The organism is Pseudoalteromonas sp. SIMBA_162, from assembly GCF_046535955.1.
GTDB classification, from domain to species: domain Bacteria; phylum Pseudomonadota; class Gammaproteobacteria; order Enterobacterales; family Alteromonadaceae; genus Pseudoalteromonas; species Pseudoalteromonas marina.
This window is the reverse complement of the sequence record NZ_JAWJBQ010000016.1, coordinates 57,672-115,342: the sequence shown is the minus strand read 5'-3', so window position 1 is coordinate 115,342 and position 57,671 is coordinate 57,672. Positions and strand designations below refer to the sequence as shown.

57 protein-coding genes and 1 tRNA gene (2 of these 58 cut by a window edge) are annotated in these 57,671 nt (G+C 40.3%); 25 read left to right on the top strand and 33 right to left on the bottom strand.

Going from position 1 to position 57,671, the window contains the following annotated elements; genetic code table 11:
• On the top strand, positions 1–799 hold the 3' portion of the coding sequence (gene corC, locus R0J88_RS12960; RefSeq protein ID WP_006793412.1) for a CNNM family magnesium/cobalt transport protein CorC. It extends 86 nt beyond the left edge of the window; only the last 799 of its 885 coding nucleotides appear in the window; the start codon falls outside the window, past its left edge; the stop codon is at positions 797–799.
• Positions 780–2,330 carry an apolipoprotein N-acyltransferase gene (lnt, locus tag R0J88_RS12955; protein WP_410900118.1) on the top strand — a complete coding sequence of 517 codons (1,551 nt, stop codon included), beginning with the start codon at positions 780–782 and terminating at the stop codon, positions 2,328–2,330. The genes corC and lnt overlap by 20 nt, the downstream gene beginning before the upstream one ends.
• A gap of 42 nt (positions 2,331–2,372) precedes the next feature.
• On the opposite strand, the gene R0J88_RS12950 is transcribed toward lnt, so the two are convergent.
• A complete protein-coding gene (locus R0J88_RS12950; RefSeq protein ID WP_410900122.1) occupies positions 2,373–3,215 on the bottom strand; it encodes an alpha/beta hydrolase in 843 nt (280 codons plus the stop codon).
• Between the two features lie 40 nt (positions 3,216–3,255).
• On the bottom strand, positions 3,256–4,269 hold the full coding sequence (locus tag R0J88_RS12945; protein ID WP_410900117.1) for an RDD family protein: 1,014 nt from the start codon (positions 4,267–4,269) through the stop codon (positions 3,256–3,258).
• Between the two features lie 223 nt (positions 4,270–4,492).
• Between R0J88_RS12945 and R0J88_RS12940 the strand changes: the two genes are divergently transcribed.
• The 4 genes from R0J88_RS12940 (at position 4,493) to R0J88_RS12925 (ending at position 6,800) form a co-directional block, all read left to right on the top strand.
• Positions 4,493–5,068, top strand: a complete 576-nt coding sequence (locus R0J88_RS12940) for a hypothetical protein (RefSeq protein ID WP_276755046.1) — start codon at positions 4,493–4,495, stop codon at positions 5,066–5,068.
• Positions 5,069–5,085: 17 nt separating this feature from the next.
• Positions 5,086–5,634 carry a hypothetical protein gene (locus R0J88_RS12935; RefSeq protein ID WP_410900116.1) on the top strand — a complete coding sequence of 183 codons (549 nt, stop codon included), beginning with the start codon at positions 5,086–5,088 and terminating at the stop codon, positions 5,632–5,634.
• Between the two features lie 270 nt (positions 5,635–5,904).
• Complete coding sequence (locus R0J88_RS12930) at positions 5,905–6,174, top strand: hypothetical protein (protein ID WP_276755044.1); 270 nt, start codon at positions 5,905–5,907, stop codon at positions 6,172–6,174.
• Between the two features lie 101 nt (positions 6,175–6,275).
• Positions 6,276–6,800, top strand: a complete 525-nt coding sequence (locus R0J88_RS12925) for a CIA30 family protein (RefSeq protein ID WP_410900115.1) — start codon at positions 6,276–6,278, stop codon at positions 6,798–6,800.
• A gap of 49 nt (positions 6,801–6,849) precedes the next feature.
• On the opposite strand, the gene R0J88_RS12920 is transcribed toward R0J88_RS12925, so the two are convergent.
• The 3 genes from R0J88_RS12920 to R0J88_RS12910 all read right to left on the bottom strand — a co-directional run bounded on the left by R0J88_RS12920 (position 6,850) and on the right by R0J88_RS12910 (position 10,303).
• Complete coding sequence (locus tag R0J88_RS12920; RefSeq protein ID WP_410900114.1) at positions 6,850–7,326, bottom strand: FKBP-type peptidyl-prolyl cis-trans isomerase; 477 nt, start codon at positions 7,324–7,326, stop codon at positions 6,850–6,852.
• A gap of 2 nt (positions 7,327–7,328) precedes the next feature.
• Positions 7,329–9,767, bottom strand: a complete 2,439-nt coding sequence (locus R0J88_RS12915; RefSeq protein WP_410900113.1) for a Lon protease family protein — start codon at positions 9,765–9,767, stop codon at positions 7,329–7,331.
• A gap of 77 nt (positions 9,768–9,844) precedes the next feature.
• Positions 9,845–10,303 (bottom strand): zinc ribbon-containing protein, encoded by a 459-nt coding sequence (locus tag R0J88_RS12910; protein WP_010555995.1) that lies wholly within the window; start codon positions 10,301–10,303, stop codon positions 9,845–9,847.
• Positions 10,304–10,593: 290 nt separating this feature from the next.
• On the opposite strand from R0J88_RS12910, the gene leuS reads away from it, so the two are divergent.
• From leuS to lipA, 13 genes are all read left to right on the top strand, one after another.
• Positions 10,594–13,182: a leucine--tRNA ligase gene (gene leuS / locus R0J88_RS12905; RefSeq protein ID WP_410900112.1), complete on the top strand. Its 2,589-nt coding sequence runs from the start codon at positions 10,594–10,596 to the stop codon at positions 13,180–13,182.
• 1 nt (position 13,183) lies between these two features.
• Positions 13,184–13,675, top strand: a complete 492-nt coding sequence (lptE, locus tag R0J88_RS12900; RefSeq protein ID WP_006793400.1) for an LPS assembly lipoprotein LptE — start codon at positions 13,184–13,186, stop codon at positions 13,673–13,675.
• Positions 13,675–14,712: a DNA polymerase III subunit delta gene (holA, locus tag R0J88_RS12895; RefSeq protein WP_410900111.1), complete on the top strand. Its 1,038-nt coding sequence runs from the start codon at positions 13,675–13,677 to the stop codon at positions 14,710–14,712. Before lptE ends, holA begins: the two co-directional genes overlap by 1 nt.
• Positions 14,713–14,736: 24 nt before the next feature.
• Positions 14,737–15,372 (top strand): nicotinate-nucleotide adenylyltransferase, encoded by a 636-nt coding sequence (gene nadD / locus R0J88_RS12890; RefSeq protein WP_410900110.1) that lies wholly within the window; start codon positions 14,737–14,739, stop codon positions 15,370–15,372.
• A gap of 55 nt (positions 15,373–15,427) precedes the next feature.
• Complete coding sequence (gene rsfS, locus R0J88_RS12885; protein ID WP_006793397.1) at positions 15,428–15,745, top strand: ribosome silencing factor; 318 nt, start codon at positions 15,428–15,430, stop codon at positions 15,743–15,745.
• A 37-nt stretch (positions 15,746–15,782) separates the two neighbouring features.
• Positions 15,783–16,253: a 23S rRNA (pseudouridine(1915)-N(3))-methyltransferase RlmH gene (gene rlmH, locus R0J88_RS12880; RefSeq protein WP_002958522.1), complete on the top strand. Its 471-nt coding sequence runs from the start codon at positions 15,783–15,785 to the stop codon at positions 16,251–16,253.
• A gap of 9 nt (positions 16,254–16,262) precedes the next feature.
• Entirely contained in the window at positions 16,263–18,143 is a 1,881-nt protein-coding gene (mrdA, locus tag R0J88_RS12875) for a penicillin-binding protein 2 (RefSeq protein WP_410900109.1), read from the top strand.
• A complete protein-coding gene (gene rodA, locus R0J88_RS12870; RefSeq protein ID WP_006793395.1) occupies positions 18,140–19,246 on the top strand; it encodes a rod shape-determining protein RodA in 1,107 nt (368 codons plus the stop codon). The genes mrdA and rodA overlap by 4 nt, the downstream gene beginning before the upstream one ends.
• Positions 19,246–20,010 (top strand): septal ring lytic transglycosylase RlpA family protein, encoded by a 765-nt coding sequence (locus R0J88_RS12865; RefSeq protein WP_410900108.1) that lies wholly within the window; start codon positions 19,246–19,248, stop codon positions 20,008–20,010. The genes rodA and R0J88_RS12865 overlap by 1 nt, the downstream gene beginning before the upstream one ends.
• Positions 20,011–20,110: 100 nt before the next feature.
• The gene (locus R0J88_RS12860) at positions 20,111–21,274 is read left to right on the top strand and encodes a serine hydrolase (RefSeq protein WP_008128128.1); all 1,164 of its coding nucleotides are present in this window, start codon (positions 20,111–20,113) and stop codon (positions 21,272–21,274) included.
• A gap of 169 nt (positions 21,275–21,443) precedes the next feature.
• On the top strand, positions 21,444–21,722 hold the full coding sequence (gene ybeD / locus R0J88_RS12855; protein WP_006793392.1) for a DUF493 family protein YbeD: 279 nt from the start codon (positions 21,444–21,446) through the stop codon (positions 21,720–21,722).
• 19 nt (positions 21,723–21,741) lie between these two features.
• Positions 21,742–22,395: a lipoyl(octanoyl) transferase LipB gene (gene lipB, locus R0J88_RS12850; RefSeq protein ID WP_410900107.1), complete on the top strand. Its 654-nt coding sequence runs from the start codon at positions 21,742–21,744 to the stop codon at positions 22,393–22,395.
• The gene (gene lipA / locus R0J88_RS12845) at positions 22,392–23,357 is read left to right on the top strand and encodes a lipoyl synthase (protein ID WP_004585911.1); all 966 of its coding nucleotides are present in this window, start codon (positions 22,392–22,394) and stop codon (positions 23,355–23,357) included. Before lipB ends, lipA begins: the two co-directional genes overlap by 4 nt.
• Before the next feature lie 85 nt (positions 23,358–23,442).
• On the opposite strand, the gene R0J88_RS12840 is transcribed toward lipA, so the two are convergent.
• On the bottom strand, positions 23,443–24,720 hold the full coding sequence (locus R0J88_RS12840) for a VCBS domain-containing protein (RefSeq protein ID WP_410900106.1): 1,278 nt from the start codon (positions 24,718–24,720) through the stop codon (positions 23,443–23,445).
• A gap of 220 nt (positions 24,721–24,940) precedes the next feature.
• Between R0J88_RS12840 and R0J88_RS12835 the strand changes: the two genes are divergently transcribed.
• On the top strand, positions 24,941–25,183 hold the full coding sequence (locus tag R0J88_RS12835) for an RNA recognition motif domain-containing protein (RefSeq protein WP_006793389.1): 243 nt from the start codon (positions 24,941–24,943) through the stop codon (positions 25,181–25,183).
• Between the two features lie 156 nt (positions 25,184–25,339).
• On the opposite strand, the gene R0J88_RS12830 is transcribed toward R0J88_RS12835, so the two are convergent.
• The 17 genes from R0J88_RS12830 to R0J88_RS12750 form a co-directional block, all read right to left on the bottom strand.
• Positions 25,340–25,555, bottom strand: a complete 216-nt coding sequence (locus tag R0J88_RS12830) for a TIGR02450 family Trp-rich protein (protein ID WP_410900105.1) — start codon at positions 25,553–25,555, stop codon at positions 25,340–25,342.
• A 188-nt stretch (positions 25,556–25,743) separates the two neighbouring features.
• Positions 25,744–26,076, bottom strand: coding sequence for a Na+/H+ antiporter subunit G (locus R0J88_RS12825; protein WP_006793387.1), 333 nt, complete (start codon positions 26,074–26,076; stop codon positions 25,744–25,746).
• Positions 26,077–26,085: 9 nt separating this feature from the next.
• A complete protein-coding gene (locus R0J88_RS12820; protein WP_006793386.1) occupies positions 26,086–26,355 on the bottom strand; it encodes a K+/H+ antiporter subunit F in 270 nt (89 codons plus the stop codon).
• Positions 26,349–26,885 carry a Na+/H+ antiporter subunit E gene (locus R0J88_RS12815; protein WP_006793385.1) on the bottom strand — a complete coding sequence of 179 codons (537 nt, stop codon included), beginning with the start codon at positions 26,883–26,885 and terminating at the stop codon, positions 26,349–26,351. The genes R0J88_RS12820 and R0J88_RS12815 overlap by 7 nt, the downstream gene beginning before the upstream one ends.
• Positions 26,885–28,402 carry a monovalent cation/H+ antiporter subunit D gene (locus R0J88_RS12810; protein ID WP_305397867.1) on the bottom strand — a complete coding sequence of 506 codons (1,518 nt, stop codon included), beginning with the start codon at positions 28,400–28,402 and terminating at the stop codon, positions 26,885–26,887. The genes R0J88_RS12815 and R0J88_RS12810 overlap by 1 nt, the downstream gene beginning before the upstream one ends.
• Positions 28,399–28,752 (bottom strand): Na+/H+ antiporter subunit C, encoded by a 354-nt coding sequence (locus tag R0J88_RS12805; RefSeq protein ID WP_006793383.1) that lies wholly within the window; start codon positions 28,750–28,752, stop codon positions 28,399–28,401. The genes R0J88_RS12810 and R0J88_RS12805 overlap by 4 nt, the downstream gene beginning before the upstream one ends.
• Positions 28,752–31,544 carry a monovalent cation/H+ antiporter subunit A gene (locus R0J88_RS12800; RefSeq protein WP_248518442.1) on the bottom strand — a complete coding sequence of 931 codons (2,793 nt, stop codon included), beginning with the start codon at positions 31,542–31,544 and terminating at the stop codon, positions 28,752–28,754. The genes R0J88_RS12805 and R0J88_RS12800 overlap by 1 nt, the downstream gene beginning before the upstream one ends.
• Positions 31,545–31,744: 200 nt before the next feature.
• The gene (locus R0J88_RS12795; RefSeq protein WP_410900104.1) at positions 31,745–32,854 is read right to left on the bottom strand and encodes a hypothetical protein; all 1,110 of its coding nucleotides are present in this window, start codon (positions 32,852–32,854) and stop codon (positions 31,745–31,747) included.
• Between the two features lies 1 nt (position 32,855).
• Positions 32,856–33,734, bottom strand: a complete 879-nt coding sequence (nlpI, locus tag R0J88_RS12790) for a lipoprotein NlpI (RefSeq protein WP_006793380.1) — start codon at positions 33,732–33,734, stop codon at positions 32,856–32,858.
• 209 nt (positions 33,735–33,943) lie between these two features.
• Positions 33,944–36,070 carry a polyribonucleotide nucleotidyltransferase gene (gene pnp / locus R0J88_RS12785; RefSeq protein WP_010555982.1) on the bottom strand — a complete coding sequence of 709 codons (2,127 nt, stop codon included), beginning with the start codon at positions 36,068–36,070 and terminating at the stop codon, positions 33,944–33,946.
• A 330-nt stretch (positions 36,071–36,400) separates the two neighbouring features.
• Positions 36,401–36,670 (bottom strand): 30S ribosomal protein S15, encoded by a 270-nt coding sequence (rpsO, locus tag R0J88_RS12780; protein ID WP_006793376.1) that lies wholly within the window; start codon positions 36,668–36,670, stop codon positions 36,401–36,403.
• A 109-nt stretch (positions 36,671–36,779) separates the two neighbouring features.
• The gene (truB, locus tag R0J88_RS12775) at positions 36,780–37,724 is read right to left on the bottom strand and encodes a tRNA pseudouridine(55) synthase TruB (RefSeq protein ID WP_410900103.1); all 945 of its coding nucleotides are present in this window, start codon (positions 37,722–37,724) and stop codon (positions 36,780–36,782) included.
• Positions 37,725–37,738: 14 nt separating this feature from the next.
• Positions 37,739–38,185 (bottom strand): 30S ribosome-binding factor RbfA, encoded by a 447-nt coding sequence (gene rbfA / locus R0J88_RS12770; protein ID WP_006793374.1) that lies wholly within the window; start codon positions 38,183–38,185, stop codon positions 37,739–37,741.
• A 109-nt stretch (positions 38,186–38,294) separates the two neighbouring features.
• Complete coding sequence (gene infB, locus R0J88_RS12765) at positions 38,295–40,952, bottom strand: translation initiation factor IF-2 (RefSeq protein WP_006793373.1); 2,658 nt, start codon at positions 40,950–40,952, stop codon at positions 38,295–38,297.
• A 25-nt stretch (positions 40,953–40,977) separates the two neighbouring features.
• Positions 40,978–42,477, bottom strand: coding sequence for a transcription termination factor NusA (gene nusA, locus R0J88_RS12760; RefSeq protein WP_006793372.1), 1,500 nt, complete (start codon positions 42,475–42,477; stop codon positions 40,978–40,980).
• 39 nt (positions 42,478–42,516) lie between these two features.
• Entirely contained in the window at positions 42,517–42,972 is a 456-nt protein-coding gene (rimP, locus tag R0J88_RS12755; protein ID WP_006793371.1) for a ribosome maturation factor RimP, read from the bottom strand.
• Positions 42,973–43,254: 282 nt separating this feature from the next.
• A tRNA-Met gene (locus R0J88_RS12750) sits at positions 43,255–43,331 on the bottom strand.
• A gap of 390 nt (positions 43,332–43,721) precedes the next feature.
• Here R0J88_RS12750 and R0J88_RS12745 point away from each other — a divergent pair.
• The gene (locus R0J88_RS12745) at positions 43,722–44,183 is read left to right on the top strand and encodes a globin (RefSeq protein WP_410900102.1); all 462 of its coding nucleotides are present in this window, start codon (positions 43,722–43,724) and stop codon (positions 44,181–44,183) included.
• 164 nt (positions 44,184–44,347) lie between these two features.
• A complete protein-coding gene (locus R0J88_RS12740; protein WP_410900101.1) occupies positions 44,348–45,904 on the top strand; it encodes a cryptochrome/photolyase family protein in 1,557 nt (518 codons plus the stop codon).
• Positions 45,905–45,968: 64 nt separating this feature from the next.
• Here R0J88_RS12740 and R0J88_RS12735 read toward each other — a convergent pair whose 3' ends face one another.
• Positions 45,969–46,415, bottom strand: coding sequence for an Hsp20 family protein (locus R0J88_RS12735; RefSeq protein WP_410900100.1), 447 nt, complete (start codon positions 46,413–46,415; stop codon positions 45,969–45,971).
• A gap of 309 nt (positions 46,416–46,724) precedes the next feature.
• Positions 46,725–47,252 carry a redoxin family protein gene (locus R0J88_RS12730; protein WP_039036640.1) on the bottom strand — a complete coding sequence of 176 codons (528 nt, stop codon included), beginning with the start codon at positions 47,250–47,252 and terminating at the stop codon, positions 46,725–46,727.
• A 300-nt stretch (positions 47,253–47,552) separates the two neighbouring features.
• Here R0J88_RS12730 and R0J88_RS12725 point away from each other — a divergent pair, with 300 nt between their 5' ends.
• From R0J88_RS12725 to R0J88_RS12715, 3 genes are all read left to right on the top strand, one after another.
• The gene (locus R0J88_RS12725) at positions 47,553–48,047 is read left to right on the top strand and encodes a TlpA family protein disulfide reductase (RefSeq protein ID WP_410900099.1); all 495 of its coding nucleotides are present in this window, start codon (positions 47,553–47,555) and stop codon (positions 48,045–48,047) included.
• Between the two features lie 127 nt (positions 48,048–48,174).
• Positions 48,175–48,438, top strand: a complete 264-nt coding sequence (locus R0J88_RS12720; protein WP_010555975.1) for a GrxA family glutaredoxin — start codon at positions 48,175–48,177, stop codon at positions 48,436–48,438.
• A 159-nt stretch (positions 48,439–48,597) separates the two neighbouring features.
• The gene (locus R0J88_RS12715; protein ID WP_410900098.1) at positions 48,598–50,400 is read left to right on the top strand and encodes a DEAD/DEAH box helicase; all 1,803 of its coding nucleotides are present in this window, start codon (positions 48,598–48,600) and stop codon (positions 50,398–50,400) included.
• 229 nt (positions 50,401–50,629) lie between these two features.
• Here the strand turns inward: R0J88_RS12715 and R0J88_RS12710 are convergent, their stop codons facing one another.
• The 8 genes from R0J88_RS12710 to prmB all read right to left on the bottom strand — a co-directional run.
• Positions 50,630–52,186: an AbgT family transporter gene (locus R0J88_RS12710; protein ID WP_006793363.1), complete on the bottom strand. Its 1,557-nt coding sequence runs from the start codon at positions 52,184–52,186 to the stop codon at positions 50,630–50,632.
• A gap of 145 nt (positions 52,187–52,331) precedes the next feature.
• Positions 52,332–52,607: a YfcL family protein gene (locus R0J88_RS12705; RefSeq protein ID WP_006793362.1), complete on the bottom strand. Its 276-nt coding sequence runs from the start codon at positions 52,605–52,607 to the stop codon at positions 52,332–52,334.
• Positions 52,604–53,767 (bottom strand): ATP-NAD kinase family protein, encoded by a 1,164-nt coding sequence (locus R0J88_RS12700; protein WP_410900097.1) that lies wholly within the window; start codon positions 53,765–53,767, stop codon positions 52,604–52,606. The genes R0J88_RS12705 and R0J88_RS12700 overlap by 4 nt, the downstream gene beginning before the upstream one ends.
• Positions 53,757–54,311: an elongation factor P hydroxylase gene (locus R0J88_RS12695; RefSeq protein ID WP_243533052.1), complete on the bottom strand. Its 555-nt coding sequence runs from the start codon at positions 54,309–54,311 to the stop codon at positions 53,757–53,759. Before R0J88_RS12695 ends, R0J88_RS12700 begins: the two co-directional genes overlap by 11 nt.
• A gap of 107 nt (positions 54,312–54,418) precedes the next feature.
• Entirely contained in the window at positions 54,419–55,066 is a 648-nt protein-coding gene (locus tag R0J88_RS12690; protein WP_305397855.1) for a glutathione S-transferase family protein, read from the bottom strand.
• Positions 55,067–55,134: 68 nt separating this feature from the next.
• Positions 55,135–55,527, bottom strand: a complete 393-nt coding sequence (locus R0J88_RS12685) for a DUF4112 domain-containing protein (RefSeq protein ID WP_410900096.1) — start codon at positions 55,525–55,527, stop codon at positions 55,135–55,137.
• Between the two features lie 121 nt (positions 55,528–55,648).
• A complete protein-coding gene (aroC, locus tag R0J88_RS12680; protein WP_410900095.1) occupies positions 55,649–56,746 on the bottom strand; it encodes a chorismate synthase in 1,098 nt (365 codons plus the stop codon).
• A 103-nt stretch (positions 56,747–56,849) separates the two neighbouring features.
• Positions 56,850–57,671: the 3' portion of a 50S ribosomal protein L3 N(5)-glutamine methyltransferase gene (prmB, locus tag R0J88_RS12675; RefSeq protein WP_039036634.1), read on the bottom strand. 114 nt of this gene lie beyond the right edge of the window; only the last 822 of its 936 coding nucleotides appear in the window; its start codon lies beyond the right edge, outside the window; the stop codon is at positions 56,850–56,852.

Genomic DNA, 57,671 nt, shown 5'->3' with positions numbered 1-57,671 from the left:
CCAGAATAGAGAAGAGCTGGTCGAAGTGATTGCCGATGCGCAAGAACGAGACGTAATCGATCCAGAAACAAAAGAAATGATTGAAGGTGTGCTTAGTGTATCTGAGCTTAAAGTGCGAGACATAATGATCCCGCGCTCACAAATGGTCACTCTTGAGATCGACAGCCCGCTTGAAGAGCTAATACCCATGATGGTTGACTCAACTCACTCACGCTTCCCTGTGGTGATTGAAGACAAAGATCACGTAGAAGGTTTTTTACTTGCTAAAGATTTGCTCCCGCTTATCTTAAATAAAGACGAGCATTTACCTTCAATACGCGATTATTTACGCCCTGCCATGGTCGTACCTGAGAGCAAACGTGTTGACACCCTGCTTAATGAATTTCGTCAGCAACGCTATCATATGGCTGTCGTTATTGATGAATACGGCGGCGTATCGGGACTCGTTACAATTGAAGATATTCTTGAAACCATTGTTGGGGAAATAGAAGACGAGCACGACGAAGAAGAAGAACAACAAGACATTCGTCAACTTGCAAAACACGTTCATGTTGTTCAGGCCTTAACGCCAGTAGATGACTTTAACGAGCACTTCAGCACAGGATATAGCACAGAAGAAGCCGACACTATTGGTGGCACCGTTTTACATGCATTTGGCCATATGCCTAGCCGTGGTGAAACAATAGACATAGATGGTTACCAATTTAAAGTAACCAATGCCGACAATCGTCGTATCTTGCAACTGCAAGTCACCGTTCCTAAGGCTGATGACACCGACAGTGAAGAAACTGCTAACTAGACTGACCCTATTAGCAAAAGATATAAAATCATGGCTCGCATTTATTGCGGGCCTTATTTTAACTTTTAGCTACTCCCCTTTTGAAATTTGGCCAATTGCATTTATTAGTATTGCAGCTGTCATTTTTTGTATTAATCCAAACAATACCGGAAAAGCCCATGCGAAGAGTGCCGCTAAATATGGTTTTATATTTGGTTTAGGCTGGTTTGGTGCAGGTATTAGTTGGGTACACGTGTCTATAGCTACCTTTGGCGGTATGCCGCTTGTAGCCTCTTTTTCGTTAATGGCACTATTGTGCGGCTACTTAGCGCTTTATCCCGCCTTAGCGTTCTACTTAACAACTCGTTTTGCCACCAGCCCAAATAGCTTTGGTTTACTGCTTATTAGCTTTTTTGCTTTTAGTGAATATTTACGGGGGGTGGTCCTTACCGGATTTCCGTGGTTAAGTTTTGGGTATACCCAAACCGATGGACCATTAAATATACTGGCCCCTTACATTGGTGAATTTGGACTGACCTTAGTGTGTATTGCCATTGGCTTTGCACTGTACCGATTAACACAAAAAGACATAAAGACCCCGCTGGTTACGCTCACTGTATTTACTGTTTTGTGTATTGGTTCGCGTGTAACAAACACCGTTGAGTACTCAGGTAAATCAATGTCGACTTTACTAGTACAAGGGAATATAAAGCAGCACCTTCGCTTTGAGCCTAGCGAGTTTTGGACCACCATGAGCAAATACCAAGACATGACTCGCCCACATTGGGATGCTGATTTAATTGTTTGGCCTGAAGCCGCAGTTCCTGAAATAGAAGCCCTTGCCGACAGCTACTTAGCTGGGCTAGATAGCGCAGCCTCATTTAATGAAACCGCCCTTATAACGGGCATTGTCGACTACCAAATCGATACTAAAACCATATTTAATACACTTATAGTGCTGGGTAATAAAGAGCGCGGCGACGAGCACGGCCATTATGAATACCTCGGTAAAAATCGCTATCAAAAACACCAGTTACTACCGATTGGAGAATTTGTACCGTTTCAAGATATTCTGCGCCCAATCGCGCCTTTGTTTGATTTACCTATGTCGTCGTTTACGCGTGGCGACAGAATACAAAACAACTTGCGCGCCAATGGCTTTAATCTGCTCCCTGCTATTTGCTTCGAAATAGTATTTGCCGATTTAGTACGTGGCAATTATAAAACTAACTCAGATATATTATTTACTGTCAGTAACGACGCGTGGTTTGGTCAATCAATTGGGCCATTGCAACACATGCAAATTGCCCGCATGCGTGCCCTTGAGTTACAACGCCCGCTGGTACGTGTTACCAACAACGGTGTAAGCGCCGTATACGACCCGCTAAGCAATACACAACAAACCATGCCACAGTTTGAAGCCGCTGTATTAAAAGCCGATGTAAAACTGATACAAGGTAATAGTGTGTATAGCCAATATGGCAATGTGTTTGTATGGGGAATTGTGACGTTACTGGGGATTGGTGGAATTGGGGTAAGGTTTAGAAATTAATATAAGCGTAATAGCTGTCAGTAGTCAGCCATCATTTTTGATCTATAAATAAACCAACAACTCCTTCAATCCATAATACCAGCTAAGTGCTGCAACGGTACCGTGTGTTTCGTTTTCAAAATAACGCTGTTTCACTGTTAATTTTTTACTTGGGTGATTCCTTAATTTATCTGCAAACGCCAATCCCCACTGATAATTTGTTTTACCTATATCACCAAATGCTGTTGCGTTATTCGCAAAGGTAAAATACACATCTCCTGACATCTGTTTGTTTTCAAGTTGGTTATTTTTAAAATAACGGTTTAAATAATTATTATCCCAAATGTAGGTAGCATCAATTATTAAGTAATCTGTAAATAATGTGTGATTAGTCAACAGTACGTAACTTGCAAACAAGCCACCAAAAGACTCACCAATTAATACCCGTTTAGTTGATGTGCGGTAATTTTGATTAATCAGTGGAATAAGTTCTTTTTCAAAAAATGCACTGTAGTTTGCGGCATTGCCGATATTTTCAAACCTTTCTAATAATTTTCCGTTAAACGTCCAGTCAACATTGGTTGGAGTAAAGTCGCGCTCTCTTATTGCGTTTTGGCTGTTAGGAATAGCTACAATAATTGCTTGCTGTATTTGCTGCTCTAAACGCTCTGTACTTAACGCTTCCACCAGCCCTGCAACTGCTTTTAAATGTGTGCTATCACCATCAAGTAAGTAAACTACAGGGTATGTTTTATCAGTATTTTGGCTATAACTAGGTGGTAAGTAAACGCTATAAAATCGCCTCTCTTTTAAAATTCGAGACTCAATATGGTTATTCTTTGCTAACACAACCGACTCGGAAGCACTTGCACTGATTGCAAAAAATAAAGTGATAATCGTCAACATTAAAAACTTCACTAGCGTACCTATTACCTATAACTATTAATTATTTAGCTTTTACGGTTTCTTCTATTGTTTCTATATTCACAATTTGCTTCACGCTACCTTGTATAACCACAGTCGCTGATATTTTATCTTGAATGGCTTGCCTGTTTGGGTCCCAATATACTTGTAAAAAGCCTAGTAACCCAGTGGCAAAACCCGCGCCATAACCACCGTAGCGGCCAAAGCAATCAAGCAAACCAAGTGGTTCGCCATTTAAGGCAACAACACGTATATTACACACCTTCTTACCGGGAGTTTGGCCACGCCAAAGTAATGAAAATAGCGTAAAGTAAACAGCAGCCCACCCAAAACCTAAGCCTAAGTCTTGAATAATACCTTTGCCCCACTGCAAAATACTGTTTGTAGTTGTTTGCGCAGGTTTTTCTTCTATTAACTGTGCAGGCTTTATTTCGTTATTTTCACTGAGCACTAATAATTGTAAAAGCGCTCTAGCAAGTTGTGGGCTTTGAAGGTCGTCCATTTCTGCTAACTTGGGTACTTGCCCTATTAAATTATCAAGCGCATTTTGTTGGCAAGATTGCTCACACCTTTCGTCTTCTACTTTAATTAAATAGGCATTTACTCGGTGTTTTTCTGACTCAGTAAGCTGTATTTCGTCTTCTATTTTTACACCTTGAATAACTGAGCCGATTTCACTGTTATCGCCTTCTAAGTAGTCTATACCAATTGAAAGCACCGCAAGAGCGCTTACAAATAAAATACCGGCGGCTACTATTTTTAATATTCTTCGCCATACACTCGACATTTTAGGAAGATATTGCTGCGCAGTACCTTTATAAAAAGCCATAGCAGCAACAAACGCAATTAAGGTGGCGCTAAGCTTTGCAGCTACAAATATTAGGGCAACATCTATTACTATTGCTAAAGCTCGTTTAAGAGGTGTTGCTAGAGGTATGCCTAACAGAGCGTTATCAACCTTAAATGCATAAGGGGTAATGACTTCTCTAGTTTCGGTTTTAGATAATTCTAATTGTTCTATTTCTTTTGCTTTCATTTTAATTCTTGTTATTAAAATAGGTAACGCGTTTAACTTACGCGCTTTTTATTTTTTGCTCAAGATTAACTCTGCTTTATTTTGAAGAAAACCGAACTCACAAATACTAAAGCTTACAACCGTTTACAAATATAAAGTTAACATAATTTACAAAAGTAACTATTAAACATATATTGGTGCTGAAACTGCTTTCACATTAAAAATTAAATATATGGAGTATATTTTGAAGTTATTAACTAACATGTTTTTCTTGTTTTCGGTCCTTATTTTGAGTGGCTGTGCCCACCAAATAAGTTTAAATCCAGACACTGAAAAACTTCAGGTTACAGAAAATAAATCAGCATCAGTTGTAGGTTATTATATTTCTGAAGATGATATAAAAAAACAAGTAAAAACACCTGGCGGGGGTGGCGATAATGTTAGTTACAAACCTTATAAAGACACAGAAGCTGCGCTGTATACTGTACTTTCTAATAAATTTGAAAACGTCTATAAGCTTGAATCATTAACTGATAGTACATTTTTGAAAGATAAAAAAATTGAGTATGTATTCATACCGACAATAACCACGCAATCTAGCTCAGATAGCTTATTCACATGGCCTCCTACAGAATTTACCTTCACACTAAACTGTAAAACTTTAAATAACAATGGTGATATAGTATGGAATAGTGAAGTTAAAGGTTTTGGCAAAGCTGAATTTGATGAGTTTAAAAATAATTTTTCTTTATCTGCAAAACGTGCAACGGAAGAAGCATTTAACAAACTAATTGTAGAACTTGATCAATCAAATTTATAAATAAGGACAGAAATAAAATGAAGTATAAAAGTTCACTAGGTTTAATCGCGGCTTTATTTTTAAGTGCATGTACCATTCAAGTTCCACCTTACAGTGCAGATATCAGCAACGTTTCTAAACTAAAAGAAGAGACTAAGACACCCATCTCAGTCGGAAAAATTGAATCTGAAAAAAAATTAAATAAGATATCACTTCGAGGCTCTCCTCTTGTTTCATCTGTAGGCAACAGCTATGGAGAATATATCGAGAGCGCTTTAATAAAAGAATTAAAACTGGCTAAACTTTGGTCTGGTGTTGCTAAAAAGCAAGTGACTGGCAAGGTTATTGATCAAGATATTGATGTAACAGGGTTCTCAGAGGGGAATTCATTTATAAAAGTAAATTTTGTTGTTTCAGAAGACGATGCAATTTTATTTGAGAAAGTAATTTCAGCTGAACATAATTTCGACTCTTCATTTATCGGAGCAATTGCAATCCCAAACGGTCAACGAAGCTATGTAGAGCTTGTTCAAAAATTACTTAAGAATTTGTATTCTGACGAAGAGTTTATTACTGCAATTAAGTAAGCACTCTCTCTGCAGTTAAAAGAAATAAGGAGCTGTAACATACAGCTCCTTATTTATATAAATTTAATTTGTAACTGGATAATCGGAGGTGACTAAAAACGCAAGCCAAAACCACCACGTTACAAAAGGCACAAACCGAGCTTAAAAAAGCCCCTGTAAAAACCTGTTAAACCCGAGTCAGCTGCGCCTTCAGAGCCTCCAAAAAAATCTTCTCAAACATTTAAAAAGCTAAATCCATATGCGCCGCTATTTGGCTTACCTGTATATAATATGACTCATAAAGAAATTGTCTTCTTTGGTGGAGATAAAAGCTCTGAAAATGATGAGATAAACAATAAGCCCACTATTAAAACGCCAATAAAATCTGACAACTCAGAAGTTATTACCCAAAATACAACAGGCACACGACAATTAGAAAAATTTAACGGTAAATGCTATTTAATTGATACTTCAAGCTTATTTGAGAGTAATGACATGCCTCAAGGTAGCGGTAGGCCATGTCCTGAGGATAAAATTGATAAAGAAATTATGCTTGGATAAATCATGAAAAAATGGAGCCGTAAAAATAATTAGCTTTAAATAAGTGAACAATTTATATATGTGATCGTATTAGTTAATCAAAGCCTTTAGGAGCAACCCCAATGACTACTAAACAATTAGCCTCTCTTTTTATATTTAATACTTTGCTGCTAAGCACAGAGGTTAACGCCAATCAGCGTTGGTACGTTGTAAACGATTCGGTCATGGGGGGCGTGTCTAATAGCCAAGTAAGCCATACAAAAGAGGCATTGGTATTTGAAGGTAATGTATCGCTTAAAAATAACGGAGGGTTTGCTTCTATCCGCACTGAGCTCAACACACAGGGTCAAAACGCAAATACTATTAATTTACGTGTTAAAGGTGACGGTCAAACGTATCAACTAAGGCTGCGTACATCTAACTACCTTGATGGACCTGCGTATACACACTCATTTAAAACAATAGAAAATGAATGGACTAACATTAATTTTACCCCAAGCGATTTTACGCTTACTTTTCGTGGTCGTACGCTAATGCAGCAACCGGTGATTGATTTTAGTGATATTAGACAACTTGGTTTTATGATTGCAGGAAAACAGGCGGGAAAATTTAAGCTTGAAATAGCACACATTGAATTTGCAGGTTAGTACGTCATGCTCACTTTTAATCGGTTAAAAGTGAGCATACACAGTAACTTTACGACTCTATTGCAAGCAATTCTACTTCAAAAATAAGCAGTGATGCTGGTGGAATGCTCCCTACCCGCTTTTCGCCATAAGCCAATTGGTGCGGTATGTAAAACTGAAATTTGTCTCCCGGGCTCATTAACTGTAACCCCTCGGTCCACCCTTTAATTACTTGGTGTAAACCAAAGCTAATAGGTGACTTGCGCTCTACTGAGCTATCAAACACAGTACCGTCGATGAGTGTACCGTGGTAATGCACATTGACCATACTTGTTGGGCTTGGTGTGTTGCTGTTTTCTCCTTTGTGCAATACTTTATATTGCAAGCCAGATGCAGTTTCGAATACACCATCTACTTTAGCGTTTGCCACTAAATAGTCGCTTTCAATTTGCGCATTAGCAATGGCCTGTTGTTTGGCCTTTTTACTGTTTTTAAATATTAAAACGCACAAAATAGCGATCACAACCGCCAAAATAATATTGATCATAATTAGTTTTTCTCGTCTTCTAGTTTTTCGTTTTCTAGCTCGTCATCCGCATCGTCTTCATTATCGCCATTAACAATATCGGCAATCTCTTTTAAACGCGCAAGTGCGATGCCGTTTACTGAACTTTCAGGGTATACATCGTCGATGAGTTCGCCCGCTTCAATATCCATCAGTAAGTTTAGCGCCTGATCGACCGTCTCTACTGCGTAAATATTAAATTTGCCTTGCTCTACTGCATTGAGTATTTCGTCGTCTAAAACCAAATTAACTTGGTTTGACTTAGGAATAATAACGCCTTGCTCACCCGTTAAGCCGCGCATTTTACACAACTTAAAAAAGCCTTCTATCTTCTCGTTTACACCACCAATAGCTTGTACATCACCATGTTGGTTTATAGAGCCGGTAAGCGCAATTGATTGGCTTATTGGTAAGCTTGTAATAGCCGAAATTAACGCGCAAAGCTCAGCCAACGAGGCACTATCGCCGTCTATGTAGCCATAGCTTTGTTCTATTGCAATGTTTGCGCTGAGCGTAAGGCTAAACTGCTGGGCATATTTATTACCTAAATAACCAGTAAGTAACATCACGCCTTTAGAGTGAATGGCTTTACCCAGTTCCGCTTCACGTTCCACGTCTATTACGCCATCAGCGCCGGCGTATACCGTGGCAGTAATTCGCGCCGGTGTACCAAACGACGTATCACCAATGTGCAGTACCGTTAAGCCATTTACTTTACCAATGGCTTGTCCGGTTGTAGCAATTAACGTATGACCTTCTTTGATATCACTGAGCATATTTTCACTAATTTGACCGGTGCGGTATTGCTTACCCTCAATGGCTTCATCAATATGATGCGCATCAATAACCGTTAGCTTATCTTGTTTTGCGTAGTAACTTGCCTCAGCCACCAGCTCTAACACATCAGCAAAACGCGCTGACAGCTTATTATGATGCTCAGCTTGGCGATAACTAAATTTAAGCAATCTCACCATAGCGGCTTGCGTTGTAGTGCACTTAAGCGTTTTTTCGCAGTACTCTGTCACTTTAGTAATAAACTGATACTGTAACTTATCACTGCTTGGTAAGTAGTAATCAAAATCAGCTAGTACTCTGAATAGCTCAGCAAATTCCTCATCGTATTCACCTATGGTGTAATACAAATCGCGCGAGCCTAATAAAATAATTTTTACATCAAGTGGGATCAATTGCGGGCGAAGCGTAAAGCTCGTGCCTACTGTACTATCTTGATATGGTAAGTCATTTTTAATTTGGTGCATTTTCAGCGATAACTTTAGCCCATCCCACACCTGTGGGTTAGCCATTACTTTTTCAGCATCCATTATCAAATAACCGCCATTTGCACGGTGTAATGCACCGGGCTGAATTGAGCGGTAGCTGGTGATTAGTGTACCTTGTGAAGTGGCATACTCTATTTTGCCAAATAAATTACCAAAGGTAGGGTTAGGCTCGTACACCACGGGGGCTGCATCGTCTTCTTTAAACTCGACTAAAATATTGGGTGCAAAAAAGTCAGTGAGCATGCCTTTACGATCAAAGTCTTCTTTATTTTCTTCGTTTTCGTCTTCATCGTCTAGCCATTCAAGTACAGCATCTATAATTTCTACACGTATGTCTTTTAAATAGCGAAGCACGCCAATATGTGTGGCGTATTTATGTTCTAAATCTTTTAACAGTGGTTTAGTTGCTTGCTCAGCGGTCGACTTTTTAAGGTTGCGGAGTTTTTCTTTTGATTCACGTTTCCAACGCGGCAACTCTATCAGTGCTTCAATTAACGCATCTTCTAGTTTTTCTATTTTCTCAAAAAACGCTTCGCGAAGTTCATCTTCTAGTTCTGCAAACTCGCTATCACTCAACTGCTTGCCATCTATAAGTGGTGCAAAGCCCACTGAGCTTTTTTCTTCAACAAGTGCAACACTTTGCTCAAGCGCAGCCACTTCAACGGCAGTAATTGCACTGTCGTAAGCATCATTAAATTCACGATCAATTGATTTTTTCTTTCGCTGGTAAGCAGGGTTATCAAATGCGGCTGGAAACGTGTCGAGCACTTCGTCTAAAAACGAGTCTATATCGTCACTCAATTGTTTGCTTTGCCCTGCCTGCATAAACAATGCTATTGGCTCGCGATGGTCGTCGTAGTTATTAACATACAACCATTCGTTTGGGGTTACTCGGCCTTTGGCATGTTGCTTTAGTTTGTCCTTTACGAGTGTGTAACGCCCATGTGCGGCTTCGCCCATAACGTAAACATTATAACCTGGTAATTCCATCCCCAGCGAAAAGTCGAGCGCACTTTGTGCACGTTGTTGCCCAATAAAATTGAGTTGCTCTGGGTAGGGATTATTCATGCACGTCAGTACGTGATTAGCAGAAATACTAGGTGCAAGCGTTGATACAGATAGTGGCAGCAGTTTTTTCGTCATTCTAACTTCTTTATATACCAGCATAATCGCTGGCTTTTGGGCGTATTAAGTGGCCAGCAGCCACTTAATACATATGCTTAAGGGTGCAGTGCCTTACGACTAAAATAGATTCCATCACACTCAATACACGGTAAAATTTGTGTGGCGTGATAAACATCGTAACTATGAGTGCAATTCTTACATACTAATGTGCCCATGGCTATCCATTCACCTGCGTGATACACCCCATTATGTTTAAAATCTTGGTTTAAGGATTGCCATTCCAGCTGAGTTTTGTCTTCTATATGTGAAAGTTCAAACCATAAAGACTCTTTAAGCTCTTGCCATGCAAGCGAATTATAGTGGGAATCGTTCTCGCTAAGGTGCTCTATGTCACGTTTTAAGTAGTTGCGGTAAAGCTGATACTTTTCCTCACCTAAATTTTTAAGTGCTTGCTCTGATTCAACAAAACGAGTTACCGCATCTTTTACCTCGTGATCTTTGATGTCTTTTAGCCACGCGCTTAAATCACTAAGCCATGCTTTATAATCTGCCATAATGTACTCCTTCAAAATTGCTAATAAACGAGTTGGGTTGACGCAATATTTATGAATCTTTGCTCAGGCCACTAAGTGACATTTTATAATGTGATTAGAAAACCCTAAACTGAGCAAATTTCAATCTACACAGGTCAACACGCCTGACGTTTAACATAGATAAGTATAGGTTAACCTGACATGAAAGTTACAATTTAGCAAAACGGTGTTTTTGACGCTGTGAATAGTGCTTTATTTGGGTTATCCTATCGGCAATTTTTTATTAGTTTGCAAGAAGTCTGGAATCGTAGATGCAAGAGCAATATAACCCGCAAGATATAGAGTCAAAAGTACAAAGCTACTGGGAAGAAAACCAAGTATTTAAAGTCACTGAAGATGAGAGCAAAGAAAAATATTACTGTCTTTCTATGTTCCCTTACCCGAGTGGTCGACTGCATATGGGTCATGTGCGTAACTACACCATTGGTGATGTTGTTTCTCGTTTCCAGCGCCTGCAAGGCAAAAACGTAATGCAACCTATGGGTTGGGATGCGTTTGGTTTACCAGCAGAAAACGCCGCTATTAAAAATAAAACAGCGCCTGCAAAGTGGACTTACGAAAACATTGATTACATGCGTAACCAACTTAAGCAATTAGGTTTTGGTTACGATTGGGATCGTGAAATTGCAACGTGTCACCCAGAGTACTATAAGTGGGAGCAGTGGTTTTTTACTAAGCTTTACGAAAAAGGCTTAGTGTACAAAAAAATGTCGACCGTAAACTGGGATCCGGTTGATCAAACTGTACTGGCTAACGAACAAGTTATTGACGGTCGCGGTTGGCGCTCTGGCGCTGTGGTTGAGCAAAAAGAAATTCCACAGTGGTTTATTAAGATTACCGACTACGCACAAGAGCTTTTAGACGATTTAGACAAATTAGAAGACTGGCCTGAGCAAGTTAAAACCATGCAGCGCAATTGGATTGGCCGCTCTGAAGGTTTAGACATTGAATTTACGCGTACTGATAACAACGAAAAGTTTAGCGTATACACCACTCGCCCAGATACTTTTATGGGTGTAACTTATCTCGCCGTTGCCGGTGGCCACCCTATTGCCCAAGAAGCAGCTAAAAACAGCGATGCGATTGCAATGTTTGTTGAAGAATGCAAAAACACCAAAGTAGCCGAAGCAGATATGGCAACAATGGAGAAAAAAGGCATTGCAACAGGCTTTTACGCAACTCACCCATTAACAGGCGAGCAAGTGCCTATTTGGGTGGCTAACTTTGTGCTTATGCATTACGGCTCAGGCGCGGTAATGGCAGTACCTGCCCACGACCAACGTGACTTTGAGTTTGCAAATGCATACGGCCTAGATATTAAACAAGTTATTGCGCCAGCTGAAGGCTCAGACCTTGAAGTAAACCTAGAGCAAGAAGCATTCACCGAAAAAGGTGTATTAGTAAACTCTGGCGAATTTGACGGATTAGACTTTTCAGCAGCGTTTAATGCGATTGCCGACAAACTAGAAGCACTAGGCGTGGGTGAGCGTAAAGTAAACTTCCGTTTACGTGACTGGGGTGTTAGCCGCCAACGTTATTGGGGCTCTCCAATTCCAATGCTGAGCGACGAAAACGGCAACGAGCTTGCTGCAACAGAAGATATGTTACCCGTTCGCTTACCAGAAGACGTGGTAATGAATGGTGTAACATCACCAATAAAAGCAGACCCTGAGTGGGCTAAAACCACAGTAAACGGCGTACCTGCTACTCACGAAACTGACACCTTCGATACTTTTATGGAATCGTCTTGGTATTACGCACGTTACTGTAGCCCACGTTACGACGAAGGCATGTTAGACCCAGCAGCCGCTAACTATTGGTTACCTGTAAACCAATACATAGGTGGTATTGAACACGCAATTTTACACTTATTGTACTCACGCTTTTTCCATAAACTATTGCGCGACTTTGGTTTAGTAAATTCAGACGAGCCATTTGACCGCTTACTATGTCAAGGCATGGTATTGGCTGAAACGTTCTATCGTAAAGATGAGAAAGGTGGTGATATTTGGATTTCACCAAGTGATGTTGAAACAGAAACTGACGAAAAAGGTCGAGTTACTAAAGCATGGCACAAGGAAGATGGCGAACCAGTATTTTCTTCAGGCATGAGCAAAATGTCTAAGTCTAAAAATAACGGTATAGACCCACAACAAGTAATTGCCCAATACGGTGCTGATACAGTGCGTTTATTCATGATGTTTACTGCACCACCAGAACAAACACTTGAATGGTCAGACTCTGGCGTTGAAGGCGCACACAGATTCTTAAAACGTGTATGGAAATACGCAGTAGACGTGAAAGCAGCAGGTTACCAAGCACTTGAAAAGTCTGCGCTTACTAACCCACAAAAAGTACTTCGTCGCGAATTACACAAAGCCATTGCAAAGGTAAGCGATGATGTTGAACGCCGTCAAACGTTTAACACGGCAATTGCTGCCATCATGGAGCTGTCTAATAAGTTAATTAAAGCGCCACTTAATGATGCACAAGACATTGCCATTGCAAACGAGGCACTTGAAGCGTTAATCATTATGCTTGCCCCTATTACGCCGCATTTATCTCATGAGTTGTGGGAAGAACTAGGTAAAGACGGTGATATTTTAGATGCAGCATGGCCAATAGTTGACGAATCAGCCTTGGTTGAAGATGAAAAGCTCATCATCGTTCAAGTAAACGGTAAACTTCGCGCTAAGCTAACTGTGGCAGCAGATGCAACACAAGAACAAGTAGAAACACTTGCCTTTGCAGAAGCAAACGTAACTAAGTTTACTGATGGTAAGACCATTAGTAAGATCATTTACGTGCCAGGTAAACTACTCAACGTGGTTGCTAACTAATATGGCTGTATTTAAGGCCATTAAAAACGGGCTAGCCTTAGCGCTAGTCTGTTTTTTGTTATCTAGTTGTGGGTTTCACTTAAAGCAAGCGTCAAGCCTGCCTGATAATCTAAAACTCATTACGCTTATTGGTGATGACGAAAAATCAGCTTTATTTGAACAGCTACAAAAAGAGCTGTTAGCAAGTGAAGTTGAACTTACCTCTTCATCTAAAAACGTAGCGCAGCTGTATTTACGTAAAGAAACCATAGAACGCCAAACGTTGTCGTTATTTAAAAATGGCCAGGTTGCTGAATATGAACTTGCCTATGGCGTTTCATATGTTCTAAAACACCCCAATAAAGATGCTATAGAAAAACGCTTTGAGCTTTATAGAAATTATCAAGACGACCCCGATAACGCACTTGCCAAAGCCAAAGAGCTAGAGCTGCTAATTAACGAAATTCGTAAGCAAGCAAGTCGCCGTATTGTTAGAGAGCTGTCGCAACTGTAATGCGCTGTTACGCTAATCAATTACCTAACGAGTTAAACAAAGGCTTAAAACCTTTTTACCTAGTTTTTGGTGAAGAGCCTTTTCAAGAAGCACAGTGTGTTCAGCTAATACGCGATACCGCCAAAGCACAAGGCTTTGATGAAGTAATTAAATTTACTTTAATGCAAGGATTTGATTGGCAAGAAATAATAGCGCAATATCTAAGCATGTCGTTATTTAGTGCACGCACTATTATTGAATTTGATCTAAACCAGCAAAAGCCCGGTGTAATTGGTAGTAATACCTTTAAGCGTGTCGTTGAGCTTGTTAACCCCGACACGATATTAATTATTAAAGGTGCAAAAGCGAGCCAAGAAGTTCAACGCGGTGCCTGGTTTAAAGCGCTCGACAAACAAGGTGTATTTGTACCTTGTTACCCACTGACTGGCTCGCACGTAAAACGATGGCTTGATGAGCAATGTCAACGCTTGGCTCTTAACATGCAAAATGATGCCAAATTAAGCCTTATCAATGCTACAGAAGGTAACCTTCTAGCGTGTTTTCAGGAACTTGAAAAGCTCTCCTTACTGCATGGCAACGCACTTATTACCCAGCAATTGGTTATGCAAGGGCTATTAAATCAAGCCAAATTTGATATTTTTGATTTAAGCGATGCCTTATTAAATGGTCATGCCAAGCAAGCCATTAAAGTTTTGAACAAACTAGCCAGTGACAACACTGAAGTTGTGAGTATATTGTGGGCGATTACAAAAGAGCTCAACACCTTGATGAATGTGCAATTGGGATTGTTAAATGGTGAGCCAATCGCCAGCTTATTTAAACAAAATGCCATTTGGAAAAATCAGCAAGGGCCGGTGCAAAATGCCGTTAATCGCCTAAATATTACTGTACTTGAGCAAATTAATAGTGACATTGCTTTATTTGATGCAAGCTATAAACAAGGCAACTTAATTGCTCCTTATCAGGCACTTGCACATATTTGTATTAAGTTTTGTCAACCGCTCGATATTCCTATGCCGTGTCACAGCCTTAATTAGTTGCTTAACCTGTTGGACAAAAAAATGATTGCTATTTTTGGTGGCACCTTCGACCCCGTTCATCTAGGCCATATTAATATGGCTCAGCAATGTGTAAGCGCATTTAATTTAAGCACATTGTATTTTATGCCCTGCGCACTACCTGCCCACAAAGCGGCACCAGGTATAAGCACAGAACATCGTGTTAATATGCTCAATGCGGCGATTAAACCGTACCCTCATTTTGCACTCGATTTAAGAGAGCTAGATCGTTCAGGCCCATCATACTCATTACTTAGCCTGCAAGAACTACGTAAAGAGTACCCAAGTACACCTATATTATTTTTGATTGGAATGGATTCATTTAATTCACTTGATAAGTGGTTTGAATGGCAAACAATTACTGAGCTTTGCCATATTGTGGTATATCAACGACCAGCGCAGAGTTGTCAGGTAGCAGGCGAGCTTAAGCACTACATGCAACATGCCCTCGTGGATGACCCCGCTCTTATTACAGAGCACTTAGGTGGTAAACTTTACTTTTTACCGGGTAAAATGCTTGATGCAGCTTCTAGTTCTATTCGTGATGATCTTAAAAAAAGTAACAAAAAGAATGAACTATTACCCGATGCCGTGAGTCATTACATACAAATGCATCAGCTATATCAAATTGATGCTTAAAAATGCCTAGCGTGTTAAAATACGCGCCATTAAATTTTTAAATTGAGACAAAACCTTGGATTCAAAACAACTACTCGCCTTTGCAATGGATAAAATTGACGATATGAAAGCGCGTGACATCGTTGACATAGACGTAACTGATAAATCAGACATTACCGATTACATGGTAATTTGTACTGGCACGTCTAAACGCCACGTTCAATCAATCGCCGACCACTTAGCAAAAGAAGCACGTCATGCAGATTCAGAGCCATTAGGCTATGAAGGCGAAAATGACGGCGAATGGGCTCTGGTTGATTTAGGCGATGTGGTTGTACACGTGATGCAAACTGAAGCACGTAGCTATTACGATCTAGAAAAACTGTGGGGCTAACCACCGACTTGTTAAAAGCAACGCTTGGAAGTTATTCGTGAAAATACAAATGATTGCTGTTGGTACAAAAATGCCAGCATGGGTAGAAACGGGATTTGCTGAATACCAGCGCCGTTTTCCCAAGGATATGGCTTTAGAGCTAATTGAAATACCCGCCGGTAAACGTGGCAAAAATGCCGATATAAAGCGTATTTTACATATTGAAGGCGAAAAAACATTAGCCGCTATTCCTAAAGGCAATCGTATCGTTACGCTAGAAGTCACTGGCAAAGCGCTAGATACTCACCAACTTGCTAAAAACATGGAAAAATGGCAACTCGATGGCCGCGATGTAAGTTTACTTATTGGCGGCCCTGAAGGACTTGCTCCAGAATGCATTGCTGCATCGGAGCAAAAGTGGTCGTTATCGAACCTAACACTACCACACCCTTTGGTGCGAATTATTGTTGCAGAAAGCCTATATAGAGGCTGGAGCTTAAATAACAATCATCCGTATCATCGCGAGTAACGCCTTGCTATGCTAAAACAAAGACCCACTATTCGCGATCACTCCGCAGAAGCAAATTTGTTTGCACGGCGTGCATTTGTGGGTTTTGTTTTTGTATTAGGGTTAGTAGCTGTTTTAATTACTAATCTTTACAATATTCAAGTAAAAGACCACCAAGATTATCAAACCCGCTCCAACGACAACCGTATTAAAGTTATTCCTATTGCACCTAATCGCGGTTTAATTTACGACCGAAACGGTGTACTGCTTGCTGAGAACAAACCCGTTTATAATCTCGAGGTGATCCCCGAGGAGGTTGATAACCTTGAAAAATCACTTGAACAAGTAAGCCAACTAATCACGATTACAGAACAAGAAAAACAAGATTTTTTAAAAGATATAAAAAACACGCGCCGTTTTAAATCGCAAGTACTTAAAGCGCGCCTTGATGAAGCCGATGTTGCTACATTTTCGGTTAACCAGCATAAATTCCCCGGGTTTAGTATCGAGGCCCGTTTAGCACGTTATTACCCATTCGGAGACACGCTTACTCATGCCCTAGGTTATGTTGCAAAGCTAAACCGAAAAGAGCTGAACAAGATCGAACAAGAAGGCCAAGCCACAAACTATCGTGCAACCCACGATATTGGCAAACTCGGTATTGAAAAATACTACGAGCAACTTTTACATGGTCAAGTCGGTTCGCAACGTGTAGAAGTTAATAACCGTGGTCGTGTTATCCGCACCCTGAGTATGCTTCCCCCACAGCCAGGTAGTGATTTAGTGTTAACGCTCGATATCGGCCTGCAACAAATAGCCCAACATGCACTCAAAGACATGCGCGGTGCGGTTGTCGTAATGGATGCAAAAGATGGCGGAATACTTGCGCTATATTCGAACCCAAGCTACGACCCCAATTTATTTGTACACGGTATTAGCAGTAAAAATTATAAGGCACTTCTTAACCCAGATCGCCCACTCATTAATAGAGCTACCCAAGGCCGATACGCACCAGCATCCACCATTAAACCGCATATGGCTATTTTAGCACTTGAAGAAAACATGGTGACGGAAGGGACAACCATGTGGGATCCGGGCTTTTTTGAAATACGAAACGTAGAGCACAAATGGCGTGACTGGAAACGTTGGGGGCATGGCCATGTGGATGTATACAAAGCCATTGAAGAGTCGTGCGATACGTACTTTTACGATACCGCGTACCGATTAGGCATTACAAAAATTAGTAATTTTATGGCGCATTTTGGTTTTGGCGACCTATCGGGTATAGATATACACGAAGAAACTACCGCGATATTGCCTTCAAAAGAATGGAAAGAAAACAGATTTAAAGAGTCTTGGTGGCCTGGCGATACAATTTCTGTAGGCATTGGCCAAGGGTATTGGACCGCAACACCGATTCAAATTGCTAATGCAACTAACATACTTGTTAACAAAGGGGTTAACCACCCTCCTCACTTAGCGCAAGTGGCTAAAAAAGAGGACGATGTGACGCAAATAAATAATGAAGAAAAGCCACCTGTAGTACTGAACAATCCTGACAATTGGCGTATAGCCATAGATGCTATGCATAATACCGTAACTAAAGTCACAGGCACCGCCCACAAGGCGTTTAAGGGCGTAAACTACGACCCTGCAGGTAAAACGGGCACGGCACAAGTTGTGAGCATTGCACAAGGTGAAAAGTACGATGCAGAATCACTTAAAGAGCGACAACGCGATAATGCTATTTATGTGGGGTTTGCCCCTTACAATAATCCTCAAATAGTTGTGTCTATTGTTGTTGAAAATAATGGTGGTGGCAGCACGGTTGGCGCACCTATTGCCAGACAGTTAATGGATTATTACTTTGCAGCTAACCCTGTTGAACTGGCAAGGAATAACACCCTATGACCGCCCTGCATGACAAGCGCTCTATTTGGATGCGCATGCATTTAGATTTGCCTTTACTTATTGCCATTTTACTTATGATGGCTGGAAGCATTACGGTTGTGTACAGCGCAAGTGGCCAAGAGTCAGCGATGATGATAAGACACATGACGCGGATGGGTGTGGCCATCATTGCCATGGTGGTACTTGCACAAATTCCTCCCGCGACACTGAAAAGACTCACTATACCGATGTACTGCGTTGGGTTATTAATGCTGGTTGGTGTGTTGTTATTTGGTGTGAGCTCTAAAGGCGCGCAACGTTGGCTTGATTTAGGGTTAACTCGTTTTCAGCCCTCAGAATTAATGAAGCTTGCAGTACCCATGATGGTGGCTTGGTATATTGGCCGTAAACATTTACCACCACGACCACTACACTTAATTTTCGGCTTTGCGATTGTAATGCTGCCTACATTATTAATTAAAGAGCAACCAGACTTAGGAACATCAATACTGATTGCAAGCTCTGGCATATTTGTACTTTTTTTATCAGGGTTGAGCTGGCGATTAATTAGCTTTTTAAGTGCAGCAGTTGCATTAGCTGCATGGCCATTTTGGCAATACGGCATGCATGCTTATCAACGACAACGCGTACTAACATTTTTAGATCCGGAGAGCGACCCTCTTGGCTCGGGTTATCATATTATTCAATCTAAAATAGCCATTGGTTCTGGCGGTGTCGAAGGTAAAGGCTGGTTGCAAGGTACACAGTCACAACTTGAGTTTTTACCTGAACGGCATACCGATTTTATTTTTTCGGTATTAAGTGAGGAGTTTGGCTTATTTGGTGTCTGCGTTTTACTTAGCTTGTACTTGTTTATAATTGGCCGCAGCTTATATATTGCAGTAAATGCACAAGACGCTTTTGGAAAGCTGTTAGCTGGCGCACTGACTTTAACTTTTTTTGTTTATATATTTGTAAATATTGGCATGGTATCAGGACTACTTCCTGTTGTTGGTGTGCCCTTACCCCTGATAAGTTATGGTGGCACATCGATGATTACGCTAATGGCCGGCTTTGGTATTATTATGTCGATTGCGACAGACAAAAGGATGCTTTTAAAATAATGCAACGTTACGCTCAGACTCTAATAATCATCTTAATCGCTATCACTGTCAGTGCCTGTAGTAGTGGTTCGAGTGGGCGTTACCATATGCGCCATGATTCAGCCCCTCTTAGAGCACCCACAACGCTTGAAATGCAGGATGCTATTGTTACTGAGGTGCAAAAAAGTGCTAGTGCTTCTCGCCCCTACGAGGTGCTAGGTAAACGTTACACCCCAATGCTTGACGAAACGGGTTACAAAGAAGAAGGCATTGCATCGTGGTACGGCAGAAAGTTTCACGGTTACCACACTTCAAATGGTGAAATATACGATATGTTTGCCATGACCGCGGCGCATAAAACATTACCTTTACCTAGTTTTGTTCGCGTTACAAACACGCAAAATGGCAAGTCAGTAATTGTACGCGTAAACGACCGTGGGCCTTTTCATGATGACAGAATTATTGACCTGTCATATGCGGCTGCATACAAGCTAGGCTACTACACACACGGTACAGCAAAGGTTAAGCTTGAAGCGGTTACGCTTTCGAATTCTGCTGCTAATAAAACGTATATTCAAGTAGCTGCAGGCAGTACATTGGCAAATATTGAAGCCCTTGCACAACGCTTACGCCAACAATATAAATTACCAACAAACATTGTAAAAAAAGACACTATTTACAGATTGCATTTGGGGCCAATACAAAACGCCCAACATGCAGAAAAAGTATTAAAAAAATTAAAACAAAATCAATTTCAAAACGCGTTCTTGCTTTACACTCAGTAAGACAAATACCCAAACCAGCCTAACCACACTCGCATCTCGGGGGTGTTTGGGTATAGAATGGCGTAACGCGAATTTTTAACTTTAACCATTAATGAGTATGATGAAATCAATTAAACATAAAATCCTCAAAGGTGTATGTGGCTTAGTTTGTTCAGCCGCCGTATTTTCAGCCAGCGCCCAAATTATTCCGGCACCACCTCAAGTTAATGCAAAGGGTTATTTTTTAGTAGACTTTACAACAGGTAAGGTTATTGCTGAAGGCGAAGCCGATACTAAACTTGCGCCAGCAAGCTTAACTAAAATGATGACCAGTTATGTAATTGGTACAGAAATTAAAGTTGGTAACATAGCCCCTACCGACATGGTTACAATTAGCGAAAAAGCATGGGCAAAAAACTTCCCAGAGTCTTCAAAAATGTTTATCGAAGTGGGTAAGCAAATTAGTGTTGATGAGCTCAATCATGGCATTATTATTCAATCAGGGAATGACGCCTGTGTTGCTATGTCTGAGCACATAGCAGGCAGTGAAAGTGCTTTTGCCGACTTAATGAATGCTCACGCTGCTAAATTAGGTATGACTAACAGCCACTTTATTAATAGCCATGGCCTTGATACTGATGAGCACTATACTACACCACGTGATATGGCCACGCTAAGCGCCGCACTTATCAGAGATGTACCTGAAGAGTATGCTATTTATAAAGAAAAATCATACACCTACAATGGTATTAAGCAATACAACCGTAACTCACTATTATGGGATGAGAGCCTAGACGTAGATGGTATAAAAACAGGCCACACATCTGAAGCTGGCTACAGCTTAGTTACATCAGCCACTAAAAATGGTATGCGTTTAATTGCTGTTGTTATGGGCACCTCAAGCGAGCGTGCACGTAAAGTAGAAAGCAAAAAACTACTTAACTACGGCTTTCGCTTTTTTGAAACAATTACACCTTACAAAGCGGGCGACAGCTTTGCAGAGCAGCGCATTTGGATGGGTAACAAAGAAAATGTATCGTTAGGTATTTTAGAAGACACACCTATCACTATTCCACGTGGTCAGCATAAAAACCTAAAAGCTAACTTTGAGCTAGACAACACCCTTGAAGCGCCATTAGCTAAAGGCACTAAAGTAGGCACTTTATTCTTGCAACTAGAAGGGGAAGACATTGCGCAATACCCACTAGTGACACTTGAAGAAGTGGAAGAAGGCAGCTTCTTTAGTAAAATTTATGACTACTTACGTTTACAGATCATGCAATAACTTGTAAATAACTAAGTATATATAATTTAAGCGCCTCCATTGTGGGGCGTTTTTTTTTGCTTGAAAAATGCTAGAATGCGCCCCATATATGCATCACTGCTAAACGCCTATCTGTATTAAGCTTCGTGCTTTACATAGAGTTCACACTTTTGTATGAGGAGTCACTAACGTGGTTCAACCAGTTAAAAATACTAAATTTGATGAGTACCTAGAGTACCCTTGCCCATTTACATTTAAAATTATGGGTTTAGCCAACGTTAATTTAACAGATCAAATATTAGCAAAATTACAACCTATTGCTCCGGGCGACTACGCACCAAAAGTAAAACCAAGCAGTAAAGGTAATTATGAGTCTGTTACGCTAGTAGCTACGGTTACAAGTGGTAAACACATTGAAGAAATTTACAACGTGATCAGTAATATCGATGACGTACGCCATATGCTTTAAGCCATAGTTGAGATTTGATGTGAGCGAAAACACTTTAATCGTACGCCAATTAGGTCGCCAGCGTTACATGCCTATTTGGCAAAAAATGCAAGACTTTACCGATGCACGTGATGAAAACACCCCCGATGAAATTTGGCTTGTAGAGCACGAAAGTGTATTTACTCAAGGCCAAGCAGGAAAAGACGAGCATTTACTTGCCCCTGGCGACATTGAAGTAATTAAAGTTGATCGCGGTGGCCAAGTTACCTACCACGGCCCTGGCCAACAAATGATGTACGTATTATTTAACCTACGTCGTTTAAAGATAGGTGTGCGTGAACTTGTTACTTGGCTCGAAGAGTGCATTATAGAGTCGCTTGCTGAATACAATATTGAAGCATACGCTAAAGCCGACGCCCCTGGTGTTTACGTTAACGACAGCAAAATTGCATCATTAGGTTTAAGAGTTCGCCGCGGCTGCTCATTTCATGGCTTAGCATTAAATGTTAACATGGACCTAAGTCCATTTTTACGCATTAACCCGTGTGGTTATGCCGGTATGAATATGGTGCAAACAAAAGAATTAGAGGGTCCTCAAAACCTACAAAGCGCAGGTGAAGGACTCGTAAAACACATGATTAAAAAGCTTAATGCAGCACAGGTTAAGCATACTGAAGGGTTTGAAAACGAATGAATAAACCAGTCAAAATGGAACCAGGTGTAAAACTACGCGACGCAGAAAAAATGGCGTTGATCCCCGTTAAAGTTTTGCCAACAGAAAAAACTGAAATGTTGCGTAAGCCAGAGTGGCTTAAAATTCGCTTACCAAAGTCAACAGAGCGTATTGACGGTATTAAACAAGCCATGCGTAAGCACGGCTTACACTCAGTATGTGAAGAGGCATCTTGCCCAAACCTATCAGAGTGTTTTAACCACGGTACAGCAACCTTTATGATTTTAGGTGCTATTTGTACGCGTCGTTGCCCATTTTGTGATGTTGCTCATGGTCGCCCATTAAAACCTGATGCAGCAGAGCCTGAAAAGCTTGCACTAACTATTAAAGACATGAAGCTTAGCTACGTTGTAATTACTTCGGTTGACCGTGATGATCTTCGTGATGGCGGCGCACAGCACTTTGCCGATTGTATCCGTGAAATTCGTAAGCACAACCCAACCATTACCATCGAAATTTTAGTACCCGATTTCCGTGGTCGTATGGACCGCGCACTAGAGATTTTAATTGAAACGCCACCTGATGTGTTCAACCATAACTTAGAAACAGCACCGCGTTTGTACAAGCTTGCGCGCCCAGGTGCCGATTACAAATGGTCGTTAGAATTACTTCGTCGTTTTAAAGAAGCACACCCAGAAGTAAAAACTAAATCTGGCTTAATGGTTGGTTTAGGTGAAGAGATTAGCGAAATAGAAGAAGTACTTCGTGATCTACGTGCTCATAACGTTGATATGCTAACCGTTGGGCAATATTTACAACCTTCTAAGCATCACTTGCCAGTTAAACGTTACGTGCCGCCTGCAGAGTTTGACGCGTTGAAAGAGTACGCTGATGAAATTGGCTTTACACATGCAGCCTCTGGCCCATTCGTTCGTTCAAGCTACCACGCTGACCAACAAGCTGCCGGTAAAGAAGTAAAATAGTTACTTTTTAAAACGCATTAAAAAAGCCCTTAGCAATTAAATTGCTAAGGGCTTTTTTGTGGATTTTATATTTGTATTATGTCGATTACTTTATTAAAGAACCTTTCTTAATCACAAAATCAGCAAATCGTACCTGCTCTTCTTCAGCGCGAAGGCTATCGGTCTCTACTATTGAGCGGTAAATTCCCCATTTAGGGCGTGCAAAGTCATCATCGCTTACGCCTCGCCACATATCTATATTTTGCTCGTTTATATTCAATAGCTCTTCATTGTCGCTTAAGCGGGTAAGGATCATCTCAAATTGCCCCTCCTCGCTAAATGTGGCTTGAACAAAAACCTGTATCCACTCATCGGTTATAAGTGACCAATCTGTTTCTAAAAGGTTTTTATCAAGCCCTGTACTGTTACCGTTTTCATCAAAACCTGCGCTATATCTTACTTGTAACTGGTTCCCTGTACTGTTTTTTTGAGCACCAGAGAGCGTAATGATAGGTTGATCGTCGTTGCCATTGGTATTGTCGTTGGTATCGTTACGGGCTTTTATTTGGAAAAAGTGACTGAATTTACTCGTTAACTCAAGCTCACTACTTACTTTAAACTTCCAGTTGTATTGTACGGTTTCATTTTTAAAAGCAAGCGTTGCCGGGGGGGATTTATCATAGGACTTAATTTCGTTACGCTGACGATCACTTGGGCCTTTGTCTTTATCTTGGTCTTCATCGCGATGAGCTAAAAATACAAAGTGATTACCTACTATAGCGTCTGTATCTTCCACTATATGTATAACACCTTCGTGATTACCGCTATACATATCAGGCGATTCAATTGAACCTTCACTAAATACATTTTCTATCAAGGTATAAGCGCTGAGCCCTAAATTAACGCCATCAGCATTTAGGGTTATTTCATCGCTTACTACAAAATTACCTGGCTGTACTACGCCAACAACGGTAATGCTTATTGTCGCTTTAGTTCCATCAGCAGAGCTAATGACTATTTCATCAAGTAATGTGTCCCCTATATCTAAAGCGGTAACGTTTGTGTCAGCGAGGTCCAAAGTGTAAGACCAACTACCATTACTTGAAAGATTAAATATACCATAACGTGTTTGACTGCTCGTCTGAGTAATAAACACCGCCTCACCAGCTTGCTCATCTGTTATAGAAAGCTCACCCACGACTGCACTTTGACGATTGCTTTCTATATTTGCTGATATTTCCCCACTGATAATTGCGGCAGATTGTACCGACAGCTCAGTGCTGACTAACTCATTTTTCGAACTTGAACTCCCACAGCCCAATAGTGAAAAACTTAAAAAGCACACAGTATAGATATTTAATACACTCAAACGAAATATCGACATAACAAACCAGCCCAACACATTAATGGTAAGTAAACTTTTAAAAATATAACTTACCAATTATTAATTTTAATAACTAGTTATTTATTACCAATAACTCATTATTCGCTTTTAGGGCTAGTTAAGTGTTTTAAACTAATAGAAGTAACGATGCTAAAAATATAATTAGGTTAAAACCAAGTTACTTGAGATAATCTAACCGATACCATTATTTAGGTTAAATATGAAATTATTAGTTCGTAACTTATCTCGCACTACATCAGAGCAAGATCTTCGTACATTGTTTTCAGCGCACGGCAAAGTGACTACCTGTAACTTAGTACTCGATAAAGAAACCGGCCAATCTAAAGGATTTGCCTTTGTAGAAATGCCAAACGATATTGAAAGCAAAAGCGCTATTAAAGCACTTAATCAATTAACCGTTGATAAAAGTAAGATTCGCGTAAAATACGCAGATGAAAAATAGCTGTTAGCTAAACACGTTTTTAAACCAGCTAAATGCTGGTTTTTTATTGTTGGTATTACTTTTTATCAATCTCATCTTCCCTAAAATTGATGGTTTTAAACTACTTTAACTATATGTTTAAAGTTCAATCCATTAATTTATATTAATTTATTAAAGCTACTTCCAACCTTGACGCCATTTTTCTGTGTTTTTGAGATCGCGCCATTTAATTGGGTATTGGTTTTTAGAAAACACAGACTCAGTAACACACGCTATCACTTTAGCATCTTCATCGTACTCTACCTCCACAATTACAAAATGCTTTTCTTTATTAATGGCAGGCGTTGCAGTCCATTTGCTATTGAGTAATTTTTTTGGGTTTATGTTATTCATAAAATGTAAAGTTTCTTATCAATTTGTAAGGCTTAATACGCACAATCATGTTCTCAAGCTCAATTAGTCACGCTTCTTAAAGGCGTTAACGACTTCTCCAGTAACAAAAAACCGAATAAATTTCTTTATTCGGTTTAAGAACGCTTAATGCTATGGCACTACCTAGATAGTGTAATAATTAATAAAGCTTAATCATCCTCAATATTGTCTAGGCCTTTAGTACCCTCTTTTGGCTTAAGTTTGTGATGAATAGCCGACTTAATTAACATATAGCCACTTATTGGCGCGGTAATTAATAGAAATATAGTGATCAATATTTCCTTAACGCTTAAACCCGTTTCAGAGTTTGCAAAAAATACCATCGCGGCAATTAATATACTTGCCATACCTAAAGTGGTGGCCTTTGTTGGGCCATGTAAACGCATAAAAAAATCGGGCAGTTTTAATAAGCCTAACGAACCAATTAAAATAAACGTGCCGCCAAATAACAATAAAATTGATACAACCCACTCACTAATCATCTTGCCACCCTATTCAATTATATCGCCACGTAGTAAATACTTACACACCGCAACAGTGCTTACAAACCCTAACATAGCTATCAACAATGCAGCCTCAAAATACAAGCCTGTTCCCATACTTATGCTGTATAAAACAATAAGTGCAATAACATTAATATACATAGTATCAAGGGCTAAAACTCTGTCAGGAATCGAAGGCCCTATAATAAGGCGCCACAAATTAAGTAATAAAGAGAGCCCTATCATGGCAAAAACGATAAGTAATACGGTATCTAACATTGAAATATCTCCTTTAGTGGAGCTTCGTAACGCTTTTTAATATGCTTGATAAGCTCAGCTTCGTTATCAAGGTCAAGTACATGTATGAGCAAATAACGCTGTGTCATTTCCTCGCCCTGTGCTAACGATTCAGGAATAGGATACACCTCCGCACTTACAGTACCGGGTGTTAACGACACACTGCTTGCTAAAATTGTAATCGGCATATCGTGTGTTAAGTCTAAGGGGACTTTAATAAATGCGGGGCGTAATTTTTTAGAAGGCCCAACAATTAATAACGCAACCTGTAAGTTAGCTACAATAATATCGTAAAGTACAATTAAAAATTGTTTTAGAGCTAACCCTGGCTTTAATATAAGCGGCTGAGGGTCTCTAAACGAGAAGCTTAAAATAGGAATAAAAATAGCAAAAAATGTTGCCAGTACAATATGACCAACCGACACACTATTATTGAGCAACAACCATACTATAAACAAAAATAAGCTACGAAATGGTGTTGGTAACCAACGAAAACGGGCTTGCAGTCTCATTACATGCCTCCTTTTAGTACAGCATTTATGCCACCGCTAATATCATGTAATTGCGTAGCAGCACCTACCATGTATTCGCTAATCGGCCCGCCAAAAATAACTAATAATGGCGAACATGCGAGTAACCCTATTATTACCGTAACCTGTAATGGGTTTGCATCAGCGCAGTCTGGGCTTTCGCTGCGTTTATCTTTTCTTTCCCAAAACAAGCTTGTACCCGCACGAGAAAGTGCAACTAGCAATACAAAGCTTGTTATTAAATAAACTGGCCAAAATACTAAAGCCTGCTCACTATTTAACGTCGATTTTAGTATCCATATTTTACCCACAAAGCCAGATAACGGCGGCATACCTACCACAGTTAAAGCGGCAACAACAAAACATGCTCCAAGTAAAAGCGGCTGTTTAACTGCACGCCCACCAACAAGCCTGTCGGCAACTTTACCACGTTGCTTAGCAATTAAGTCGGCTAATAAAAATAACGCGGCACTCACTAATGTTGAATGCACTAGGTAATACAATAATGCAGCCGTTGCATTTACATTTTGTAAAGCCACTAGCGCAACTAATGTACCTACCGACACTAAAACTAAATTAGCAGTTAACTTACGCAAGTCTTGCGCGGCTATTGCGCCCATAGCTCCGACGATAATAGTGGCAATTGCTAATCCCCAAAGCCAAGGTTGTACCATGTGCTCAAGTGCACCCGCCTGTTCACCAAATATAACGGTGTAAACACGCAGCATGGCATATACGCCCACCTTAGTCATAATAGCAAATAAGGCTGCAACAACAGGTTTAGCGCTTGCATACGTATTAGGAAGCCATAAATGTAGGGGCAATAATGCGCCTTTTAAAGCAAATACAATAAGTAGTAATAAACCACCGGCTTTAGCAATAAATACATCGTCACCATTAAGCTGTGATACCTTTTGCGCCATATCAGCTATATTCAATGTACCTAATACGCCATATAAAATACCTAAACCTATTAAAAATACACTTGAGCCCACTAAATTTAAAATGACATATTGTAGCGCTGCACGTGTGTTTTGTTTGTCGCCACCGTGCATAAGTAATGCATACGATGCAATAAGTAAAACTTCAAAAAATACAAACAGGTTAAACAAATCACCCGTTAAAAAAGCGCCGTTAACACCCAATACTAAGAAATGAACTAGGGGGTGATAAAAGCTCCCTTTTTCATCATCGCCCGCACTGCCATATAAAATGGCCCCAAGCCCTAAAAACGAGGTTAGTGCTACGAGTAATGTTGATAAATTGTCGGCCACAAGTACTATCCCAAAAGGGGCCGACCAATCACCAATGGCATAAACACTGATACCCGTATTGTAAATATGCATTAATAAAAACACACTGACGGCAAACGTAATAAGCGCCATAGCATTTGATGCGTAACGGCGAATTTTTACACTTTTACCACACGGTGGAAGTAACAAAATAACCGCTGCAAGCATAGGTAATAAAATAGGTAAGGATGCTAAATGTTGAATCATTTTTGCTCCTTAACTACAGCAGCTGATTTAACTGGGCTTCCATCAACATGATCGCTCCCTAAATCAGCACGTCCACGAATAGCCAAAATAACCACAAATGCTGTCATAGCAAAACCAATTACAATAGCGGTTAAAACCAAGGCTTGAGGAAGTGGATCGGCGTAATCAGCTCCGGTACCAAGTACCACTGCTTTATTTATAGTTAAACGCCCCGATGAAAATAAAAATAAGTTTACTGCATACGAAATCATGGTAAGACCCAGTACTACAGGAAACGTCCGTGCTCTCAACAGTAAAAATATACCGCAGCTAACTAATACACCAACGCACGATGCGTATAATAGCTCCATTAAATATTCACCTCTTTTTTAGGGGCATCGGAAGTCATATTACCCAAACTAGCTAAAATCATTAATGTTGCACCTACTACAGTGAGGTACACGCCAAGGTCAAACACAATTGCACTAGCAAGTTCTGTTTTACCTACAAACGGAATATCAAAGTAATCAAACCACGTGGTTAAAAATGGTCGACCGAAGAACCAGCTACCTACACCGGTAAACATTGCGATACCTATCCCCGAGGCAATAATTTTACGGTAGTTGATGTCAAAACGCTCGGTGATCCAGTTAGAGCCATGTGCCATGTACTGCAATATGAAAGCAATTGACGTAACCAAACCAGCAATAAAACCACCACCTGGTAAGTTGTGACCACGCAAGAATATATACGCTGATACTAACAACGCCAACGGCAATAAGCTTTGTGAAATACTTGCAAGTAATATTGGGTAACGCTCACGCGCCCATGGACGTCCTTCGCTATCACTGGCAGGCATAAATAATGGGATACGTGAAAGCACTTTAAATATACCTAATGCGGCTATACCCAGTACCGTTATTTCACCTAGGGTGTCAAATCCCCTAAAGTCGACCAAAATAACGTTAACCACGTTTGTACCGCCACCACCTGTTTTGGCATTAGCGATAAAGTAATCAGAAATAGAATTTAACGGACGCGTTAATATCGCATAACAAATACTCGCAACCACTACACCAATAGTAGAGGCGATTCCTAAGTCGCGCAGTACTCGCAACGAGCTAGACTCTTTAGGCGTATGCTGAGGTAAAAAGAACAACGCAAGCATAAGCAATATAATAGTGGCCACCTCAACAGTAAGCTGAGTTAACGCTAAATCTGGCGCAGAAAAACGAGTGAATAAAACCGACACCATTAAGCCTACAATAGACAGCATCAACAGTGCGACCATTCTCGACCTGTGCCAAATAACGGTGGCTATTGCGCCAATTATTAATAAACCAGCACCAATTGCGTTATGCACATCAACAGGTGTGCGCGGCATACTGCCAGCTAATTGTTGCATTTCAAATAATGGCCAACCGGCACAAAGTAAAACGACACCCAGCATAATAACCAAATAGCGCTGTAAAGAACCATTTTCAGTGCTGTTAATCTTGCTCTGACACCATGCAACTACACTCAGCACTGCACGTTCAAAGGTTTTTTTAGCATTAAGTGTGGGAAGTGATGCCTGAAATTGAAATAAATATTTGCGATTCACGTAAATAAACAAACCACCTACAACGGCCATTGCACTCATCAGTAACGGTAGATTAAAACCATGCCAAATTGTTAACTTGTACTCTGGCATCGCTTCCCCTAACACCGCTAATGACGCCGCAGATAAAATACTATCAACAGTAAAGCTTGGGAAAATACCCACCAAAATACACAGCACAACCAGTATTTCTATTGGCACACGCATATAACGTGGCGGTTCATGCGGTGTTCTAGGTAAGTCTATTGGGTCGCCGTTAAAAAATACATCGTGAATAAAGCGTGCTGAATAAGCTACTGCAAATGCACCTGCCACCGTTGCAAGTACCGGTATTAACCATGACATAGATCCAAGTACTTGCTGATGTAGTGTTTCGGCAAAAAACATTTCTTTAGATAAGAAACCATTGAGTAGAGGTACACCCGCCATAGCTGCAGCAGCAACCATTGCAAGAGTTGCGGTATAAGGCATAAACCGCCACATACCATTAAGTTTACGCATATCACGCGTGCCTGTTTCATGGTCAATAATACCAGTAGCCATAAATAACGACGCTTTAAATGTTGCGTGGTTAATTATATGGAATATGGCTGCAACCGTTGCAAGCTCGGTATCAAGGCCAAGCAATAGCGTGATCAAACCTAAATGGCTAATTGTCGAATACGCAAGTAACCCCTTTAAATCGTGCTTAAATAACGCTATGTAAGCACCAAATAACAATGTAGCTAAACCAGTTAAACCAACTAATAAAAACCACATTTCGGTTCCAGCTAAAGCTGGATAAAAGCGCGCAAGTAAAAAGATACCGGCTTTAACCATCGTTGCTGAGTGCAAGTAAGCGCTAACGGGCGTAGGTGCTGCCATTGCATGAGGTAACCAAAAATGAAACGGAAACTGAGCCGATTTAGTAAATGCACCCAGCAATACTAAAACAAGTGCTAACTCGTATAAATCATGGGATTGGATAATGGCTTTACTTGCCAAAATAACATCCAAGTCATAACTGCCAACAATATCACCTAGTAACATTAACCCGCCAAGTAGTGCTAAACCACCCGCACCCGTTACGGCTAAAGCCATTCGCGCGCCCTTACGCGCTTCAGATTTATGCCACCAATAACTTATCAATAAAAAAGAACTGATACTGGTTAATTCCCAAAATAGCCATAGCTGTATAACGTTATTAGACATAACAATGCCTAGCATTGCCGTCATAAATAACATTAAGTAGCTATAAAGCTTAGCCATTGAGTCATTGGCGCTGAGGTAATAACGTGTATATACAATAACAAGCAAACCAATGCCTAATATCATAAACATAAACAAGAGGCTTAAACCGTCTATACGAAGCGATAAATCAAGACCAATAGAGGGGATCCACGCTAAGGAATAGCGGATAGTTTCACCGGCAAGAACCGCTGGTGCATGGTATAAAGTAATCCCCAAAGCGGTTAACGGTGCAAGCACAGTAGCAAATGTACTTTGATTGCGAGAAAGTTTGCCTGTGAATGCAGAAATAACACTGCCAATCAAGGATAACAAGGGTATCCAGAGCAAAGTCATAATGTAGGGCCTTTTATAATCATAAGTTTATCAGGGCGCCACTTTTATACATTAAGTGATGCTTTTACTGCCTGTTTTTAAACGACATTAATGGTAATAGTTATACTCAATAACAGATATTTTGTCTATAAAAAGCGAAGCATGTTGAGTTAATTTTAAGTGAGAAAATAGGGACTTAAAAACCAATGGTTATAGACATATTAACGCTTAATTTTATCTATATGTGCTAACCAAAGGGCCCTGTATTGATCAGAGAGCTTTATCTGTTGATATTCTAGAATTGACCAGTCTTTACTTGGTTTGTAGGCTACACCGCCACTCTGGCAGCTTTTACTTCTATGCCAACCTTTTGGTGATTTTTCATCTTTTTGTGCAATATATAAGTTAGGAGCAACTAAGCCTCTCATTTTACACAGCCAAGCCTGCTTAGCTTTGGGTAAAACATACTCATCTTCAAAGCCATTAAAGTGCATTAGCTCATGCAAAAAAATCCCATAATTGGCGTCTGAATTTAATTGCATAATGCCGCGGGTAACATTAGCACTTCCATATTTGGGCATCATTACAACAAAATCGAATTTTCTTAAAAATTGTTTATTTATTAAAGTAGATTGCCAATCACAATTAGCCGCTTTGCTCATGCTATTGTTGCACTTTAAAGCACCACCCACATACACGGGCTTACTAAAGCAAAAAGCGTCCGGTCTTGGCTCCGGATTTTTATTATAAGTTTTGATTAATGCCGATAACTTATAAAGTCCACTTCGATGATCGCTCATCGTTAAAACGTTAAACTGACATTTTCTATTTACCGCAATAATAGAGTTTAACGATAAAAAGCCCAATGAGTGCAAAAATGGTTCGGGGATCTGTGTGTGAATAACACCATTGTGTAAGTTAAGGTGATTTAATACAAAACCAGGCTCTAGGTAGCCTAACGTGTTTAATAATTTAAGATCGTCCCACTGCTTATTAACAAGTAATTGCTGGGCTAACTTGGCAAGCTGAAAATTACTTATTTTTGGTAAACTCAGTCGCCAAAATAACTTCGCTGCTTCAGCTTGGTCTTTTTTGATCAGGTGTAAAGAATACTCGTATTGAGCAGAAGGTATGTGATGCCTAGCAAGCAAGCCAAGAGTCTTTTTAGGCAGTTTATTTATATTTGCTAAAAAGTAGCGAGGAAACTGCCAATATAATTGTAGCGGTTCGGCTTTGGCATTTAATACCTGCCAAAAGCCAATGCCACCATAGCTGTTGCTCGACCCTGCAACCAACAAGCTAAAAAGTAATGCTAATGTTGTTCTTAACACACTAACTTGCGTCTGCTTCCATTAAAAGTTCAAGCTCTAAGCGGGCATATTTATATTCTATAAACTCATGTACATTAGTAGATAGTGCTAATCTAAAATAATCAGCGGCAACATAGGTATCACCCGCTGCTTGATGTAGCTTTGCTAAGTAAAAATAGGCTTCGCACAAACGCTGGGCATACTCTTGCTCTGACTTCACGCCATCACTTACACCAGATAAAAATGCATGCTCACTCATATCACCCGCAAAAAGTGAGATTAACTGATATGCCCATTGCGAATCATCAAGTGCCTTAGAGTTAGTTTTTAGTTCAGCAACTGCTGAATCTTTGTCTAATTTAGCTTGTGCTAAATACACCCACAAAACGCGATACGGGTCGTTAGGAGAACGCGCTAAAAATTGACTGAAGTCTGTTTTTGCAATACTGGGCCTATCACCATAATAAAGCGCAATACCGCGGTTCAAGTAAGCGTATTCGTGTTCTTCATCTAGCTCTAACGCAGAATCAAAAAGCTCATATGCTTTTTCATATTGCTGCATTAATGTGTGTTGAATCCCTAAAAAATTATACACCTCAGCTAAGTCAGGCTTAAGTTTTACCGCACGGTTAAAGTCAATACGCGATAAAGTTGTCATACCTAAACTATCGAACAGCACTCCGCGGTCGTAATATAACTTTGCTTGTTGCTCTGGCGTTAAATCAGCTCTATTAAGTAATTCTGAATAACGTGCGATAGCTATTTCACTGCGAAAATCAGACGCTAAGGGCGCAGTGAAAGGCACGTTTACTACAGGTGCTGATTCTGATTGGGTTGTTGTTTGGCAAGCGCTTAAAGACAAAATAGCAAAAGACGCCAAAGCAATGTGTTTGAAAATCATTAAAATCCTTAATACCAAGGTTGGTAGCATTATGACTGACGACGAGTGATTTGGTTCATAGTTGCACATACACTATGTATCATCGCAAGAAATTTAGCTTCCTTGAATAATCTATGTTTAAATTCAAGTCCCTCATTAAAGCATAAAAAAAGGGGCTAAACAGCCCCCTTTTATATTATCCAGAAAATATCTGGATTGAGTATTAGCAATTAAGCGTCAGTTGACGCATCTGCCGCTGGTGCAGCTGATTCCATTGCTTCTTTAATACTAAGACGTACACGACCTTGACGGTCTACTTCTAGCACTTTAACTTTAACTTCTTGACCTTCGCTAAGGTGATCAGCAACGTTATTAACGCGCTCTGTGCTAATTTGAGAAATATGCACTAAACCATCTTTACCAGGAAGAATATTTACAAACGCACCGAAATCTACAATACGTACAACTTTACCTTCGTAGATAGTACCTACTTCAAGTTCTGCTGTTAATTGCTCAATACGGCTGATTGCATTTGCAGCGCTTTCACCGTCAGTAGCGGCAATTTTGATTGTACCGTCATCACCGATTTCAATGGTTGTGCCTGTTTCTTCAGTAAGTTGACGAATAGTAGCGCCACCTTTACCAATAACTTCAGCAATTTTCTTCTGTGGAATTTTCATTGTGTAAATGCGCGGAGCAAACATTGAAAGCTCTTCAGAAGGAGCAGAAATCGCTTCGTCCATCACTTCTAATATGTGTAAACGTGCTGCTTTTGCTTGTTTAAGCGCAATTTGCATGATTTCTTGTGTGATACCTTCAATCTTGATATCCATTTGCAATGCAGTGATACCGTTAGTAGTACCCGCTACTTTAAAGTCCATGTCACCTAAGTGATCTTCATCACCTAAGATGTCAGAAAGAACAACGAATTTCTCGTCTTCTTTAACTAGACCCATAGCAATACCTGCAACAGAGGCTTTAATTGGAACACCCGCGTTCATAAGTGCTAGTGATGTACCACACACAGACGCCATTGAAGATGAACCGTTTGATTCAGTGATTTCAGATACAACACGGATTGAATATGGGAAGTCAGTCAATGTTGGCATTACTGCTTGGATACCACGCTTAGCTAGGTTACCGTGGCCAATTTCACGACGCTTAGGTGAACCAACAAAACCAGTTTCACCTACACAGAATGGAGGGAAGTTGTAGTTAAGCATAAAGTGGTTTTTGTGCGTGCCCGTTAAATCGTCGATTAACTGTGAATCACGTTCTGTACCAAGCGTTGCTGTTACTAATGCTTGTGTTTCACCACGTGTGAAGATAGCAGAACCGTGAGTACGCGGTAATACGCCAGTCATTACGTCTAGTGCACGGATCATATCTGGTTCACGACCATCGATACGTTTTTCGCCTGCAGCGATACGGCCACGAACAATTTTCTTCTCGAGTGAACCGAATACTTTACCCACTTCTTGCTTATCAAGCGTTTCGCCTTCAGCAAGCTCGCTTGAAAGTGCTTCGATAACTGCATCTTTAGCTACGCCAAGTGCTTCTTTACGCGCTACTTTATCAGTAATACGGTAAGCTTCGCCTACTTTATCAGCGGCAAGTTCAGCTACTTTCTCTTCAAGCGATACGTTTTTCTCAGGTGCAGTCCAATCCCAAGTAGGCTTGCCTGCTTCTGCTTTAAATTCGTTAATAGCATTGATGATAGACTGTGATTGCTCATGGCCGTATACAACCGCGCCTAGCATTACGTCTTCGGCAAGAACGTCTGCTTCTGATTCAACCATAAGTACTGCGTTATCAGTACCAGCAACAACTAAATCAAGTTGGCTCTCTTCAAGTTCTTTTAACGTTGGGTTAAGAACGTATTCGCCACCAATGTAACCAACACGAGCTGCACCAATTGGACCGCTGAACGGGATGCCAGAGATAGCAAGTGCTGCTGATGTACCAATCATCGCAACCATATCAGGTTGGATTTCAGGGTTTACAGATACAACAGTTGCAATAACTTGTACTTCGTTTACGAAACCATTTGGAAAAAGTGGACGAATTGGACGGTCAATAAGACGTGCAATTAGTGTTTCGCCATCGTTAGGACGACCTTCACGCTTAAGGAAACCACCTGGGATACGACCTGCAGCGTACATACGCTCTTGGTAGTTAACTGTTAGTGGGAAGAAGTCTTGACCTGGCTGTGCTTCACGCTTACCAACAACCGTTACTAGTACTGACGTATCGCCAATGCTTGCTAGTACTGCGCCGTCTGCTTGACGTGCGATTGCACCTGTTTCTAGGGTTACAGTGTGTTGACCTAGTTGAAATTCTTTTATAATTGCTTGCACTTAAAATATCCTTTAAATCTAAATAAGTGTTCCATCAAAGTACCAATTACAGTACATAATTGTATTCAGTTGGAAATCAATTAAGTACTACAATTGGCAATGATGTTAATAACCGTAGATAAACCTTTTTATCTACGCGCACAGTATATACCAAAGCCACGTAAAAATGCGAGTCCAGCAAACAGTTTTAGTTTGTGTGTTTGGCATCTAATTGGCTCGAATTAATGAGAGCGACTACAGATAGCTTTAAAGGTGACATTGCGATGCAATTTGTTAAATTTCAGGCACAAAAAAAGGAGCTAAAAAGCTCCTTTTCTCGTAATCAAGTTCTTAGCGACGTAGGCCAAGTTCTTTGATTAGTGCAGTATAACGCGAGATATCTTTACCTTTAAGGTAATCAAGCAATTTACGGCGAGTGCTTACTTTACGAAGCAGACCACGACGTGAGTGGAAGTCATGCTTGTGATCAGCAAAGTGACCTTGAAGCTTGTTGATATCAAAAGTAAGTAATGCTACTTGTACTTCAGGTGAACCAGTGTCGCCTTCAGCACGTGCGAATTTAGCAATGATATCGATTTTTTCTTGATTGCTTAGTGACATAGTAACTCCAAAAATTAAATTTAAAAGGTGTCTTAGCCGATCACTAATTCAGCCAAAACGATTAAGCGGGCGTATTCTACCAAGTATAATAATAACTACAAGTTAAACTTTACTCTGCCTGCTGGTTTGATAGACCGCGTTTTGATTTTAAATGGCCATCAGGGTTTTTCTCGCCTGTGCCTATAAACACACCATCGGCTAATACCTTTATTGCACCATCAGGTAATTCTTTACCAAGAACTACAGCTTGCCCATGGCTAAATGAAACACCCTGCTCTTTAGTGATTTCCACAACCGGTAAATCAACTAGAGCGGTGTCCATTGGCAAAAGCAGTTCGTCAAGGTAGGTTGACGGAACGGTTTCTTCGTCTTTTGCTTTAGCTAGTAACGATTCTAACTGCTCTATCGATACCATTTTATCTGTGGGGTAATGGCCAACAGCCGAGCGATGAAGCATAATTACATGGGCACCACAGCCTAAGTTTTCACCTAAGTCATCAACAATAGTACGAATGTAAGTCCCTTTAGAAACGTGAGCTGTCATTTGTACTTCATTATTCGCTTCATCAAACTCATCAAGCGTTAGGCTAAATACATTTATTTTTCTGCATTTTCGAGGAACTTCAATCCCTTCACGCGCATATTTATACAAAGGTTTCCCTTCATACTTAAGCGCAGAATACATCGATGGATACTGATCAGATTCACCTAAAAACGCTGAAATTTCTTGCTTTAATTGCTCAATAGTTACATTTACATCTCGCGTCTGAACTATTTCACCATCAGAGTCTGATGTTGTTGTTCTTTCACCTAACTTAGCACGCACAACATAGGTTTTATCGGTATCAAGTAAAAACTGAGTAAACTTAGTCGCTTCACCAAAACAGATTGGCAGCATACCGGTAGCAAGCGGATCGAGTGCACCTGTGTGCCCCGCCTTTTGGGCAAAATATATACCTTTTGCTTGCTGTAATGCCTTATTTGACGAAATACCTTTGGGTTTATCTAACAACAAAATCCCGTCTATTGCACGGCCCTTACTGCGTCTTGCCATCGCTATATGCCTTCTTAGCTATCTTTATCATCTGCTTGTTTAATGTTGTCACCTGAGTTCGACGCATCATCAACACTACTATCGTCTTCATTGACGTGTTTTGCGTTATCTTCTCTGATGATTGTGTCCACTAAGTTAGAGATACGCATCCCTTCCATTAATGAATTATCAACCACAAACTTTAGCTCTGGCATAATACGAGCACGAATACGCTTGCCTAAAAGCGAACGAATATAGCCCGTAGCTTCGTTAAGTACTTTTGCGCTTTGCTTTGCTGCATCTTCATCTTTTGTGTTAAACACAGTGATGAAAATTTTTGCATAAGATAAATCGCGCGATACTTCTACCGCAGACACTGTCACCATGCCTAAGCGCGGATCTTTAATTTCGCGTTGTAAAATCACAGCAATTTCTTTTTGGATTTGCTGGCCAACACGATCAGTGCGAGAAAATTCTCTCATGAAACTTGTCCTAAAAATGTAACTTATTGAAATTTAATAATAAGCTAATTAAGTAATAGATACACAAATGGGGGCTAAGCCCCCATTTATTTGTTTAGTGAGCTAACTGTTATAAAGTACGTTGTACTTCAACTGTTTCAAATACTTCGATTTGGTCACCAACACGTACGTCATTGTAGTTCTTAACACCGATACCACATTCCATACCATTACGCACTTCTTGCACATCGTCTTTAAAGCGACGAAGTGATTCAAGTTCGCCTTCGTATATAACCACGTTATCACGTAGTACACGGATAGGCGCGCTGCGCTTAATAACACCTTCAGTCACCATACAACCTGCAATTGCGCCAATTTTTGGTGATTTGAACACGTCACGAACCTGAGCAAGACCAATAATTTCTTGCTTAAATTCTGGTGCAAGCATACCTGACATCGCTTGCTTAACTTCTTCGATTAAGGCGTAAATAACGCTGTAGTAGCGTAAGTCTAGGTTCTCAGAATCAATCACTTTGCGTGCAGATGCATCAGCACGAACGTTAAAGCCAACAACAATCGCGTTAGATGCCGCAGCAAGCGTTGCATCTGTTTCTGTGATTCCACCAACGCCAGACCCCACAATCTTCACTTTTACTTCGTCAGTAGAAAGCTTAGTTAGTGAATCAGAAATCGCTTCAATAGAACCTTGAACGTCTGCTTTAAGTACCACGTTAACTTCAGAAACGTCACCTTCAGCCATGTTAGTAAACATGTTTTCAAGTTTCGCTTTTTGCTGACGTGCTAATTTAACATCACGGAATTTACCTTGACGGTATAATGCAACTTCACGCGCTTTACGCTCGTCTTTAACTACCGTTGCTTCATCACCGGCTGCAGGGATACCAGATAGACCTAAAATCTCTACTGGAATAGAAGGGCCTGCAGACTTGATATCTTTACCGTTTTCATCGCGCATAGCACGAACACGGCCATACTCAAGACCACATAATACAATGTCACCTTGGTTAAGTGTACCTGACTGAACAAGGATAGATGCTACTGGACCACGACCTTTATCAAGACGAGATTCAATTACAACACCTGCAGCCATACCTTGACTTGGTGCAGTTAGTTCTAATAGCTCAGATTGCATAAGTACTGCTTCAAGTAGTTCATCAATACCCAAGCCTGTTTTAGCTGAGATATGAACGTACTGCGTGTCGCCGCCCCATTCTTCTGGGATAACGTCAAGCTGTGCTAGCTCGTTCTTAACGCGATCTGGATCTGCGCCTTCTTTATCCATTTTGTTCACAGCAATGATTAAAGGAACACCCGCTGCGCGAGCATGCTGTACCGCTTCTTTAGTCTGTGGCATTACACCATCATCGGCTGCAACTACTAGGATTACAATATCTGTTGCTTTAGCACCACGAGCACGCATTGATGTAAACGCGGCATGACCCGGAGTATCTAAGAATGTGATCATGTTGCCATTTGTTTCAACATGGTATGCACCAATATGCTGCGTAATACCACCAGCTTCGCCTGAAGCAACTTTTGCTGAACGAATGTAATCAAGCGTTGATGTTTTACCATGGTCAACGTGACCCATTACAGTAACAACTGGAGCACGAGGCTCTGACTTACCATCTTCATGACGGTCGTTAAGTACTGTTTGCTCTAATTCGTTTTCTTTAACGATGATAACTTTATGGCCCATTTCTTCTGCTACAAGTTGCGCAGTTTCTTGGTCAATAACTTGGTTAATTGTAACCATGTCACCCATTTTCATCATTGTTTTTACAACTTCAGCGCCTTTAACAGCCATGCGTGATGCAAGCTCAGCAACTGTAATTGTTTCGCTAATACGTACTTCATTTTTTACATCAGCTGTTGGTTTTTGGAAACCATGTTGTAATGATGCAGGTGCTTTTAGCTTACCTTTTTTACCCTTAGACGCTGCAAACTTATCTTTTGCTGGCGCTTTTTTCTTTTTCTTAGCACGGCGAGAGCCTTGCTCTTCACGAGCATCAGCTACATCTTCTGCTTCACGTGCGTAAGTTGAAGTCGTAAGGTGGTGATCTGCTGTTTCTTCACGCTTCTTACGCTCTTCCTCTTCTTTCTTCCAACGAGCCGAGTTTTCTTCAGCTAGTTTTCTTGCTTCTTCTGCCTGACGTTTCGCTTCTTCTTCAGCTTTCTTCAATGCGGCCTCTTCTGCTTCTTTTTGCAGACGCTCAGCTTCGATGCGATCTTTCTCAGACTTAGCACTTTGCTCTGGGGTCATCTGCTTTTGTTTCGCTTTACGTTCAGCGTCTGCTTTACGTTTAGCTTCTTCTTTGGCTTTACGATCAGCGTCTTCTTTCGCTTTACGTTCTGCCTCTTGTTTTGCCTTTAACTCAGCTGCAGCTTGTTCAGCTTTTTGCTGCTCTTCAAGACGGGCTTTTTCTTCAGCGGCTAAGCGTTGCTGCTCTTGCTCTTGTTCCATCGCGCTTTTCTTCACGTATGTACGTGTTTTGCGAACTTCAACCTGAACCGCCTTCGCTTTACCTGTAGAGCCAGTCACATTTAATGTGCTTTTGCTCTTACGCTGTAAAGTCATGCGTGCAGGGCCTTCAGAGCCCGTGCCGCCATGTGATTTGCTTAAATGATCAAGTAACGTTGCTTTTTCAGCTTCAGTTACATTATCAGTTGCCTGCTTAGTGATACCCGCTTGCGAAAATTGCTGTAGCAATTTATCAACAGTTGTACCTATATCGCCGGCTAGTTTTTCAACATTTACTTCTGCCATAGTGTGTAATACCTCCGTTAATAAATTACTCGTCTGCAAACCAACAAATGTTTCGTGCAGCCATAATCAGCTCACCTGCTTGTTCAGATGAAAGCTCTGTGATATCGACTAGCTCGTCAATACCTTGCTCAGCCAAGTCTTCAAGTGTTACAACACCTTTACTTGCCATTACAAATGCTAGATGACGCTCTAAGCCTTCAAGCGCAAGTAAGTCTTCAGCTGGCTCTGCGCCTTCTAAGCTTTCTTCCGTTTTTAGTGCTTTAGTTGTTAATGCATCTTTAGCGCGTGAACGTAAAACATCCACCGTTTCTTCGTCAAGACCGTCAATTTCTAAAAACTCAGAGGCTGGCACGTACGCCACTTCTTCAAGTGTTGAGAAACCTTCGTTGATAAGTAAGGTTGCAAACTCATCATCGATATCTAAATTTTCAGTAAATAAGTTAAGTAACTTATCTGATTCCGCTTCATTTTTAGTACGCATCTCGTCAACAGTCATAACGTTTAGTTCCCAACCAGTTAACTGGCTTGCTAAACGAACATTTTGACCATTACGACCAATCGCTTGTGCTAGATTATCGGCTTCTACAGCGATATCCATCGAATGAGTGTCTTCATCTAATACTATTGAAGCAACCTCAGCTGGCGACATTGCATTGATAACAAATTGTGCAGGGTTGTCATCGTAAAGAACGATATCAACACGCTCACCACCAAGTTCAGACGAAACAGCTTGAACACGAGCTCCACGCATACCAACACATGCCCCAATTGGATCAATGCGCTTGTCGTTTGACTTAACAGCAATTTTAGCGCGCGAACCTGGATCACGTGCAGCAGCGCGAAGTTCAATCATTTCTTCGCCAATTTCTGGCACCTCAATGCGGAATAATTCCATCAGCATTTCTGGCTTAGAACGCGTTACAAATAACTGTGCACCGCGTGCTTCTGGCTTAACTTCGTATAAAAGACCACGGATACGGTCGCCTGGACGGAAGTTTTCGCGTGGTAGCATGTCATCACGGTAAATAACTGCTTCAGCGTTATTGCCTAAATCAAGTACGATTGAATCACGTGTTGCTTTTTTAACAACACCTGTTACTAACTCACCCACTTGGTCTTTATATGCGTCAACAACTAAAGCGCGCTCAGCTTCACGTACTTTTTGTACGATTACTTGTTTGGCCATTTGTGTTGTGATGCGGTCAAATTTGATTGAATCAATTTGCTCTTCAACAAAATCACCTAGCTGTAAGTCAGGCTCTTCAACCTGCGCAGCTTCTAATGTTATTTCGCTGTAAGGATTTTCTAATGAACCATCCTCTAATACTTCAGCAATCTGCCAGCGGCGGAACGTATCGTAATCGCCTGTTTTACGGTCAATTGATACACGTACTTCAATTTCACCATCGTGTTTTTTCTTTGTCGCAGTCGCTAATGCGAACTCTAATGCTTCAAAAATCTTTTCTTTTGGAACCGCTTTCTCATTGGAAACGGCTTCAGCAACCAATAATATCTCTTTTGCCATGGGTAATGCCTCGCTTGCCCTATTCCTTCGCACTCGAATTTAAAACTTTGCGATTAAATTCGCACGTTCTATATTACTAAGCATGATCAAATGCTCTACACCATCACTAGATAGTGTGATCATATCGCTGCTAACTGCTATTAAGTCGCCTTTAAAATTTCGACGACCGTCTTGTGGAAGTTTAGTACGCACGCGTACTTCCTCTCCTTGCGCCTGCTCGTAGTGATCTTGTTTGAATAATGGACGATCAACACCAGGAGACGACACTTCCAAATCATATTCATTTGTAATTGGGTCTTCGACATCTAAAATCGCACTAATTTGGCGACTAGCGTCCGCACAGTTATCAACTGAGATCCCATCCTCATGAGCAATATATACTCTTAAGGTAGAATGGCGACCCGCTTGTACAAATTCAAGACCATGTAACTCAAAGCCTAACATTTCTACCGCAGGCGTTAACATGGTTACTAAATCTTGTTCAAGTTTTGTCACGAAAATCCTCCATACAAACAAAAAAAGGGCTTATAGCCCTAAAATACTGAGTTTAAATTTTAATTTAATGACAACAGCCATAAATTAAGAAAGGTGCAGATACAACAACGCCCCGAACCAAGCGGGGCGTCACACCAATAAAGCACAAAACTGTGTGGCCTAGGGCCGAGCTTGGTTGCGAGTCAGTAACTGACCAAATTAAACTACATTAGCTTAAACGCAAAACGCGCATTACATAGAATGCGCGATATAAATTAATAAGTTTTCACTTATTAGTAGAATTGGTTGCGGGAGCCGGATTTGAACCGACGACCTTCGGGTTATGAGCCCGACGAGCTACCAGGCTGCTCCATCCCGCGCCAATAGATATCAAACCTTGATTTAACATCGCTGTTAGCTGTTTTAAAACAGACTAAACAATGGCCGCTATTATAGGGATGTTGGGGATAATTAGCAACCATAATAACCAATAACTTTGGAAATACAGTTCAAATCAGATATAAGGAAATAAAACATTATACCTATTATGGGTATAAACTTATTTTAAACGGCTAATCATTTGCTAGTTAAGCCTAGTGAAATCACAATAATGGAATTAATAACTACTCTCACTTTTATTTGAAAAACAATAGAACTCAAAAAGTTATCAACAAATTAATACTTTTATATCAAAAAACGTGTAATTTTTGTTACGCGAGCTATAATAATAAAAATAAAAAAATAAGTTTTTAATCTTCTGTGAGGCTCTGATGAATTCACATAAATCTGTTTTATTAAAAAGTATTGGCATCATAAAACCAAACTTTCATGCATTTACCGCGCGTTTTCATAGAAAGCTTGTAGAGTCAGATATTTCGATGAACACGCTAACAGCTGAACAGTTTAACGAAAAAAGTTATATTTTATATTGTACCTTAGACCGCATAATCAAAAATATTGATAATCCATCATCGGTTGCTCCATTTCTGAGCCATCACTTACAGTTTTTAAAAAAATTAAATATTCAGCAGAGTGATATTAAACCTCTGACTGATATATTTTATGTAACATTAGTTGAACATTTAGGTCGGTTTTTTAATGAAGAAAGTCATTTAGCATGGCGCAAAGTGCTTACTTACTTTGAACGCTATACGAATGATACGCTGTTTAACGTCTCTAACGTGGTGTGCTTAACCCAACTTTCTAAACAAAAGCAAAGCAATAATAACTAAGGCGCTTTTAATTGAGCCTACTCATATCAAATTTGATGCTTGATGAGTGGTTATACACTCATTAGCGAATATTTAAATAAAGCTCAAATTATACAATTTGTTATTAAAATTACAGCGATCGATTAAGCAGACACCCTCGTACAAATTTCAATTTTGGTTTAATCATGGCGACTTACAGAACCTTAAGACTCATTTTAGGCGATCAACTCAATCCTTCTCATTCTTGGCTTAAAAGTAAAGAGGACGGTGTTCTCTACCTTATCGCAGAATTAAAACAAGAAACCAATTACGTTAAACACCATGTGCAAAAGCTTTGTGCTTTTTTTAATGCAATGGAAAACTTTGCAACTGCGTTAAAATCTGCAGGTTTCAATGTATTGCACTTAACCCTAGACGACACACACGAAGATAAACACCTACCCGCACTACTAAATCGTGTTGCTAAGGAATATAACTGCTCCTGCATAGAATACTTATACCCAGACGAATTTAGGTTAAAATCGCAATTAGCTGATTTTGAAAAATCATCCGAAATAAATGTATCAGCATATGACTCAGAGCATTTTTTACTGCCCTTTAGCGAAATTAAAGATCGATTCAAAAAAGATAAGCACGTGACCATGGAGCACTTTTATCGTGCTATGCGTAAACGATATGATTTATTAATGGAGGACGATAAGCCAGCTGGCGGTAAATGGAACTACGACTGTAATAACCGCAATAAATTCTCTAAGCAAGACTTAAAATCTATCCCAGAGCCTAAATTATTTAAAAACGATGTAAGTCATATCCTCGCTCGTTTAAAAAAACACAACATCGCTTACTTTGGAGAAATTAAAGAAGGAAAACTCGAATGGTCTACGTCACGTAAGCAAGCCAAAGAGTCTCTTGAATACTTTTGTGAGCATTTACTTGTCAATTTTGGTAAGTTTCAGGATGCAATGACAGATCAAAGTAAAGACAATACCAGTCTTTACCATAGCAGGCTCTCTTTTGCCCTAAACACTAAACTTCTTCACCCCTTGTATGTAATCAAACGTGTAATATCTGAATTCGAGCAACGGCCTGACGAGATATCTCTTTCACAAGTTGAAGGGTTTACCAGACAAATACTCGGTTGGCGAGAATACGTTCGTGCTGTTTATTGGGTAAACATGCCCGACTACGCGACTAAAAATCAACTAAAAGCCAATAATAAGCTCCCTCAATATTTTTGGGATGGTAATACAAAAATGAACTGTTTGAGCCACTCATTAAAGCAAAGCTTAGATACTGCCTATGCTCATCATATACAGCGTTTGATGATCATTGGTAACTTTTGTTTACTCAGCGGAATAAACCCTGACGAAGTTGATAACTGGTACTTAGGTGTCTATATAGATGCCATTGAGTGGGTTGAAATGCCTAACACACGTGGAATGAGCCAATTTGCAGACGATGGAATTATTGCCACTAAACCTTATGCTGCAAGTGGTAATTACGTCAATAAAATGAGCGACTACTGCAAAAATTGTCAATACGACGTGAAACAAAAAGTGGGGGGTAAAGCTTGCCCACTGAACAGTTTATATTGGCGTTTTATGCAAACACACCGCGAAAAACTAGAGAAAAATCCACGCATAGGCATGGTTTATAGAAATTGGGATAAGCAAAGCGATGAATTACGCGAAGACACACTTAATCAAGCTACACACTACATAAATAACATTGAGTCTTTATGACACAAAAAAGCCGCCTCAGAAGAGGCGGCCAAATAATCAGGGAAAAAATGTTGTTAAAACCAGATTAGCTATCTTCTAATAAACGTCCTTGGCCGATCTCAATTTTGCGCGGTTTTAATGCTTCAGGTATTTCGCGCTTAAGCTCTATAGTAAGTAAGCCGTTTGCTAAGTCGGCGCCAAGTACTTTAACATGGTCTCCTAGCTGAAACTTTCGCTCGAAATTGCGTTCTGCAATTCCTTGATGAATAAACTTACGTTCTTTTTTTTCATCTTTATTAGCTTTTATACCCGATACTTTTAATGTGTTATTTTCTGACTCAATGCTTAGCTCGTTGTCGCTAAATCCGGCAACAGCCATAGTGATTTGGTATCTGTCTTGATCGAGTGCTTCAATGTTGTAAGGAGGAAAGCTCGGCTGCTTGTCTGTATTCGCCGCAGCATCCATTAAAGACGCTAAATGATCAAATCCAATGAATGAACGATAAAGTGGTGATAAGTCTACTGTACGCATAATAATATCCTCATATTTAAGCGATATTTTGTTTGCACTTTTCATTTGAACAAGCGCTAACAAATATAAATTAATAATATAAATTTCAATTGTTTAAGTTTAGTTTAGGACCCATCAGGCGTCCTACTAAACTATATATGGACGGTAAAAATGTTTTCAAGTAAATAAATTAAAATATTAAAAAAAATTCCTCATTTTATAAACTAGTGAAATTAGTAACCCATTTTGAGGCATTAAAAAGTCAAATGCTTTTAATTCCTCAAAATGGTTGTTCAGTATTGTAGATTAGCGCTAAGTATTCATCGCTAATTAGTGTGTTAATGTGCCACGAATTGGATAATCGTTTTCGCGAATAAATTCAATGCCAGCCAACAAATCATTTAAATCAGGGCGTGAAAAAGGTGCATTTGATTTATCTAGTATCTGAATTTGATCATGCTCGTTAATTACAAAAATAGCAGGTTCAGCAAATGGGTGATCGGTTTCTTTTTCACTGCGTGGTTCACTAATATACAGGCCTAAATCAGTCATTTGAGCTAATGATAACCCACTATAAAGAGGAAAATTAACGTGTAAATCGTTTAGATGCTCTGTTAATTGTGCGTGACTGTCACCACTAACAGCGGCAATCTCTACCCCTGCATCTTTAAATTTATCATTCATTTTAGCAAGCGCATTAAGTTGTTTAGTACATAATGGACAATGCTTTCCGCGATAGATTACTATCATTTTCCAGGGTAAATCTGTCTGTCGAGCCGACACGTCAGCAAGGTTGTTCTCATTATCTTTAACTTTAAGTGAAGGCATTTTCATTGCTGGTTGTAAATAATTGCTCATGATCTTGATCTCCTTTGCAGTTAAAAAACATATTCTATATGTTCGTCTCAAATATAGAGCTTAGGGTTAAAGTTATAAATTCAACCATTAAAATGTAATCAGGAAATTTCTAACGTAATCAGCAGACCTTATTAGCTAAAGGCCTGATTTGTGTAAAGCAGTGAAACTTTAACATAGGCTTTATTAGCAACTGGGCTTGATACACAAGCAAACGCTAAAGCTCTGCCTGTCTAATAACAGTGGCTGCTTAGCATTTATGTTAGGGTTGGCTTTTAATTATAAATAGGTCAGATAAAATCAATGGCATTAATACGTAGCACGTTAATAAATTTAAGTTTAGCAATACTCGTGTTTTACTTAGCAAGTGCCTACCAAACTCGTAATTTACTTGAAACAAACCATACTCCTGCCCCTTATTTTAACTTGCCTATTTTAAATAAAAATAACGAAAGATTTAGTATTGCAGAGCTTGAAGGGAGAACAACCATTGTGTATTTCTTTGCTCCTTGGTGCACAATATGCCGCTACAGCATGCCCAACTTACAAAGCACCTTAATAAACTCAGACATTAATGTAATTGGTATTGCCCTTGATTATAAAAATGAGCAACAAGTTACTCAATTTATTGATGACTTAAACCTAAGTATGCCCATACTTCTTGGTAATCAATATACCCAATCAAATTATAAAGTAAGCGCTTTTCCAACTTACTACGTAATAAATTCAAATTTACAGATAACAGCACACGCAATGGGCTATTCAACCCAATTAGGAATAGCGGCAAGGACGTGGTGAATTATGCCGTCCATGACTCGGTCAAATTAATGTTCATCGCAATAATAGAATGGCACAATCACTTTTTTGCGCTTTATTATATTTTTTAATCATTTAAACTAAATTCAATCAAATAAAGGAGAGCACTATGCTTACAGTAATTTTTGGCCGTGAAGGCTGCCCATTTTGTGTTCGTGCCAAAGATGTTGCAGAGCAACTTGCCAACGAGCGCGATGATTTTAAATTTCGTTACATCGACATCATAAAAGAAGGCATAAGCAAAGCCGATTTAGAGAAGTCAGCAGGTAAACCTTGCCCTACTGTCCCGCAAATTTTTGTTGATCAAAGTCACATTGGCGGTTTTACCGAATTTGAAGCTTATGCAAAAGAAAACCTAGGCTTGTACAAATAGTCGTGCATTAAATTTGTTAACCAGTTCAATAATCCCACAATTGGACTGGTTAAATTTCAACCAACATCAAGCACATACAAATTAGTTTTAATTTATACAAGCATTTGCCTCGCTAATCCTATATAATGCGCGCCTCTTTAAATTCGTTGAGGCGTATTAATGTCAGAACCAGTCACGTTTGAATCTCTAAATCTTTCTCCTGCAATTTTGAAGGCAGTTGAAGAGTTGGGTTACAAGACACCATCTGAAATCCAAGCTCAATGTATACCGTTATTGCTAGAAAGAAAGGACGTACTGGGACTAGCACAAACGGGTACAGGTAAAACCGCAGCATTTGCACTGCCGTTACTAAACAATATTAACCCGTCTGTGAAACAGCCACAGATCCTTGTACTCACACCTACACGTGAGCTTGCGATCCAAGTTGCTGAGGCATTTGAACAATATGCAAAAGGTACTCGTGGTGTTGAAGTATTAGCACTATACGGTGGTCAAAGCTACAGCATTCAATTAAGCGCACTTCGTCGTGGCGCTCAAATCATTGTTGCTACTCCGGGTCGATTAATCGATCATATTAACCGTGGCACTATCAAGTTTGATGCTCTTCAAGCACTTGTACTTGATGAAGCCGATGAAATGTTACGTATGGGCTTTATCGATGATGTTGAAAACATCATGGAAAAAACACCGCGCGAAAAGCAAACATGTCTTTTCTCTGCGACCATGCCTAAGCAAATTCAAAACATCAGCAGCAAATATATGAATAACCCTGAACAGGTTCATATTTCTGCGCGTAACTCGACAGTATCGTCTGTTGAGCAAGTGTTTTGGAACGCAAGCGTACATAAAAACAAAGCGATTGTTCGCTTTTTAGAAGCTGAGCAATACGAAGGTGCTATTGTTTTCGTACGTACACGTAACGATACCGTTCAACTTGCTGAATTATTAGAGCGCGAAGGTTTCTCTGCAGCTCCGCTTAATGGTGACATGAACCAGCAAGCACGTGAACGCACTGTTGACCGCTTAAAAAGTGGCATGCTGAACGTTGTTATTGCAACTGACGTAGCAGCTCGTGGTCTCGATGTAGACCGTTTAAGCTTAGTTATCAACTACGACATTCCACAAGATTCTGAAGCCTACGTTCACCGTATTGGTCGTACAGGTCGTGCAGGTCGTACTGGTAAAGCAATTTTATTTGTTAAGCATAACGAACGTTACTTACTTAAAAATATCATTCGTCATACTAAGTCTGAAATTGCTCAGGTTGAATTACCAACAGCTAAAGTTGTTGAAGAAAAACGTATCGCTGCGTTACAAGCAAAATTAAGTATTGCGCTTGAAAACAAAGACATTACGTTCTTTAACGACGTTGCTACTAACATGGCTGAAAAACTTGACCTTCCTCTTGAAAGCTTAGCGGGTGCTTTACTGTGTTTAGCGCAGCAACAGTCGCCAATCAAAGTTGAAGAAGTTAAAATTCAACCACGTGAGCGTAACGAACGCAGCCCACGTAATGACCGTGGTGATCGCGGACGTCGTAACGAACGTGGTGGTGAACGCGCTGAGCGTAAACCTCGCGAGCGTAACAGCCGTGATGCAGGCCCTATGGATACTTACCGTATCGAAGTGGGTCGTGAGCATGGTGTTCAGGTTAAGAACATTGTTGGCGCAATTGCTAACGAAGCTGATATCTCAAGCAAGTTTATTGGTGACATTCGTTTACACGATCAACACAGCACTGTTCAGTTACCACAAAACATGCCTAAAGATGTACTGGATCATTTCCAAAAAGTGTTTATTTGTAAACGCCCAATGGGTATGACAATTACACAAGATCAAGGCCCAGCTGAACCACGTGGCGAACGCCCATCTGGTGATAGAAAACGTAACGATGGCCCACGCGGTGATAAGCGTAGCGGACCTCGTAAAGAACGTCGCCCAGTTAGCTTTACCGCTAAGTAAGCAACAGATCTTTAATAAAAAAACCTTGGTACGAGAGTGCCAAGGTTTTTTTGTGTCTAAAATTTAAGTAATGGTTCAAGCTGTTCTGCGTAGCTCACAACCGCAAACCATGATTATCTTCAAAGCACAGCGACTATAAACTTCTGTGTAAATCATTCAATTAAAACTAAAAAGCCCCACTACTTTATTAATAGTGAGGCTTTTACTGTATTGTATCGAATGCTCTATGTTAAGGCGCTACTGCTGGATACACGTAACTTGCATCTAACCCTAGCGGAATACCCAATGCCCAATAACCGAGTAGAAACAAGCTCCAACCTATTAAAAATGCAACCGAGTATGGCAGCATCATCGCTATTAGCGTACCAATTCCCGTACTTTTAACGTACTTTTGACAATAAACCACAACTAATGGGAAGTAAGGCATAAGCGGTGTAATAATATTAGAGCTAGAATCACCAACACGATAAGCCGCTTGCGTTAAATCAGGTGAAATACCCAATTGCATTAACATAGGCACAAATACCGGCCCTAGTAATGCCCACTTGGCCGAGCTAGAGCCTACAAATAAATTAACGAATGCGGTTAAAAATATAATACCTACCACCGTTACCGAACTTGGAAGTGCCATTGCTTTTAATAACTGCGCCCCTTCGATTGCAAGTAATGCCCCTAAGTTAGATTTGCTAAAGGCAGCAATAAATAACGCACAAAAGAATGCCATAACAATGTAGTAAGCCATACCGCCCATTGCCTTGCTCATGGCATCTATCATATCTTTAGAGCTTTTAAATGTACCTACTGTAAAGCCATATACTGCGCCTGGGATCCAAAATAACAAAAAGATCAACGGCACAATAGATTGCATCAAAGGTGAACGGAAATTAGTTAAGGAGCCATCGCTACTACGCATGGCTGAATCTACCGGCGCAGACACGTAAGCGAGTAAAGCAATGCCTGCAATCATTACGCTGCTTGCTATGAAGAATGCGCGCTTTTCATCGCTACGCGCATCTTCAAAAACAGGTAAGTCTTCACTGTTTCCATCAAGTGGCGTATTTTGTAAACGAGGTTCAATAATCTTATCGGTAATATACCAACCCAGTAATACAATAAACATGCTTGATGCTGAGGCAAACGCCCAATTATTTAATGGATTTATCGACATATCAGGATTAATAATATGAGCAGCACTTTGTGTAAAGCTTTGCAGTAGTGGGTCTATTCCAGATGGAATAAAGTTGGCGCCAAAGCCACCACTTACACCGGCAAACGCCGCTGCAATACCCGCTAATGGGTGCCTTCCTGCTGCATAAAAGATTACGCCAGCTAACGGTATCACAAGCACGTAACCTGCGTCCGTGGCTGTATGGCTTACAATAGCCACTAAAATAATTGACGGTGTTAACAGCTTTTTAGGCGTTACTTTTAACATCAGCTTAAGGCCAGTATTAATAAAGCCTGAGTGCTCAGCGACACCAACACCTAACATAGCAACAAGTACTACGCCTAAAGGAGCAAAGCCGGTAAATGTTTTTACCATTGAAGATAAAAAAGTGGCCAACGAGTCGCTTGCAAGCATGTTGTTTATTATAATTGCTTCGCCTGTACGCGGATCAATTGCATCAAAACTTACGCCAGAAAACCACCACGACAAACCCCATATTAATAACATAGCAAACAAAAATATAATTGCTGGATCAGGTAGCTTATTACCAACCCGCTCAACTACATTCAAGAAGCGCGCAACAACTCCTGAAGGTAAAGCATCTTGATTATTACTCATTGTATTTCGCTCATTAAAATTTATTTAAGTAACAATATCGCATTAATACGCAACAGTAAATTAACGTAAAAAGCTATTTTAGGAACGTTAAACAAAAAAAGCACGATTACCAAAGATAATCGTGCTTTTTTTGTTCATTTGGTTACTAAGCGAGCGCTTTAACTTCTTCCCATAAGCGAACAACTAGTGCCTTGTCTTCTTCGTTAAGTTCTCCGTTACGGTACGCTTTTACAAGACTTTGCTCTACTGTTTCGTTTAACTGCTCAATACTGATAGTAAGTTGCTCAACTTCAGCATAGCCTACAGCAAGATCAAAATGACCGCGTAAGTAGCCGCCTGCAAATAATTCGTCATCCGTTGCTTTGATAACTAAATCATCATAATACTGTTGAGCCGCGTCAATATAGTTTACTAAGGTCACTTGTTTATCTCCTGATTTTGTATAGCACCCGTTTCATCTTGGAATTGGTGCCCTACTGCATACATAATATGGTCGTTAAATCCGGTGGTTACTTTTATGTAACCTGTTAATTCGTCGTCTAGTTCGTTGTCGCCTGTATCGCAAATTAACGGGCGGTTATTCAATGCCTGTAGCTTGGTTTTTGTTGCAACAACAATAATGTTCTCTTTGCCAATAGCGCGGATAAGCGCAGGGCTTAGCTGCTGATTTCCGCGACCAAAAATATGACCCTGCCCACCAATTAAAGTGATCACAAGTTTGGTCTTTTTCTTATGGGTAAGTTCAAGTAAGTCGGCGGCTGTTAGGTCTTGGCCTACAAGTGTTTGATCTTTTATTAAATCAACACCCAACAAAGTATTTTCAAGGCCCATTTCTTCCATTATAGCTTCGACTGTTGAACCACTACCCATAATGTAAAGTGTGTCTTCGTCCATTTCGCTCACAACGTAAGCGGCTATATCTGAAAGTACTAATTCGTCTGTTTCTTTACCGCCATTTTTTACAGCTTGCACATAACGTACTTCGCTGGGTATTTGCATTTCGCCAAATCGTTTAGCTTTTACTGTGCCCTTCCTAAATGCGTCTTCGTCAATATCCATTACATCGGCATCAGCTAACGTCACTAACTCGCCTTTTACGAGCATTTCAACAACTCGCCCTGCAGCTTTTGGTGTAATGGCATATACGCCAGAGTGGATTTTACATCCGGCAGGAATGCCAAGCACTGGGACAGTATCTTCAATGGCATGGCAAATATTACGTGCGGTGCCATCGCCACCTGCAAATAGAACTAAATCTACATCGGCATTTTTTAACACCTGTGCGGCACTCTCGGTATCATCCGGCGTTGTTACTGCGTCTGTGTTGTATACAACTTCAACATTAAAACCTAAAGCTTTTGCTGTTTGTTCGCCCATTTCGCCATTTACGGTATAAATAACAAGCTGCTCTTTATACGGTAACAGTATTTCTAGTGCGGCTTTAGTACGGCTATTTGCTTTAGGTTGTGCACCTAGCTCAATCGCTTTTGCTGCGGTTTGCGCCCCATCACTTCCCTTGAGGGCGACACTTCCGCCTAATCCTGCTACAGGGTTTATAATTAAACCTAATTTAAACTGCATCACAAAACTCCTGAGGGTGTTGCCAATCAAACTGATTTGCAGTCATTGGCCATGGTGTGTGATAAAAACGAGTAAGCGCGATTAATAATGATTGAGTTCGTGCATTAAAACCACTTTCAATCAACGTAAGCACGCGCTGGTGAACCCGCTTTTGAAAATCAAAACGACATGTTTGCTCACCATTTAAATTATCTACCGATACATTAAAGGGAAAACCCGCTGCGGTGCTTAATAGCCATTCAATGGCTTGTGGCTTGACTTCTACACTTTCGAACTCAGCCTGCTGGTGTTTATCGCGGCCATCGGGGCAATACCAATAGCCGTAATCTTCTTGTTGTCGACGATCAATGCCCGCAACCAGCCAATGGGCTATTTCATGTAAGGCACTGGCATAAAAACCATGTGCAAACACAATTTGATGATAAGGAATGTCTTGTGTTGCAGGAAGGTACACGGGCTCACAATCACCTTTGATCAGCCTTGTATTATGGCTTTGGTAAAATGTGTTTTCGAAAATAGAAATAAGATCAGCGATTTGATGCATATAATACGACTAATTCGTCTCGGTTAAAGCGCCTTTTGGCGCACTAAAAACGAGACGAATTGTACGGGCTTTTATAGCTAAAGTAAAAGTCGCTTACTGACCTATATTTATAAATCAACCCCAGCTTCATCTGCATCAACAATATCGGTTTCTTGCAGTGCTTGAGTTATCCAGCTTTGTAATACAGGGCATGCTAATACATGTTGGCAATAACTATTAGCGGCTTTAGACAAGGTTACCTGATAGGTTTTCAATCGCAGTACAATGGGGGCATACATTGCATCAACGATACTAAAATCGCCAAACATCCACTGGTTTGGGTAAATTTCTTGCTGTTTAGCAAATATGTCGTCGATGCGGGCGATGTCTTTTTTAGCATCATCTGAAAGTGTAATTTTTCGCTTTGCCCTTATATTCATTGGCATTTCACTTCGAAGAGCCATAAAGCCTGAGTGCATTTCAGCGCTTAAAGCTCGTGCAGTTGCACGCTGCGTTACGTATTTAGGCCAGGCAACTTGCGAAAGGTACGCATCGTTAATGTATTCACAAATAGCAAGTGAGTCCCAAACGTGTAAATCACCATCAATTAATGCGGGTACCTTTTGAACTGTAAAATGTTTTTTTAACTCGCTGTAAAAGTCTGGGGTATCGAGTACAAGCTGAATCTCATCAAACTCCAATTCAAATTTACTCATTAAATACCATGCGCGCAATGACCAGCTTGAGTAGTTTTTATTGCCGATAAATAATTCCATTACCTATTCCTTGTTAAAAACGAACTTCCCAACTGTACATTAATTAACCGCAAAATAAATACTAAAAATTACCCGTTACTGTTTTTATTTAGTTGCTTTGTAATATGCTTTTTAAGTATGTGTGTATTTCGGGTATTAGCTTTAAAAAACGCATCAAATATATCGCCAAAAATAGGAATAGATCCGACAAAAAAATCTATCAGCATATTAATAATTATCAGCAGTTTAACATGCCAGCTAATACCTAACTTTTGAGCCTCAAATAATACGTAACTAGATAAAATAAGCCCTATCACATCCCCTACAACGGGCACAAAACCAATCACCGCCTCAATACCAAACCTAAAGTTTGTGAAAGGAAAACGAATACTACTGTCGGTTAATTGGCTAAAACGCGCTAGGCGCGCAAGGGTTGCTTTTTGTTTAGCGTATTCACTGTGTGTTTGAATTGAATCTTGCATAATTTACCTCTATGGAAAATCATATAACGGTAAAGTTGAACTGGGCCTTAAACTACATTAACTATTTTACATAAACAAAAAGCGCGAAAAACGCGCTTTTAAAGTGACTAAATTTAAACCATTATACAGAGCCGTTAATGGGTCCATGCTCGTGGTTTACATGCGGGTTTTGACCGCGCTGGCGCAGTAAATGGTCCATTAATGTAATAGCCATCATAGCCTCAGCAATAGGTATTGCTCGAATGCCCACACACGGATCGTGACGACCTTTGGTGATCATCTCAACCGCTTCGTTGCTTGTATTAATGCTCTTACCAGGGATAGTAATACTTGATGTCGGTTTTAACGCAATAGACGCTACTATGTCTTGCCCTGTAGAAATACCTGCAAGCACACCACCAGCATGGTTTGAAGTAAACCCTTCAGGTGTTAGTTCATCACGATGCTCTGAGCCTTTTTGTTCAACAACGTCAAAGCCATCACCAATTTCAACACCTTTAACGGCATTAATGCTCATTAGTGAATGCGCAATTTCAGCATCTAACCTATCAAATACAGGCTCACCTAACCCTACAGGTACATTGCTTGCCACTACCTTCACTTTAGCGCCTACTGAGTCACCTTGTTTTTTTAGGTCACGCATGTATTCATCGAGCGCTTCTAGCTTGCTTACATCAGGAAAAAAGAACAAGTTGTTTTCAACTTCTTCCCAATCGTAACTTTCTGCTTTAATAGGACCTAGTTGGCTTAAGCATGCTTTTACTTCAATACCATGAAATTGCTTTAAATATTTTTTAGCAATTGCGCCAGCTGCTACGCGTATTGCGGTTTCACGTGCAGACGAGCGGCCACCTCCGCGATAATCACGAAGGCCATATTTGTGCCAATAGCTGTAATCACCATGGCCTGGGCGAAACACGTCTTTAATTTTGCCGTAATCTTGTGAACGTTGATCGGTATTTTCGATTAATAAACCAATACTTGTACCCGTTGTTTTACCTTCAAAAACGCCTGCTAATATTTTTATTTGATCGCTCTCGCGGCGCTGCGTGGTATATCGGCTTTGGCCTGGTTTGCGGCGATCTAAATCTATTTGTAAGTCGGCCTCTGTTAATTCAAGACCTGCGGGAGTGCCGTCAACAACGCCGCCTAAAGCAACGCCATGGCTCTCTCCAAAAGTGGACACTTTAAATAACTGTCCAATGCTATTACCTGCCATTAACTTTCCTCATTCCTAATGACGACCATTAGCTGGGCTAATATGCCCAGCCATGTATTCACTTACGTTTAAGTTAGCTCATATTAACCTAAAGCAAGTCGTGTTATTTTGAAAAATACTCATCTAGCTGTTTTTTGCTAATAACAAATACGCCTAAACCACCTTGTTCAAACTCAATCCATTCAAATGGCGCATTTGGATACAAAGCATCCATATGTACCATAGAGTTCCCCACTTCTACAAATAACAAACCGTTATCGGTTAGATGATTGCTGGCTTCGCTTAAAATAGTACGCGTTACATCAAGACCATCGTGCCCTGATGCAAGGCCTAGCTCTGGCTCATGGTGAAATTCGCGCGGTAAGTCTGCCATATCTTCAGCATCCACATACGGTGGATTAGCCACGATTAAGTCGTATTTTTGGCCTTCTACGCCACTAAATACATCTGATTGTATAGGCAGTACTCGATCACTTAACATGTAGTCATTAATGTTAATATCAGTTACTTCAAGCGCTTCATACGAAATATCAACAGCGTCTACTTGCGCTTGCTCAAATGCTTGTGCAAGTGCGATGGCTATACAGCCCGACCCTGTACATAAATCTAAAATACGATTTACCGAGTTTGGCTCAACAAGCCAAGGCGTAAACCGATTGCTAATAAGTTCTGCAAATGGTGAACGAGGAATTAGTACACGTTCATCTACGTAAAACGGCATGCTTGCAAACCATGCAATGTTAGTTAAATAAGGGACTGGAGTGCAGTCGTTTATACGCTCAGCAATAAGACTCGCTAGTCGGTTTTTTTCTGTACTTGTTAAACGCGCATGCATTAATTCTTTTGGTGCATCAACGGGTAAGCTAAGCGCTGGTAAAAGCAGGCTCACAGCTTCATCCCACGCGTTATCTGTTCCGTGTCCAAA

Coding starts and splice junctions, on each gene's coding strand:
- R0J88_RS12805 (WP_006793383.1), bottom strand. CDS start 28,752: ATGGAGCTATTATACGCATCGTGCGTTGGTGTATTAGTTAGCTGCGGT.
- R0J88_RS12730 (WP_039036640.1), bottom strand. CDS start 47,252: ATGAGCAATTATTTACAACCAGCAATGAAAATGCCTTCACTTAAAGTT.
- R0J88_RS12685 (WP_410900096.1), bottom strand. CDS start 55,527: ATGCAAGATTCAATTCAAACACACAGTGAATACGCTAAACAAAAAGCA.
- R0J88_RS12740 (WP_410900101.1), top strand. CDS start 44,348: ATGGCGACTTACAGAACCTTAAGACTCATTTTAGGCGATCAACTCAAT.
- lptE (WP_006793400.1), top strand. CDS start 13,184: ATGGCTGTATTTAAGGCCATTAAAAACGGGCTAGCCTTAGCGCTAGTC.
- R0J88_RS12930 (WP_276755044.1), top strand. CDS start 5,905: ATGACTCATAAAGAAATTGTCTTCTTTGGTGGAGATAAAAGCTCTGAA.
- R0J88_RS12860 (WP_008128128.1), top strand. CDS start 20,111: ATGAAATCAATTAAACATAAAATCCTCAAAGGTGTATGTGGCTTAGTT.
- R0J88_RS12700 (WP_410900097.1), bottom strand. CDS start 53,767: ATGCAGTTTAAATTAGGTTTAATTATAAACCCTGTAGCAGGATTAGGC.
- infB (WP_006793373.1), bottom strand. CDS start 40,952: ATGGCAGAAGTAAATGTTGAAAAACTAGCCGGCGATATAGGTACAACT.
- nlpI (WP_006793380.1), bottom strand. CDS start 33,734: ATGATTTTCAAACACATTGCTTTGGCGTCTTTTGCTATTTTGTCTTTA.
- R0J88_RS12950 (WP_410900122.1), bottom strand. CDS start 3,215: ATGTTGACGATTATCACTTTATTTTTTGCAATCAGTGCAAGTGCTTCC.
- R0J88_RS12695 (WP_243533052.1), bottom strand. CDS start 54,311: ATGCATCAAATCGCTGATCTTATTTCTATTTTCGAAAACACATTTTAC.
- R0J88_RS12830 (WP_410900105.1), bottom strand. CDS start 25,555: ATGAATAACATAAACCCAAAAAAATTACTCAATAGCAAATGGACTGCA.
- R0J88_RS12745 (WP_410900102.1), top strand. CDS start 43,722: ATGAATTCACATAAATCTGTTTTATTAAAAAGTATTGGCATCATAAAA.
- R0J88_RS12945 (WP_410900117.1), bottom strand. CDS start 4,269: ATGAAAGCAAAAGAAATAGAACAATTAGAATTATCTAAAACCGAAACT.
- R0J88_RS12725 (WP_410900099.1), top strand. CDS start 47,553: ATGGCATTAATACGTAGCACGTTAATAAATTTAAGTTTAGCAATACTC.
- mrdA (WP_410900109.1), top strand. CDS start 16,263: ATGCTAAAACAAAGACCCACTATTCGCGATCACTCCGCAGAAGCAAAT.
- lipA (WP_004585911.1), top strand. CDS start 22,392: ATGAATAAACCAGTCAAAATGGAACCAGGTGTAAAACTACGCGACGCA.
- R0J88_RS12840 (WP_410900106.1), bottom strand. CDS start 24,720: ATGTCGATATTTCGTTTGAGTGTATTAAATATCTATACTGTGTGCTTT.
- R0J88_RS12910 (WP_010555995.1), bottom strand. CDS start 10,303: ATGGCAGATTATAAAGCATGGCTTAGTGATTTAAGCGCGTGGCTAAAA.
- R0J88_RS12935 (WP_410900116.1), top strand. CDS start 5,086: ATGAAGTATAAAAGTTCACTAGGTTTAATCGCGGCTTTATTTTTAAGT.
- R0J88_RS12865 (WP_410900108.1), top strand. CDS start 19,246: ATGCAACGTTACGCTCAGACTCTAATAATCATCTTAATCGCTATCACT.
- leuS (WP_410900112.1), top strand. CDS start 10,594: ATGCAAGAGCAATATAACCCGCAAGATATAGAGTCAAAAGTACAAAGC.
- rodA (WP_006793395.1), top strand. CDS start 18,140: ATGACCGCCCTGCATGACAAGCGCTCTATTTGGATGCGCATGCATTTA.
- R0J88_RS12925 (WP_410900115.1), top strand. CDS start 6,276: ATGACTACTAAACAATTAGCCTCTCTTTTTATATTTAATACTTTGCTG.
- R0J88_RS12715 (WP_410900098.1), top strand. CDS start 48,598: ATGTCAGAACCAGTCACGTTTGAATCTCTAAATCTTTCTCCTGCAATT.
- R0J88_RS12915 (WP_410900113.1), bottom strand. CDS start 9,767: ATGACGAAAAAACTGCTGCCACTATCTGTATCAACGCTTGCACCTAGT.
- holA (WP_410900111.1), top strand. CDS start 13,675: ATGCGCTGTTACGCTAATCAATTACCTAACGAGTTAAACAAAGGCTTA.
- R0J88_RS12810 (WP_305397867.1), bottom strand. CDS start 28,402: ATGATTCAACATTTAGCATCCTTACCTATTTTATTACCTATGCTTGCA.
- R0J88_RS12920 (WP_410900114.1), bottom strand. CDS start 7,326: ATGATCAATATTATTTTGGCGGTTGTGATCGCTATTTTGTGCGTTTTA.
- R0J88_RS12835 (WP_006793389.1), top strand. CDS start 24,941: ATGAAATTATTAGTTCGTAACTTATCTCGCACTACATCAGAGCAAGAT.
- rpsO (WP_006793376.1), bottom strand. CDS start 36,670: ATGTCACTAAGCAATCAAGAAAAAATCGATATCATTGCTAAATTCGCA.
- R0J88_RS12815 (WP_006793385.1), bottom strand. CDS start 26,885: ATGAGACTGCAAGCCCGTTTTCGTTGGTTACCAACACCATTTCGTAGC.
- R0J88_RS12710 (WP_006793363.1), bottom strand. CDS start 52,186: ATGAGTAATAATCAAGATGCTTTACCTTCAGGAGTTGTTGCGCGCTTC.
- R0J88_RS12825 (WP_006793387.1), bottom strand. CDS start 26,076: ATGATTAGTGAGTGGGTTGTATCAATTTTATTGTTATTTGGCGGCACG.
- R0J88_RS12690 (WP_305397855.1), bottom strand. CDS start 55,066: ATGGAATTATTTATCGGCAATAAAAACTACTCAAGCTGGTCATTGCGC.
- R0J88_RS12720 (WP_010555975.1), top strand. CDS start 48,175: ATGCTTACAGTAATTTTTGGCCGTGAAGGCTGCCCATTTTGTGTTCGT.
- aroC (WP_410900095.1), bottom strand. CDS start 56,746: ATGGCAGGTAATAGCATTGGACAGTTATTTAAAGTGTCCACTTTTGGA.
- nadD (WP_410900110.1), top strand. CDS start 14,737: ATGATTGCTATTTTTGGTGGCACCTTCGACCCCGTTCATCTAGGCCAT.
- R0J88_RS12735 (WP_410900100.1), bottom strand. CDS start 46,415: ATGCGTACAGTAGACTTATCACCACTTTATCGTTCATTCATTGGATTT.
- R0J88_RS12820 (WP_006793386.1), bottom strand. CDS start 26,355: ATGTTAGATACCGTATTACTTATCGTTTTTGCCATGATAGGGCTCTCT.
- R0J88_RS12800 (WP_248518442.1), bottom strand. CDS start 31,544: ATGACTTTGCTCTGGATACCCTTGTTATCCTTGATTGGCAGTGTTATT.
- nusA (WP_006793372.1), bottom strand. CDS start 42,477: ATGGCAAAAGAGATATTATTGGTTGCTGAAGCCGTTTCCAATGAGAAA.
- rbfA (WP_006793374.1), bottom strand. CDS start 38,185: ATGAGAGAATTTTCTCGCACTGATCGTGTTGGCCAGCAAATCCAAAAA.
- truB (WP_410900103.1), bottom strand. CDS start 37,724: ATGGCAAGACGCAGTAAGGGCCGTGCAATAGACGGGATTTTGTTGTTA.